Origin of the sequence: Rhodococcus shunpengi (assembly GCF_048381395.1) — a bacterium.
GTDB lineage: Bacteria > Actinomycetota > Actinomycetes > Mycobacteriales > Mycobacteriaceae > Rhodococcus.
In genome coordinates, this window is record NZ_JBLWIU010000030.1 from 1 (window position 1) to 44,047 (window position 44,047).

At 67.6% G+C, this 44,047-nt stretch carries 43 protein-coding genes; 25 read left to right on the top strand and 18 right to left on the bottom strand.

From position 1 onward, the window contains the following. On the top strand, nucleotides 1–1,518 hold a 1,518-nt coding region (locus ACNJ7K_RS17165), incomplete at its 5' end, for a DNA repair helicase XPB (protein ID WP_487041978.1). 39 nt (nucleotides 1,519–1,557) lie between these two features. On the opposite strand, the gene ACNJ7K_RS17170 is transcribed toward ACNJ7K_RS17165, so the two are convergent. Genes ACNJ7K_RS17170 through ACNJ7K_RS17180 form a run of 3 tightly spaced genes read right to left on the bottom strand, consistent with a single transcriptional unit; the run spans nucleotide 1,558 to nucleotide 5,322 of the window. Beyond that, nucleotides 1,558–2,220 (bottom strand): response regulator, encoded by a 663-nt coding sequence (locus ACNJ7K_RS17170; RefSeq protein WP_487041979.1) that lies wholly within the window; start codon nucleotides 2,218–2,220, stop codon nucleotides 1,558–1,560. Continuing rightward, complete coding sequence (locus ACNJ7K_RS17175) at nucleotides 2,202–3,902, bottom strand: ATP-binding protein (protein WP_487041980.1); 1,701 nt, start codon at nucleotides 3,900–3,902, stop codon at nucleotides 2,202–2,204. The genes ACNJ7K_RS17170 and ACNJ7K_RS17175 overlap by 19 nt, the downstream gene beginning before the upstream one ends. 49 nt (nucleotides 3,903–3,951) lie before the next feature. Next, entirely contained in the window at nucleotides 3,952–5,322 is a 1,371-nt protein-coding gene (locus tag ACNJ7K_RS17180; RefSeq protein ID WP_487042004.1) for a CitMHS family transporter, read from the bottom strand. 270 nt (nucleotides 5,323–5,592) lie between these two features. Here ACNJ7K_RS17180 and ACNJ7K_RS17185 point away from each other — a divergent pair, with 270 nt between their 5' ends. Together ACNJ7K_RS17185 and ACNJ7K_RS17190 are read left to right on the top strand one after the other, a co-directional pair. Continuing rightward, nucleotides 5,593–6,261, top strand: coding sequence for a DUF3239 domain-containing protein (locus tag ACNJ7K_RS17185; protein ID WP_159416610.1), 669 nt, complete (start codon nucleotides 5,593–5,595; stop codon nucleotides 6,259–6,261). Nucleotides 6,262–6,278: 17 nt separating this feature from the next. Continuing rightward, complete coding sequence (locus tag ACNJ7K_RS17190) at nucleotides 6,279–6,842, top strand: GNAT family N-acetyltransferase (protein WP_026060962.1); 564 nt, start codon at nucleotides 6,279–6,281, stop codon at nucleotides 6,840–6,842. Nucleotides 6,843–6,861: 19 nt separating this feature from the next. Here ACNJ7K_RS17190 and ACNJ7K_RS17195 read toward each other — a convergent pair whose 3' ends face one another. Further along, a complete protein-coding gene (locus tag ACNJ7K_RS17195; protein ID WP_487041981.1) occupies nucleotides 6,862–7,848 on the bottom strand; it encodes a TIGR03560 family F420-dependent LLM class oxidoreductase in 987 nt (328 codons plus the stop codon). Nucleotides 7,849–8,013: 165 nt separating this feature from the next. Between ACNJ7K_RS17195 and ACNJ7K_RS17200 the strand changes: the two genes are divergently transcribed. Beyond that, entirely contained in the window at nucleotides 8,014–9,063 is a 1,050-nt protein-coding gene (locus ACNJ7K_RS17200; protein WP_159416612.1) for a patatin-like phospholipase family protein, read from the top strand. A 3-nt stretch (nucleotides 9,064–9,066) separates the two neighbouring features. On the opposite strand, the gene ACNJ7K_RS17205 is transcribed toward ACNJ7K_RS17200, so the two are convergent. The 3 genes from ACNJ7K_RS17205 to ACNJ7K_RS17215 form a co-directional block, all read right to left on the bottom strand. Beyond that, nucleotides 9,067–10,347, bottom strand: a complete 1,281-nt coding sequence (locus ACNJ7K_RS17205; RefSeq protein ID WP_487041982.1) for an MFS transporter — start codon at nucleotides 10,345–10,347, stop codon at nucleotides 9,067–9,069. A 294-nt stretch (nucleotides 10,348–10,641) separates the two neighbouring features. Next, entirely contained in the window at nucleotides 10,642–11,016 is a 375-nt protein-coding gene (trxA, locus tag ACNJ7K_RS17210) for a thioredoxin (protein ID WP_016691289.1), read from the bottom strand. A 31-nt stretch (nucleotides 11,017–11,047) separates the two neighbouring features. After that, entirely contained in the window at nucleotides 11,048–12,427 is a 1,380-nt protein-coding gene (locus tag ACNJ7K_RS17215) for an MBL fold metallo-hydrolase (RefSeq protein WP_487041983.1), read from the bottom strand. Between the two features lie 139 nt (nucleotides 12,428–12,566). Here ACNJ7K_RS17215 and ACNJ7K_RS17220 point away from each other — a divergent pair, with 139 nt between their 5' ends. The 6 genes from ACNJ7K_RS17220 to ACNJ7K_RS17245 all read left to right on the top strand — a co-directional run bounded on the left by ACNJ7K_RS17220 (nucleotide 12,567) and on the right by ACNJ7K_RS17245 (nucleotide 15,600). Continuing rightward, complete coding sequence (locus ACNJ7K_RS17220; protein ID WP_487041984.1) at nucleotides 12,567–12,836, top strand: metal-sensitive transcriptional regulator; 270 nt, start codon at nucleotides 12,567–12,569, stop codon at nucleotides 12,834–12,836. A gap of 120 nt (nucleotides 12,837–12,956) precedes the next feature. Next, nucleotides 12,957–13,553 carry a rhodanese-like domain-containing protein gene (locus ACNJ7K_RS17225; protein ID WP_487041985.1) on the top strand — a complete coding sequence of 199 codons (597 nt, stop codon included), beginning with the start codon at nucleotides 12,957–12,959 and terminating at the stop codon, nucleotides 13,551–13,553. Between the two features lie 2 nt (nucleotides 13,554–13,555). Then, on the top strand, nucleotides 13,556–14,434 hold the full coding sequence (locus ACNJ7K_RS17230) for a sulfite exporter TauE/SafE family protein (RefSeq protein ID WP_159416616.1): 879 nt from the start codon (nucleotides 13,556–13,558) through the stop codon (nucleotides 14,432–14,434). Nucleotides 14,435–14,491: 57 nt separating this feature from the next. Next, a complete protein-coding gene (locus ACNJ7K_RS17235; RefSeq protein ID WP_159416617.1) occupies nucleotides 14,492–14,806 on the top strand; it encodes a rhodanese-like domain-containing protein in 315 nt (104 codons plus the stop codon). A 79-nt stretch (nucleotides 14,807–14,885) separates the two neighbouring features. Continuing rightward, nucleotides 14,886–15,155, top strand: a complete 270-nt coding sequence (locus tag ACNJ7K_RS17240; protein WP_145691313.1) for a metal-sensitive transcriptional regulator — start codon at nucleotides 14,886–14,888, stop codon at nucleotides 15,153–15,155. Between the two features lie 31 nt (nucleotides 15,156–15,186). After that, nucleotides 15,187–15,600 (top strand): DUF302 domain-containing protein, encoded by a 414-nt coding sequence (locus ACNJ7K_RS17245; RefSeq protein ID WP_016695660.1) that lies wholly within the window; start codon nucleotides 15,187–15,189, stop codon nucleotides 15,598–15,600. A 54-nt stretch (nucleotides 15,601–15,654) separates the two neighbouring features. Here the strand turns inward: ACNJ7K_RS17245 and ACNJ7K_RS17250 are convergent, their stop codons facing one another. Continuing rightward, nucleotides 15,655–16,881: an oxygenase MpaB family protein gene (locus ACNJ7K_RS17250; RefSeq protein WP_159416618.1), complete on the bottom strand. Its 1,227-nt coding sequence runs from the start codon at nucleotides 16,879–16,881 to the stop codon at nucleotides 15,655–15,657. Nucleotides 16,882–17,170: 289 nt separating this feature from the next. Between ACNJ7K_RS17250 and ACNJ7K_RS17255 the strand changes: the two genes are divergently transcribed. Then, a complete protein-coding gene (locus ACNJ7K_RS17255) occupies nucleotides 17,171–17,773 on the top strand; it encodes a TetR/AcrR family transcriptional regulator (protein ID WP_081314495.1) in 603 nt (200 codons plus the stop codon). Here ACNJ7K_RS17255 and ACNJ7K_RS17260 read toward each other — a convergent pair. Then, on the bottom strand, nucleotides 17,755–18,249 hold the full coding sequence (locus ACNJ7K_RS17260) for an NUDIX hydrolase (RefSeq protein ID WP_159416619.1): 495 nt from the start codon (nucleotides 18,247–18,249) through the stop codon (nucleotides 17,755–17,757). The two genes, ACNJ7K_RS17255 and ACNJ7K_RS17260, sit on opposite strands and share 19 nt — an antisense overlap. Next, complete coding sequence (locus ACNJ7K_RS17265) at nucleotides 18,249–18,890, bottom strand: GyrI-like domain-containing protein (RefSeq protein ID WP_159416620.1); 642 nt, start codon at nucleotides 18,888–18,890, stop codon at nucleotides 18,249–18,251. The genes ACNJ7K_RS17260 and ACNJ7K_RS17265 overlap by 1 nt, the downstream gene beginning before the upstream one ends. Before the next feature lie 102 nt (nucleotides 18,891–18,992). Here ACNJ7K_RS17265 and ACNJ7K_RS17270 point away from each other — a divergent pair, with 102 nt between their 5' ends. Next, the gene (locus tag ACNJ7K_RS17270) at nucleotides 18,993–19,919 is read left to right on the top strand and encodes a sigma-70 family RNA polymerase sigma factor (protein ID WP_487041986.1); all 927 of its coding nucleotides are present in this window, start codon (nucleotides 18,993–18,995) and stop codon (nucleotides 19,917–19,919) included. Between the two features lie 3 nt (nucleotides 19,920–19,922). Here ACNJ7K_RS17270 and ACNJ7K_RS17275 read toward each other — a convergent pair whose 3' ends face one another. Further along, nucleotides 19,923–20,507, bottom strand: coding sequence for a carboxymuconolactone decarboxylase family protein (locus ACNJ7K_RS17275; protein ID WP_120281522.1), 585 nt, complete (start codon nucleotides 20,505–20,507; stop codon nucleotides 19,923–19,925). A gap of 112 nt (nucleotides 20,508–20,619) precedes the next feature. Between ACNJ7K_RS17275 and ACNJ7K_RS17280 the strand changes: the two genes are divergently transcribed. From ACNJ7K_RS17280 to thpD, 3 genes are all read left to right on the top strand, one after another. Then, nucleotides 20,620–21,813, top strand: a complete 1,194-nt coding sequence (locus ACNJ7K_RS17280; RefSeq protein WP_120281521.1) for a pyridoxal phosphate-dependent aminotransferase — start codon at nucleotides 20,620–20,622, stop codon at nucleotides 21,811–21,813. Beyond that, a complete protein-coding gene (locus ACNJ7K_RS17285; RefSeq protein ID WP_120281520.1) occupies nucleotides 21,814–22,818 on the top strand; it encodes an AraC family transcriptional regulator in 1,005 nt (334 codons plus the stop codon). Nucleotides 22,819–23,010: 192 nt separating this feature from the next. Further along, the gene (gene thpD, locus ACNJ7K_RS17290) at nucleotides 23,011–23,901 is read left to right on the top strand and encodes an ectoine hydroxylase (protein ID WP_159416623.1); all 891 of its coding nucleotides are present in this window, start codon (nucleotides 23,011–23,013) and stop codon (nucleotides 23,899–23,901) included. A gap of 122 nt (nucleotides 23,902–24,023) precedes the next feature. Here thpD and ACNJ7K_RS17295 read toward each other — a convergent pair whose 3' ends face one another. The 3 genes from ACNJ7K_RS17295 to ACNJ7K_RS17305 all read right to left on the bottom strand — a co-directional run bounded on the left by ACNJ7K_RS17295 (nucleotide 24,024) and on the right by ACNJ7K_RS17305 (nucleotide 26,933). Then, a complete protein-coding gene (locus tag ACNJ7K_RS17295; RefSeq protein ID WP_230788085.1) occupies nucleotides 24,024–24,908 on the bottom strand; it encodes a glycosyltransferase family 2 protein in 885 nt (294 codons plus the stop codon). An 81-nt stretch (nucleotides 24,909–24,989) separates the two neighbouring features. Then, nucleotides 24,990–26,087, bottom strand: a complete 1,098-nt coding sequence (locus tag ACNJ7K_RS17300) for a 3-deoxy-7-phosphoheptulonate synthase (protein WP_487041987.1) — start codon at nucleotides 26,085–26,087, stop codon at nucleotides 24,990–24,992. A gap of 234 nt (nucleotides 26,088–26,321) precedes the next feature. After that, complete coding sequence (locus ACNJ7K_RS17305) at nucleotides 26,322–26,933, bottom strand: acetate uptake transporter (RefSeq protein WP_487041988.1); 612 nt, start codon at nucleotides 26,931–26,933, stop codon at nucleotides 26,322–26,324. Nucleotides 26,934–27,095: 162 nt separating this feature from the next. Here ACNJ7K_RS17305 and ACNJ7K_RS17310 point away from each other — a divergent pair, with 162 nt between their 5' ends. Together ACNJ7K_RS17310 and ACNJ7K_RS17315 are read left to right on the top strand one after the other, a co-directional pair. Next, nucleotides 27,096–27,500, top strand: coding sequence for an SRPBCC family protein (locus ACNJ7K_RS17310; RefSeq protein WP_487041989.1), 405 nt, complete (start codon nucleotides 27,096–27,098; stop codon nucleotides 27,498–27,500). Nucleotides 27,501–27,523: 23 nt separating this feature from the next. After that, entirely contained in the window at nucleotides 27,524–27,985 is a 462-nt protein-coding gene (locus ACNJ7K_RS17315) for a PPOX class F420-dependent oxidoreductase (RefSeq protein ID WP_016695676.1), read from the top strand. Between the two features lie 5 nt (nucleotides 27,986–27,990). Here ACNJ7K_RS17315 and ACNJ7K_RS17320 read toward each other — a convergent pair whose 3' ends face one another. Continuing rightward, a complete protein-coding gene (locus ACNJ7K_RS17320; RefSeq protein WP_487041990.1) occupies nucleotides 27,991–28,617 on the bottom strand; it encodes a GAF and ANTAR domain-containing protein in 627 nt (208 codons plus the stop codon). A 177-nt stretch (nucleotides 28,618–28,794) separates the two neighbouring features. Next, on the bottom strand, nucleotides 28,795–29,979 hold the full coding sequence (locus ACNJ7K_RS17325; RefSeq protein ID WP_487041991.1) for an acyl-CoA dehydrogenase family protein: 1,185 nt from the start codon (nucleotides 29,977–29,979) through the stop codon (nucleotides 28,795–28,797). Nucleotides 29,980–30,104: 125 nt separating this feature from the next. Between ACNJ7K_RS17325 and treS the strand changes: the two genes are divergently transcribed. Then, entirely contained in the window at nucleotides 30,105–31,928 is a 1,824-nt protein-coding gene (treS, locus tag ACNJ7K_RS17330) for a maltose alpha-D-glucosyltransferase (RefSeq protein WP_024103056.1), read from the top strand. A gap of 56 nt (nucleotides 31,929–31,984) precedes the next feature. Continuing rightward, nucleotides 31,985–33,319 (top strand): maltokinase N-terminal cap-like domain-containing protein, encoded by a 1,335-nt coding sequence (locus tag ACNJ7K_RS17335; RefSeq protein WP_230788591.1) that lies wholly within the window; start codon nucleotides 31,985–31,987, stop codon nucleotides 33,317–33,319. Between the two features lie 64 nt (nucleotides 33,320–33,383). Here ACNJ7K_RS17335 and ACNJ7K_RS17340 read toward each other — a convergent pair whose 3' ends face one another. Beyond that, a complete protein-coding gene (locus tag ACNJ7K_RS17340) occupies nucleotides 33,384–35,807 on the bottom strand; it encodes an ATP-dependent Clp protease ATP-binding subunit (RefSeq protein WP_230788109.1) in 2,424 nt (807 codons plus the stop codon). A gap of 150 nt (nucleotides 35,808–35,957) precedes the next feature. Between ACNJ7K_RS17340 and ACNJ7K_RS17345 the strand changes: the two genes are divergently transcribed. The 3 genes from ACNJ7K_RS17345 to ACNJ7K_RS17355 all read left to right on the top strand — a co-directional run bounded on the left by ACNJ7K_RS17345 (nucleotide 35,958) and on the right by ACNJ7K_RS17355 (nucleotide 39,220). Continuing rightward, a complete protein-coding gene (locus ACNJ7K_RS17345) occupies nucleotides 35,958–36,422 on the top strand; it encodes a MarR family winged helix-turn-helix transcriptional regulator (protein WP_024103053.1) in 465 nt (154 codons plus the stop codon). Next, the gene (locus ACNJ7K_RS17350; RefSeq protein WP_024103052.1) at nucleotides 36,419–36,841 is read left to right on the top strand and encodes an organic hydroperoxide resistance protein; all 423 of its coding nucleotides are present in this window, start codon (nucleotides 36,419–36,421) and stop codon (nucleotides 36,839–36,841) included. The genes ACNJ7K_RS17345 and ACNJ7K_RS17350 overlap by 4 nt, the downstream gene beginning before the upstream one ends. A 78-nt stretch (nucleotides 36,842–36,919) precedes the next feature. Further along, nucleotides 36,920–39,220 (top strand): DEAD/DEAH box helicase, encoded by a 2,301-nt coding sequence (locus ACNJ7K_RS17355; RefSeq protein ID WP_268655195.1) that lies wholly within the window; start codon nucleotides 36,920–36,922, stop codon nucleotides 39,218–39,220. A 52-nt stretch (nucleotides 39,221–39,272) separates the two neighbouring features. Here the strand turns inward: ACNJ7K_RS17355 and ACNJ7K_RS17360 are convergent, their stop codons facing one another. After that, entirely contained in the window at nucleotides 39,273–40,160 is an 888-nt protein-coding gene (locus ACNJ7K_RS17360) for an oxidoreductase (RefSeq protein WP_230788114.1), read from the bottom strand. 165 nt (nucleotides 40,161–40,325) lie between these two features. Here ACNJ7K_RS17360 and ACNJ7K_RS17365 point away from each other — a divergent pair, with 165 nt between their 5' ends. The 3 genes from ACNJ7K_RS17365 to ACNJ7K_RS17375 all read left to right on the top strand — a co-directional run bounded on the left by ACNJ7K_RS17365 (nucleotide 40,326) and on the right by ACNJ7K_RS17375 (nucleotide 43,979). Continuing rightward, complete coding sequence (locus tag ACNJ7K_RS17365; protein WP_487041992.1) at nucleotides 40,326–41,501, top strand: RNA polymerase sigma factor; 1,176 nt, start codon at nucleotides 40,326–40,328, stop codon at nucleotides 41,499–41,501. A 101-nt stretch (nucleotides 41,502–41,602) separates the two neighbouring features. After that, a complete protein-coding gene (locus tag ACNJ7K_RS17370) occupies nucleotides 41,603–42,325 on the top strand; it encodes a GntR family transcriptional regulator (RefSeq protein WP_487041993.1) in 723 nt (240 codons plus the stop codon). A gap of 136 nt (nucleotides 42,326–42,461) precedes the next feature. After that, a complete protein-coding gene (locus ACNJ7K_RS17375) occupies nucleotides 42,462–43,979 on the top strand; it encodes an NCS1 family nucleobase:cation symporter-1 (RefSeq protein WP_230788122.1) in 1,518 nt (505 codons plus the stop codon). Nucleotides 43,980–44,047: the final 68 nt, after the last annotated feature.

A 44,047-nucleotide genomic window follows, 5' to 3' on the forward strand; every position in this document is an offset into this window, starting at 1 on the left:
GTGACGCCGCTGGCACTGTGGAACGCGCGTGCGGCCGGTCACGACGCCGAGCAGGTCGTCGACGCGCTGGTCTCGCATTCCCGGTTCGCCGTCCCGCAGGCGCTGCTCGTCGACATCGTCGACACCATGAGCCGCTACGGGCGCCTCCAGCTGGTCAAGAGCCCCGCGCACGGCCTGACCCTGGTCAGCCTCGACCGGGCGGTGCTCGCCGAGGTCCTGCGGAACAAGAAGATCGCCCCGATGCTCGGTGCGCGCATCGACGACGACACCGTGATCGTCCATCCGAGCGAGCGCGGACGCGTCAAGCAGATGCTGCTGAAGATCGGCTGGCCGGCCGAGGACCTCGCGGGGTACGTCGACGGCGAGGCCCATTCGATCTCGCTGGACTTCGAGACGAATCCGTGGCACCTGCGCGACTACCAGGAACTGGCCGCCGATTCGTTCTGGTCGGGCGGCTCGGGTGTGGTGGTGCTGCCGTGCGGTGCCGGTAAGACGATGGTCGGCGCGGCCGCGATGGCGAAGGCCGGCGCGACGACGCTCATCCTCGTGACGAACACGGTCGCCGGGCGGCAGTGGAAGCGCGAGCTGATCGCCCGCACCTCCCTCACCGAGGACGAGATAGGCGAGTACTCGGGTGAGAAGAAGGAGATCCGTCCGGTCACCATCGCCACCTACCAGGTGATCACCCGCAAGTCGAAGGGTGAATACCGCAATCTCGAGTTGTTCGACTCCCGCGACTGGGGGCTGATGATCTACGACGAGGTGCACCTGCTGCCGGCGCCGGTCTTCCGTATGACCGCCGATCTGCAGTCCCGCCGCCGCCTCGGTCTCACCGCGACCCTCGTGCGCGAGGACGGACGCGAAGGCGACGTCTTCTCGCTCATCGGCCCGAAGCGGTTCGACGCGCCGTGGAAGGACATCGAGGCCCAAGGCTGGATCGCCCCCGCCGACTGCGTGGAGGTCCGCGTGACCCTCACCGACGCCGAGCGCATGGCGTACGCGGTCGCCGAGCCCGAGGAACGGTACAAGCTGTGCTCGACCGCCCGCACCAAGATCCCGGTCGTGAAGTCGATCCTCGAGCAGCACCAGGACGCCCCGACACTGATCATCGGTGCCTACATCGATCAGCTCGACGAGCTCGGTGAAGCGCTCGACGCCCCGGTCATCAAGGGTTCGACGAAGACGAAGGAACGCGAGGCGCTGTTCGACCGGTTCCGGTCGGGCGAGTTGAAGGTGCTCGTGGTGTCGAAGGTCGCGAACTTCTCCATCGACCTGCCGGAGGCCTCGGTCGCGATCCAGGTGTCGGGCACCTTCGGTTCGCGTCAGGAGGAGGCCCAGCGTCTCGGGCGGCTGCTGCGTCCGAAGCACGACGGCGGCCAGGCCCACTTCTACTCCGTGGTCTCGCGCGACACCCTCGACGCCGAGTACGCCGCGCACCGCCAGCGGTTCCTCGCCGAGCAGGGTTACGCGTACCGGATCACCGACGCCGACGACTTGCTCGGACCGCAGATCGGCTGACACGGAGTCCCTGCGCGACGCGTCACAGGGACTGCCGTGTCACAGCGGCCGGTATTCCTGTTCGGGACGGCCGGTGGTGCCGTAGCGCAACTGCATCCGAAGGCATTTCTTCGCGACGAGCGCCGCAAGATAGCGCTGGGCGGTCGCGCGCGACACCCCGATCGTCACGGCCACCTCCCCCGCCGACATCGGTTCCGGTGATTCCCGGAGCGCCTGCATCACGAGCTCTTCGGTCATCGAACGCGAGGGCGCCGGGCGGGTGGCCGGCAACACCGGCCGCAGTGCGGCCAGCGCCGTGTCGATCTCGGTCTGGGTGAGCTCCTCCCCCGCGACGACCCTGCGGTACTGCACGTAGGCCGCCAGGCGCCGGGCCAGTTCGGTGCTCGCGAACGGTTTGACCAGATACACCAGTGCACCAGCGGTGAGTGCCGCGCGCACCGTCGTGCCCTCACCGGCGGCACCGAGCACGAAACTGTCGCATTCGAGGCTCCGGATCAGGTCGATTCCGGAGCCGTCCGGTAGGTACACGTCCACGAGGGCGAGATCGACGGGACCGGTCCGAACGGCGTCCCGGGCCGCCGCGATGCTCCCGGCGACCGCGCAGACCTCGAATCCCGCCACACTCGAGACCACGGATGCGTGGAGTTCGGCGACTCGGAAGTCGTCGTCGACGACGAGGACCTTCAGATTCGTTCCGCCCATCCCGTGTCCCTTTCGTCGAGCATCCCGGGCAGCGTCGCCAGGAAGACCGCGCCCCCGGTCGGATTCTCCGGGGTGCGCTGCCCGCCGCAGTCCGCGAGCACGACATCGCCACCGTGCAGCCGCGCGATGCGCCGTGCCAGTGCCAGCCCCATCCCGCGACCGCCGGGCACCGTCGGATCGCTCCGGGTCGTCGCGCCCTCGGCGAAGATGTCCGGCAGCTCGGGATCGACGCCGTCACCGGTGTCCGCGACACTCACGTGCAGGTCGGCACCGTCCTCCATCAGTTCCACCTCGATCTCGGCCGGAGCGCGCCCGCTCGTGCGTGCCGCCTCGATCGCATTGTCGAGCAGGTTGCCGAGCACCGTGGTGACGTCGACGGGCGCTCGCACGGTGGCGTGCACCCACGTGTTCTCGCCGAGCACGAGCGTGACTCCCTGCTCGCGCGCATGCGCGGCCTTCGCGACGAGGAAGGCGTGCAGGTACGGGTCGGTGATCGCGTCGATGCCCTCGAGCTGCTCACCGAGCGGGCCCGAACCGAGGATCTGTTCGATGTACTCGAGCGCCTGCTCCGCATGCTCCCGGCGGAGCAGTCCGTCGAGCAGGTGGAGCCGGTTCGCGAATTCGTGCCGCTGGGCCCGCAGTGCCGTACTCATCGCCTTGACCGCGTCGAGTTCGCGCGTGAGTGCCTCGATGTCGGTCCGGTCCCGCACCGACATCACCGTGCCGAGATCCCGGCCGTCGCGCACCACACGCCGCGAGACGGCGACGACGACCCGGTCGCCGGTGGTCGCCGCGACCGGGATGCCGTCCGCGGAGCGCAGCACGTCGAGCAGCCGCGGGGTCATGCCGAGGGTGTCGACACTGTTGCCGATTCCGTCGTCGGGACCGACGTTGCGGCCGATCCCGTCGTCGAGATCGAGCAGGCGACGCGCCTCGGCGTTGACGACGGTGACGTTGCCGCGGGCGTCGGTGCCGACGACCCCGTCGGAGATCCCGTGCAGCACGACCTCCTGTTCGCGGACCAGCTCGGTGAGCTGTTCGGGTTCGAGTCCCAGAGTGAGCCGCTTCCAGCGGTTGGCGAGCAGCAACGATCCGACAGCACCGCACCCGAGTGCCGCGAGCGCGATCAGGACGGCATCGGCGAGGTCGCTGCGCAGGTCGGCGCGCACCCGGTCGGTGGCGATGCCGACGCTCACCTCCCCGACCACTCTGCCCGAGGCGGGATCGGTCACCGGCACCTTGGCCCGCACGGAATCGCCGAGCGTGCCCGACTCGCTGGTCACGACCTCGCGTCCGGCGAGTGCCTCGGTGGGATCGGTGCTCACCCTCCGGCCGAGCTGCTCCGGATCGGGATGCGCGAGCCGGAGCCCCTGGTCGTCGGTGACCACGACGAACAACGCTCCGGTGGCGGTGCGGACCGCCTCGGCGGCCTGCTGCACCGCACCGGATGCGAGTTCCGGGTTGTCCGGGGAGACCACCCCGTCGTCGGCGGCCGAATAGCGTGCGACCTCGTCCCGCACGGTCGGGTCCGCGGACACCGACCGTGCGATCGCGAGCGCGCGCTGACCGTGCTCGTCGGTGACTCGGTCCTCGGTGGTGGTGGCGAACACCGTGAATCCGATGCCGAGCGCCACCGCCACCACCGCGGACTGGAGCAGAAGTACCTGGGTGCGAAGTTTCACGGCGTCGCTCCCGTTCGTCCCATCCGTCCAGTGTGGCTCGGAGCCGATCTCACCCGAACGGAATCTGCCCGAGTACCACCCCGACGACGAGCATCACGACCGACACCACTCCCGCGCGCCACAGCACCTTGCGGTGGTGGTCGGCCAACGGCACCCCGGCGAGGGTCACCAGCAGCAGGATCGCCGGGACCAGCGGGCTCTGCATGTGGACGGGCTGTCCGGTGATCGATGCGCGCGCCATCTCGACCGGTTCGATGCCGTACTGCGCTGCCGTCTCCGCCAGGACGGGGAGCACCCCGAAGTAGAAGGCGTCGTTGGTCATGAAGAAGGTCATCGGGATGCTGAGCAGACCGGTGATGACGGCGAGGAACGGGCCGAGCGAGTCGGGGACGACGCCGGTGAGCCACAACGCCATCGACTCGACCATCCCGGTGCCCTGGAACACGCCCGTCAGGACGGCCGCGGCGAACACCATCGCGACGACCGACACGATGCTCGACGAATGGCGTGCGATCGCGGCGGACTGGTCGACGACGCGCGGGAAGTTCACGGCCAGCGCGATACCGGCGGCGATCATGAACAGCACGGGGATCGGCAGGATGTCGAGACCGAGGACGACGAGCAGCGCCACCGTGAGGATCGCGTTGAAGGGCAGCAGACGCGGACGCAGGGTCGGACGGTCGGGGTCGAGTCCGGCAGCCAACTGACCGACCTCCCCGTCGGTGGCATCGGTGTCCTTTCCGACCGTCGTACCCACTCCGGACGGACCGGCGCCGAGCGGCATCAGGTCGGGCTTCCACGTGAGCTTCCCGAGGCGGCGACGTTCGACGAAGCCCAGATGAGCAGCGAAGCCCAGCACGACCACGAGTCCCACGACGAGCGACGGGATCATCGGGACGAACACGTCGGACGGGGACAACCCGAGCGCGCTGGCCGCACGGACCGTCGGCCCGCCCCACGGGATGATGTTCATCGTGGCATTCGCCAGGCCCGCGACGACGGTGAGGACGACGGGGCTGACCTTCAGTTTCAGGTAGAGCGGCAACAGTGCGGAGGTGGTGATGATGAACGTCGTGGACCCGTCCCCGTCGAGGGAGACGACCATCGCCAGCACTGCGGTTCCGATCACCAGTCGTGCCGGGTCGTCGCGCACGAGCCGCAGGATGAGCCGCACGAGCGGATCGAACAGGCCGACGTCGATCATGATGCCGAAGAAGATGATCGCGAAGAACAGCAGCGCCGCTGTGGGGGCGAGACTTTCGACGCCGTCGACGATCATGTCGCCGATGTCGGTGCCGGCTCCGGCGATCAGGCCGAACGCGACCGGGATCAGGATCAGGCCGACGACCGGGGTGGCCCGTTTCGACATGATCAGGTACATGAACGTGGCGACCATCAGGAAGCCGAGGACGACGAGCATGGCGGTGCCCACTTTCTGACGTGATCAGGGCCGGTCCGGGCACACGTCGACCACGGGTCGCGGGTGCGACCGGAGGTTCGTGCGGGGTCCGGCTCGAAGCCGTGAGGATTGTGTGATCTCTGCTACAGCAGAGTGTGTGGCCACGTCCCTCACCGAGTCACCGTTGCGCGCGAAAGCGCCGTTGTGCGCATTCTGCTCGAGCCCGCCGCGGCCGGGCTCGCCGCCGGAGACCGGCAGTGGTCGGCCGAAGGGCTCCCATAAGCTGGTGGCGTGCGCCGCTTCGACTTCCCTGTGGACCTGCCCCATGCCAAGACCGTGAACCAGACCCTCGCGGATGTCCGTCGTCTGCGGTGGTCGGCGATATTCGTCGGCCTGGTGTGTGTCGCGGGTGCGGTGGGTCTGTTCCTGCTCGGCGAGGCCTGGGCGTACATCGTCGCCGCCGTGCTGGCGATCGCGGCAGCGACGTCGGTGTGGGTGGCATTGTGGGCGCCGCGCAAGGTGGGGACCATCGAGCAGCTCTACCGCGACAGCCCGCTCGTCCCGGCCGTCGTCGCCGCCAAGCGTGCCCGCGGGCTGACGCTGCTCGCGCTGGTCGACATCGCCAAGCCCGAGACGTCCGGTCGGCACTTCGCCCTGGTCACCCGCAACGTGGAGGCGGTGCCGGGTCACCGGATCGCGATCGGTGAGCGGGTGCCGTGTGCCGCGGTCCTGTCCGACCGCACGACCCGCAACGACTCGGGGGTCTGGCAGATGGTGGGCCCCATGCCGATCGCCTGGGGTACCCGTGATCAGAAGATCATTGCCGACGCGGTCGCGCAGATCCCCGAGGTGGAGTGGCGCGTGCTGAAGGACAAGCTGAAGATGGTGGACCAGATCGACGCCACCGACGAGCGTCGCCTCGAACTGGCGAGCAAGGAACTGCCGCCCGAGATGCGGTGACACAGGACTGCGGTGACATGGACGTACGCACGCTGACCGACGGCGCGGTGGTGCTCTCGCCACCGGGTCCGGCCGACGTCGACGCCATCACCCAGGCGTGCCGGGATCCGCTGATCGCCCGGTGGACCACCGTGCCCTCCCCCTACGCCCGAGCGGACGCGCTGCACTTCGTCGAGGACGTCGTTCCGGCCAAGTGGGCCCAGGGATGGCCCGACTGGGCCGTGCGCACCGCCGCGGACGGAGTATTGCGCGGCATGGTCGGATTCGTTCCGCGTGAGGGCTCGGACCCGGAGATCGGGTACTGGATCGCACCGACGACGCGGCGCCACGGACTCGCGACCGCCGCGGTGCGCCTGGCATGCGGTTTCGCGTTCGCGCCGGACGGCATGAACGTCCCGCGGGTCGCGTGGCGTGCCTTCGTCGGCAACCATGCCTCCGCCGCCGTCGCACGACGGGTCGGGTTCCGGTACGAGGGCATCGCCCGCAACGGCCTGCTCCAGCGGGGCGTGCCGCGGGACGTGTGGGTCGCCGGACTGTCCGCCGACGACCCACCCGGACCTGTGGAGGGCTGGCCCCTCTAGGCCTCAGGGGCAGTGGGCATCACACGAGGTGCGGGAGCACTTCCTTCTCGAGCAGTTCCAGCCCCGAGGTGTCGTAGGCGGCTTCGGGAACGTAGAAGATCGCGTACTCGAGCCCCTGCTTCTTCAGCGCAGCGAGGTTCTCGACGATCTGCTCGGGGGTGCCGACGGCGGGCATCCCCCGGAAGGCGTCGAGCGCCCCGTCGGCCTTCTCCGCTCCGACGATCGGTTCGAGACGGGCCCGCAGTGCCTCGAGCCGGTCCTGCACCTCGGCTTCGGTGCGGCCGATCGCCACGTTGTAGTTGGCCGATCGCACGATGGCGTCGAAGTCGGTGCCGACCTCGGCGCAGTGCTCGCGCAGGATCTCCGACTTGCGCGCGAACCCTTCGGGTGTGCCGTCGAAGTTGGTGTACTGCGCGTACTTCGCGGCGATCTTCAGGGTCACCTTCTCGCCGCCGCCGGCGATCCACAGCGGAATACCGCCGTCCTGCAGCGGAAGCGGACGGACGATGGCTCCGTCGACGGTGTAATGCCTACCCGAGAACGTCGCGGAACCCGTGGTCCACGCCTGTCGGAAGATCTGCACGCCCTCGTCGAGTCGGCGCAGCCGCTCACCCGGCGACGGGAAGCCGTAACCGTATGCACGCCATTCGTGTTCGTACCATCCGCCACCGATCCCCATCTCGATGCGCCCACCGGAGATGATGTCGGCGGTGGCCGCGGCCTTCGCGAGATAGGCGGGGTTGCGGTAGGCCATGGCCGTACACATCTGGCCGATGCGCACGCGCTCGGTGACGGCGGCGAAGGCCGACACGAGGCTCCATGCCTCGTGGGTGGCCTCGTCGGTGGGTGCAGGGACGGTGTGGAAGTGGTCGTACACCCAGATCGATTCCCACGGTCCGCGATCGGCGCGGAGCGCGAGATCGCGCATCACCTGCCACTGGTCGGAGGGGTCGATGCCGACGAGGTCCAGTCGCCAACCTTGGGGGACGAACAATCCGAAACGCATGCGGCTCCTTCGCTGATAGGTACGGGGCGCGATGTCGTCCATCCACCCACAGGCTCCAGTGTGCAGTGCGACCGCCGAACATTCTTCCGAACTCCGGCGCTGTGCGCGACACGACGACTGCGCTCCCGTCGGATATCGGTGAGGGTGCTGCGTACCATCGGACCCATGGCCGGACGGACACGCGTGGCACTCGCCCTCGGCAGTGGCGGTGCCCGCGGATACGCCCATATCGGCGCCATCCGGGCGATCGAGGAACGTGGCCTCGAAATTGTCGGAGTCTCAGGCGCTTCGATGGGCGCGCTGGTCGGTGGCGTCTACGCGGCAGGCGCGATGGACCCGTACACCGAATGGGCCACGGGTCTGTCCCAGATGGATGTGGTGCGCCTTCTCGACCTGTCGGTCTCGGCCCCCGGCGCGATCCGCGCCGAACGAATCCTGTCCAAGATGCGGGAGATCCTCGGCGATGCGGTGATCGAGGAACTCCCGATTCCGTTCACCGCAGTAGCCACCGACCTCGCAGCAGGTCGCGCCGTCTGGTTCCAGCGAGGTCCCGTCCACGCTGCGATCCGGGCGTCCATCGCGATACCCGGTGTCATCACGCCGGTGATACTCAACGGCCGCGTCCTCACTGACGGCGGCACCCTGTCGCCCCTACCGATCGCACCGACGGTCGGCATGCCCGCCGACCTCACGATCGGAGTCAGCCTCGGTGGGGAGGAGCAGGGCTCGGCACGATCACCCGAGAACGCCAGCTCCGAGGCACGGCCCATCGAGGAATGGAAGGCACGTTTCCGGCGCAGCGCCAACCAGATGCTCGACACCGACATCGTGCGGTCGGTGGTCAACCGGTTCTCGACCAATGCGGCGAACGACGAGCCGCCGGAGGAGGACACCGAGGACACTGGCGACGTCGACGCCGACGATGCGCTCATCCCGAAGTTCGGACGCGTCGCGGTGATGAACCGGTCGCTCGACATCATGCAGTCGGCGCTGTCCCGGTTCCAGCTGGCGGCCTATCCGCCCGACATCCTCGTGGAGGTCCCGCGCACCGCGTGCCGAAGTCTCGACTTCCACAAGGCGGCCGAGATGATCGCGCTGGGGCGCGCACTCGCCGAGGACGCCCTCGATCGTGCCGGTATCGCGGCCTCCGCCCCCACCGGTCCGGGGCCCGAGATCTCTGTCGACTCGTCACCGGACGAGCCCGGCTCGCCTTGACTGCTACCGAGCAGCGGCGACCGGCCGGTGTGTTTCGTACATCCGGAGAGCGACGATCAGCGCGGAGGTTGCGCTGACGGCCGCAGCGACTCCGACGGCGGCGTGCAGACCCATCAGGTCGGCGACGATCCCGCCGAGGACTGCCCCGACCGCGTAGCCGAGATCGCGCCAGACGCGGTAGACGCCGACGGCCCTGCCTCGCCAGACCGGGTGGGCGACGTCGCCGATCACGGCCAGCAGGGTGGGATAGACCATGGCGGTGCCCGCGCCCAGCAGTACGGTGCCGGTCGCCCAGCCCGCGAATGCGTCGCTCAGCGCGATGACCGCCAGGGCGGCGGCCTGTGTGGCCATTCCCGCGGTGATCAGGTGCTTCCGGCCGATCCGGTCCGAAAGGGCTCCGGTGACCAATTGTCCCGCGCCCCACACTCCTGGATAAAGGGCGAACAGCAGGCCGATCTGTGCAACGGCGAGATCCGCGGTGGCGAACAACAGGGGAAACAATCCCCATGAGAGACCGAAATTGAGGTTGTTGACCAGTCCCGCCTGACTCGCCGAGGACAGAGCGGGTTCCCGAAGACTGGTCTGGGCCACGATCTCACGGTCGGTCAGGTCGGCGTGAAGGTGATCGTGGATCCCGTCGGCGCGGGCCACATGGTGCCCGGCGTCGAGCAGTGCGTGATCCCGAGTTTCCTTCACGAAGAAACCCGACAACACCAACGCCAGGGCTGTGTACGCGAGCCCCAACAGGAAGGGTGCCGGGCGCAGACCGAATTGCTCGGCCAGGTGACCGGCGAACAGTGATGTCACGGCGACAGCGCCGTAACCTGCAGCTTCGTTGAGTCCCATGGCCAGACCGCGCCGGGCCGGACCGACCAGATCGATCTTCATCACCACGGTCGTCGACCAGGTGAGCCCCTGGTTGATACCCAACAGTACGTTCGCGGCTACCACCCACCACCAGTCGGTGGCGAGAATCAGCATGAGAGGTACCGGCAGGGCGAACAACCATCCCACCAGCAGCACGGGTTTGCGTCCGTAGCGGTCGGAGAAGGTCCCGGCAAAGTAGTTCGCGGCGGCCTTGGTGATCCCGAAGGCGGTCACGTAGGTGAAAATGAATGTGTAACCGCTCAGCCCGAATTCGTTCTCGGCAAGCAGCGGCAGCACGGCCTGTTGCTGACCGACCATGCCTCCCACCAGGGCGTTGACCACCACCAACAGGGTGAACTGCGCGGCGTTGGCCCGCAGGCCCAGCACCGGAGGCCGGGGCGTGGCCCTGGGGCTCACGTCCCGGCCTCCGGGTCGGGACCGACGGCTACGGCCGGTTCCGGTTCGGACACCGTCTCCATGGTTGTGACCGAGGTCAGCGACGGAAGAGCGAACGCACGCTTCGACGCTCGGCGCGGGCCGGGACGGTGTCCTGACCGCAGGTGCAGCGATCGGCGGCGGGCACGGAACGCAAGACGGCGTCGACATGCTGTCCGCATCCGCCCCATCCGGTCTTTCCGCAGTTCGGGCAGGCGACGGGGTAACACATGAGAGTCCTCCTCGATGAGAGTTCGCTACGGACCCGGCGAAGGGTCAGGAGCGGGAGGCTGCGCGTTGTTCGGCAACCTGGTCGTGGATCTCGGTCATATCGAGGGCCTCGATCCGGGTGATCAGGTCCTCGAGAGCCGGTGCCGGCAACGCGCCGGGCTGTGAGTAGACGAGCACACCTTCTCGGAATGCCATGATCGTCGGAATCGAGCGGATGTTCGCCATGGCGGCGAGCTGCTGCTCGGCCTCGGTGTCGACCTTGGCATGCACGATCTCGGGGTGTACCTGCGACGACTTGTCGAAGACAGGGGCGAAGGCACGGCACGGGCCGCACCACGACGCCCAGAAGTCGACGAGCACGATATCGTTGCCGACGATGGTGGATTCGAAGTCCGCCATCGTGAGGTTCTTCGTCGTCATCGTTTCCGTTCCTTTCTCCGGGCCGGAATGATCAGGCAGGGACGTGAGATTCGGCCCACGCGTTGTAGCCGCCGAGCAGGTCCGTGACGTTCTCGAAGCCCTGGGCCCGCAGCAGCGAAGCCGCCACGCTCGAACGCCATCCACCGGCACAGTGCACCACGATCGGCTTGCCGGCGGGAACCTGGTCCAGGCGGGCGCGCAACTGCGCCAACGGAATAGGAACCGATCCGGGAATAGCGCCGGATTCGCGTTCACCGGGGTTGCGGATGTCGACGAGGGTGACCGCATCGTCGGCGAGCAAGCGGTCGAGTTCCTCGACCGTCGTGCGTCGGGCGGTCTCGATCAGATCCCTCAGTTCGGCGGGGAAGACACCGTCGCGATCGACGTTCAGATAACCTGCCGCACCATCGGATCCGATGCGCGCCAGGCGCACCGCGGCGTCCTGCTCCTCACCGGGATAGGTGATCAGCACGATCTTCTCGCCGACCTCGGCGACCATGCCGCCGGTCTCGGCGAAACGCCCGTCGAATCCGACGTTGACCGAGCCGCGCAGATGCCCAGCGGCGAAATCGTCGACGCTTCTCGCATCGAGAACACGCGTGCCGGCGACGAGTTCGGCCTTCACCTGCTCCGGCGTCAACTCGGGAATCGTGCGGTCCTGCACCAGGAGCGGATGCATCCGCTTGTTCATCGCGGCGTCGACCGAGAAGTACGACGGGGCGGCCGGCTGCCCTTCGGTGACCAGGGCGACGAAGTCGTCCTCGCTCATGGGCTGCACGGACGGATTCGTGGCGCGCTGCTCGCCGATGGTCGAGGTCAGATCGGTCGACAGGTTCTTTCCACACGACGAACCGGCACCGTGAGCAGGCATGACGACGACCTCGTCGGGCAGCGTCAGCAGCTTCTCGTGCACGGTGCGGTACATCGCCCGGGCCAGATCGCCGGTCGAGCCGTCGCCGAGGTTGACCAGGTCCGGGCGTCCGACGTCGCCGATGAACAGGGAGTCGCCGGTGAGCACCGCGGTCGGGACGGCGCCGGGGTGTTCGCGCACCAGCACCGAGATCGATTCCCAGGTGTGGCCCGGGGTGGACAGGATTTCGAGTTCGACCTCGCCGAGGGAGATCTTCTCGCCGTCGCGCAACCGCCGGATCGGGTAGTCGGTCTCGGCGGCTTCACCGAATCCGATCCACGCACCTGTGGCGTCGACCAGTTCGAGGTGGCCGGAGACGAAGTCGGCGTGGAAGTGGGTGTTGATCACACCTTCGATGGTCAGCCCGTACTTCTTTGCGTCGGACAGGTATTCGGTGATGTCGCGGCGGGGGTCGACCACGACCGCCCTGCCGGCGCTCTCGTCGCCGATGAGGTAGGACGCGTGGGAGAGGCACTCGATGTAGTACTGCTCGAGAATCATGGATTCCTCCGTTGCTGGATCCGGGTGATGTTCCGGCGATGTAGACATCGTGGCATATACCCCCTAGGGTATGTCAAGTACCCCCTGGGGTATCCGGGTTCGATTTCCCGGCAGCGCAGGATCGAGCAGGGAGTTACCGATGGAGAATCCGGAAGCCGATACCGCCGCCCTGCGACGCCTGCGCCGAGCACAAGGCCAGCTCACCGCGGTTATCACGATGCTCGAAACCGACCGCGATCTGCGCGAGGTGGTCATCCAGCTCGCAGCGACATCCCACGCGCTGCATCGCGCCGGATTCAAGATCATCTCGGAACGGCTCCGCCGATGCATCCTCGACGAACAGGACGCCGCCTGCGACGACCGCATCACCGAGAAGGAACTCGAGGGGTTGTTCCTCGGCCTCGCCTGAGTTCACACGACAACACTCACTCCTTGCATATACCCCTGGGGGTATGTGTACGATAGTCGAAGAATACCCCCTGGGGCACTTCTATCAGCCCCATCCGATTCCCTGATCGAAAGGCCATTCATGATCGAGTCTGCTGTCACCGTCGACCCGAACTCCTTGCACGCGTCGATCGACTCCGGCAAGAACGTGCGGATCATCGACGTCCGGACTCCGGGCGAGTTCGAGTCCGTGCACATTCCCGGCGCCTACAACGTCCCCCTGGACCTGTTGCGCGAGCACCGCGACGAATTCTGTGCCCATTTCGACGAGAACGTCGTGCTGGTATGCAGATCCGGACAGCGTGCCGGTCAAGCCGAAGAGACCCTGCGCGATGCAGGATTGTTCAACCTCCACATCCTCGCCGGCGGCATGCTCGGCTGGGAATCGGCCGGCCTGCCCGTCAACCGCGGCGCCGAACGCTGGGATCTCGAACGCCAGGTCCGGCTCGTCGCCGGTTCGCTCGTGCTGACCTCGGCTCTCGGCAGTATCGCCGTGCCGAAGCTCAAGTGGCTCGCCGCCGGAATCGGCGGTGGGTTGACCTTCGCCGCACTGTCGAACACCTGCGCGATGGGCATGCTGCTGTCCAAGCTGCCCTACAACCGCGGCGCCTCGTGTGATGCCCAGAGCATCGTCGCGCAGCTGGTCCGGTCGAATACAGAACGCGCCGAGAGGAACTGATCATGATCGCGTTGACCGTAGCTCTGGCAGTGCTCGTCGGTGTCACCCTCGGACTGCTCGGTGGCGGGGGCTCGATTCTCACCGTCCCGCTACTCGCTTACGTCGCAGGCATGGACGCCAAGGAAGCGATTGCCACTTCGCTGCTGGTCGTGGGTGTCACCAGCGCGGTCGGCGCGATCTCCCACGCACGTGCCGGCCGCGTGCAGTGGCGCACCGGAATCCTGTTCGGCCTGGCAGGCATGGTCGGCGCCTACGGCGGTGGTCTGCTCTCACGCTTCATCCCGGGCACCGTCCTGCTGCTCGGCTTCGCCGTGATGATGATCGCCACGGCGATCGCGATGCTCCGCGGCCGCAAGAACAAAGCCGCGGCCGACGAGGGCGAGCGCGCGATGCCCGTCGGCAAGATCCTGCTCGACGGTGTGGTCGTCGGTCTGGTCACCGGCCTCGTCGGCGCCGGCGGCGGCTTCCTCGTCGTCCCGGCTCTGGCACTGCTCGGCGGCCTGCCGATGCCGGTCGCCGTCGGTACCTCGCTGATCGTGATCGCCATGAAGTCCTTCGCCGGACTCGGCGGTTACCTGTCCACAGTGCAGATCGACTGGCGTCTGGCGGCGATGGTCACCGGTGCCGCCGTCGTGGGCAGCCTCATCGGCGGCCGCCTGACCTCACTGGTCGATCCGGACACCCTGCGCAAGAGCTTCGGCTGGTTCGTCCTGATCATGTCCTCCGTCATCCTCGCCCAGGAGATCCACCCCGGCGTCGGCATCGCCGCGGCGGCACTCACCGTCGTTGCCGCCGGCGCTATCTATGCCTGCAACCGCAGGGAGCACTGCCCGCTGCAACGACTCGGAGGGCGCCCTCGCGCCGCCGTGGCGGCGGGCTGAGCGGAAGAGTCGGAAGTGCTCACCCATTCTCGACGGACCCGAACCGAGGAGTTCACCATGCACGAAGTCGACACTGCCGCTCTGATCCAGGCGTGGGAGTCCGGAGCTCCGGTGCTCGATGTCCGCGAGGACTACGAGTACATCCAGGGCCACGTTCCCGGCGCCCAATTGATTCCCCTCCCCGAACTGTCCGCCCGTGTGGGCGAGGTATCTCCGGGAGAGACCGTCTACGTCATCTGTGCATCGGGAAACCGGAGCAAGCGCGGAGCCGAGATCCTCGAATCGGCCGGACGGCCCGCGGTATCCGTTGCCGGCGGAACGAGAGCGTGGGTGACTGCGGGCCGAGAGGTCCGGCGCGGCCCCACCGCCTGAGCATCGGTCGCACAACTCACACTCCGACCAGATACCCCCGGGGGTACACTGGTCTACAGAACTAGGAAAGGACGCCTCCATGGTCGGCGACGAAGACAGCATCGCACTGGTACTCAACCGGCTGCGCCGCGCGCAGGGTCAGCTCGGCGGAGTGATCGCGATGATCGAACAGGGTCGTGACTGCAAGGATGTCGTAACCCAGCTCGCCGCGGTCTCCCGCGCTCTGGACCGCGCCGGATTCAAGATTGTGGCGAGCGGTTTGCGGGAATGCCTCACCGAGACGGCCCAGGACGGCAAGGAGCCGATGTCCGAGGCCGAACTCGAGAAGCTCTTCCTCGCCCTGGCTTGACACCTCCCATCCGAGAGAAAGCAGGACACCCATGACACTCGCACTCTCGACCACCCTGCATACCTCGTTCGACGATGCGGTCGAACGCACCCGCAAGGCACTGGCCGGGCAGGGATTCGGCATTCTCACCGAGATCGACATGAAGGCCACCCTGAAGGCCAAGCTCGGTGAGGAGCTGGAGGATTACATGATCCTCGGTGCATGCAATCCGCCGCTCGCCCACCGGGCGGTGACGGTCGATCGGCAGATCGGGCTCTTGCTCCCCTGCAACGTCGTGGTCCGCACCGACCCCGAGGATCCCGACACCGTGGTGGTCGACGCGATGAACCCACAGATGATGGTGCAGGTCGCCGATCAGCCGGGACTCGCGGAGGTCGCCGACGACGCCACCACCGCTTTGCAGGCCGCCATCGATTCCTTGAAGGCGGATACGGCACAGAACTGAAGCGACACCACGAGGGCCAGCACGGCGACTGTGCCGGCCCTCGCCCCGAACGGGTCAGGGATAGTTGGGATTGTTGTATTCGGGGATCTCGATGCTGATCGGGCGCAGTTCCGACATGTACAGCAGGACGAACTGGCGCAGCAGTTCGTCGAACGTCCAGTAGGCATCCGGCGCCAGCGGGAGCGGCAACAGCCCTTCGCGTACCGCGATGAACGGGCCCCACGCGACGTCGAGCAGTGTGCCCCAGACGGGTTCGCGTGGAATGTTGAGCCAGTCGGCGATCTCGTCGCCGAGCGCGAACCGTGTCAGCGCCCCGAGGATGGGGCGGGTCAGGAGCGTGAAGTCGAGACCCTTACCGAGGTCGAGCAGCATATCGGCGAGCTTCACACCCTCGGGCGTGGGCGCGAGGATCGGATCGAGCGCTTCCTGCGCCTGGGATTCGGCGTCGTCCCAGGTGGCCGGGATGTACTGATCCTCGATACCGAGCATGTGCGCGCTGACCTGCCACGAGTGGAGAAATCCGTCGGCCTCCGCAGCCGGGATCGGAACCTTCCACTCCTTCAACGTGCGCATCACGCTGGTGGGCAGGCTGTGCCAGGTGACCATCATGTCGTGCTGGCTGATCGGCACATCCTCGGGCGCCATGTTGGACCAGTGCGACGATTGCGGGAGCAGATGGCGCACGGCGGCATGGACGAGCCTGGTCTTGACGGACGTGACGATCATTTCACCGTCGCCCAGATACGCGTTGCGAGAACCGATGTCGTACCCGAGTTTCGCCGTCTTCGAGATGCGGCCCTTCATGTTGGCGCCGCCCTTGGAATAGTAGACGGCCAGTGCTTCCTTCGGGATGACCGTGCTCATCATCCCGCTCACGAATCCGTACAGGACACCGAGATACAGCCCGCGCTTCTCGTTGAACCGGACGGCCGTCTCGAGTTTCGCCGGATCGGCCCAGGACGGAAGCTGCCGGGCGTGTTCCATGAAATCGCGCAGGTCGTTCGGAAGCCCTTCGGGCAACGGCTGGGAGTTCTTCTTCCAGGTGCGCAGCAGCTCGTTGACCCTCGGTACGTCGCCGCGCTCGAGCAACGAGGCGACGAGCGGGTCGGCCTCGGCGTCCCATACCTGTCGCGGATCGGCACCGCTCCCCGTACCCGGTATCGACCCTGCCGGCGACCACCTCCAGGGTCGGGCCTGGGCCGGTGTCGCCACCGCGAACGCCCCCAGCGCGCCAAGGAGGCCACCGGTTTTCAGAACGTCGCGCCTGCTCGGATTATCCATACTGTCGCTCCCCTACGACTCGTGGATGCAGCAATGAAACATCCGGAGTTTCTCTGTAACATGGAACCACACCGTGGCTCGGGTCACAATGAATCGTGAAATGTCACTGCTCGGGATGGTCGGCGACAGGACCGGAACGGTAAACTCTGCACTTCGAGGAGGACATGTGGATTCTGCGTCGCCGATTTTCCGAGCGGTCTCACCCGCCTCTCCACCGCCCCCTGCCGAATCGGCGTCGTTGCTGGAACGTGCTTTTCAGGACGCACTTCTCCTTCCGGACGAATCCGTCATGGGTACCGAGATCGACGAGACCCGCGTGCGCCTGCTCGATGCCGCCTACGAACAGTTCTGCCGCACCGGCATCCAACGCTCCTCGATGGAGGAGATCGCCCGCCGTGCGAAGCTGTCGCGAATCACCTTGTACCGCAAGTTCGAATCGAAGGACGCCCTCGTCGACGAGGTCATCCTTCGCGAGTTCCGCCGCTACTTCCTGCGTTTCCTCGAGGACATCGCCCAGGCCGACACCGTGGCGGACCGGGTGGTCCTCGGATTCGTCAGCGCGCTGCGTGTCATCCGCACCAACAGGCTGATCGGCAATCTGCTCGAGACCGAACCGGTGCTGTTCGCAGGTGCGATCGGGGGCGACGACGGAACGATGCTCGCCGCCGTCCGCCGGTTCGTCGCGGGGCAGTTGCAGCGTGAACAACGCGCCGGAACGGTCGCCGCCGATCTGAACACCGACCTCGTGGCCGAGATGCTCGTCCGCATCTCGGCGTCGTTCCTCACCACACCGAGCCAGGTCGTCGACATCGACGACGACGAGGCTCTCGCCTCGATCGCCCGGCAGTTCCTCGTTCCGATGGTGCTGCCGGACTACGGTTCGACGCGGTAGTACCGGCCTTCTTCGTCCAATCGCGTACGCAGTGCTTCCAGCACCGGCCGCTGCCCCTTGTGCAGTTTCGTCTCGGCGTCCGCCGCGACGATCCAGCGCGCATCGTCGACCTCCGGGATCGTGATCCGCTTACCGGACTTCGGCGGCCATTCGACCTCGCACGTGTTGCTTTCGGCGAATTCCAACTCGTCCGTCGTCTCCCCCGCGTAGATGCTGACGATCTTGCCGGACGACTGCCGGTAGCGACCGAGCAACGACAGCGGCACGTCCGGCGGTTCGATCCCGCACTCCTCGGTGAACTCGCGCAGGGCGACCTCCCTGGGGTCCTCCTCCGGGCCGTACTCCCCCTTCGGCACCGACCAGGCCGCTTCGTCCTTCCCCTTCCAGAACGGGCCGCCGGGGTGGACGAGCCACACGCTGAGCAGACCTGTGTCGTCGACGCGGTAGAACATCAGACCTGCGCTGGTGACGGCCATCATCGCTCCTGTATTCCTGCGACAGGCTGACGCAGAATGGCTTTCAGCTTCTCCGGGGCCGCGCGACGAGGGTCGGACAGGTAGATCTCGTGGTGGTCGCCGGCGAACGTCACCCCTCGTTCGGGCATCACCTGCGTGTGCAGGTGATGCAGGACGGGGCCTTCGTCGTCGTACGGTCCGATGTGCAGGATCTGCAGTGCCCTGCCCTCCGTCATCCGGAACGGCTGCACACGCGACAGGGACGGGAGCGGCTTCTTCTTCGCCCCGGCCTTGTCGCCCGCAGCCTCGATCGCGTCGTCCACCATGTCGTCGGTGATCCAGGGAGGCTGCGCGATGAGCATGCGCCACGACCAGGAGTTCTTGTCCCGCGTGAGGAAGGTGGTCATGTCCTCGCTCCACCACAGACCTTCGAGAGGTCCGACGACGAAATCCCGGCCGAGTTCCTTCTTGGAGGTGAACTTCAGGGTGTACGCCACCGCGTAGAGGGCCTCGACGGCATCGGCGTACTCCTCGGAACCGTTCGGATCACCCTTGCCGTCCACGGCGAGGTAACCGAACTCGGGGACGTGCACCTCGACGAAATCCTCGGTCGAGCACGAGTACAGCTCGCGGTACTCACGCTTGATGTCGTATTTGTCCACGGCGCCCCTTCCGTTCGAGGACGAGAATAAGCGTCCGATGGCATCCGTACGGGCGATCGACACCCCTTCGCCCCGGGGCCGATCGCGTCTAGCATCGTCCCCATGCTCGACGAGAGCACCCAGAAGACATTCGAGGAGAACCGCACCCACCTGCTGTCGGTGGCGTACCGCCTCACCGGCAGCATCGCCGACGCCGAGGACGCCGTGCAGGACGCATGGCTGCGACTCGCGGGCGCGGACGTCTCCGAGGTGCGCGACCTGCGTGCCTGGCTGACGACCGTCGTGGGACGGTTGTGCCTCGACAGACTGCGCTCGGCCGCGGTGCGCCGCGAGACCTACGTGGGCCAGTGGCTACCCGAACCCGTCGTGGCGCCCCTCGGCTCCCCCGCTCCCCCGGACCCGCTCGACGAGATCGTGCGCGACGAGGACAACCGGCTGGCCGCGCTCGTCGTCCTCGACAACCTGACACCGGCCCAGCGCGTCGCGTTCGTGCTCCACGACGCGTTCGACATCCCGTTCGACGACATCGCCCGCATCCTCGGCATCGCCACCTCGACCGCCCGCCAGCTGGCCTCCCGCGCTCGCCGCACGGTCTCGGCGGTTCCACCGCCGACTTCACCGGCCGAACACGAGGAGGCCGTCGCGCGGCTCGTCGCGGCCTTCGCGGGCGCCGACCTCGACGCCGTCGTCGCCGCGCTCCATCCCGACGCTCGCATGATCGGCGACGCCGGCGGCACGACCCGCACGGCGCTGAACGTCGTAATCGGGGCCGAGAAGGTCGCGCGGTTCATCCTCGGACTGCTGCGGCTCTACGGAGCCGAGGCGTTGACGGCCTTCGAACCGGTCCTCGTCAACGGCGAGCTGGGTCTGTTGAACCGCGGTCGTCCGGCCGAGAACGGTCGGCCGGGTTTTCCTCCGCGCGTGACGGCGTGGACCGTGCGGGACGGACGAATCTGGGCGGCTTACGACATCGCGAATCCCGAGAAGCTCGGACGCGGAGTGCTCCTGCCCGACAGCATCTTCGACTAGGTGTCATGCGTTCCCGGCTTCGTCGGCCCACGGCACCCGGCAGGCGTCCGTGCTGAATCCCTGATCGTGGATGCCCAGCGCCGAGTTCATGCGCGCACGCATGTTCTCGAGCGCGATCTGATAGGTGAGTTCGACGACGCCCGCCGGCCCGAAACGACGCTCGAGGTCGGCGACCTGTTCATCGGTGACCTCCCTCGCCACGTCGCCGGTCATCGCATCGGCGTAGGCGATCGCCGCTTTCTCGTCGTCGCTGTAGAGATCGGAGGTCTCGTATTCGGCGATGTGGGCGAGTCGTTCGGTGTCGAGTCCATCCAGTCGCTGCAGCATCGTCCCGAAGTCGATGCACCACGAGCATCCGACGGTCCACGCCACGCGGTAGACGGCGATCTCCCGAACCGCGGCGGGCAGGACGGTGGAGGCGCGTTGGGCGAGCATCTCGTGGACTCCGCTCGTACGCATCAACCGCGGATGATGCGCGGCCACCGCGAAGGGTTCGGGGACCGAACCGAACCTGCGGCGGGCGAGCGCATACATCGCACGGGTCATCGGACCGGTGCGGTCGGGAGCGACGGCTTCGAGTCGTGCCATGACGGTGTCCTTCCGGTGCGACCGACGGATACTCCGCCGGTTCGAGGTGGCCTACATCATGGAGACGAGGCGGGCCGCACGGATGTGACACCGCGGGCGCTACGCTGCAGGAATGGCTGATTCGACGACTTCGGGACGAGTTCGTACGGTCGCCCGGTTACGACCGTTCGCCTCGACGATCTTCGCCGAGATGACCGAACTCGCCGTCCGGCACGGTGCGATCAACCTCGGGCAGGGCTTTCCCGACGTCGACGGCCCGCCCGCCATGCTCGAGATCGCCCGCCGCGCCATCGCCGAGGGGGTCAACCAGTACCCGCCCGGGTCCGGCATGCCGGTCCTGCGCGAGGCCGTCGCCGCCGACCGCGCCGCGCGGTACGGCCTGCACCACGACCCCGAATCCGAGGTACTCGTCACCGTCGGCGCCACCGAGGCAATCAGCGCCGCCATCCTCGGGCTCGTCGAACCCGGCGAGGAGGTGCTCCTCACGGAGCCGTACTACGACTCGTACGCGGCCTCGGTGGCGCTCGCCGGCGCAACGCGACGGACCGTGCCGCTGACCCGTTCCGGGAACGGTTTCGTGCTCGACGTCGACGCCCTGCGCGCCGCCGTCACCGACCGGACACGGATGCTGGTCGTCAACAGCCCGCACAATCCCACCGGCACCGTCTACGACCGTGAAGCGCTGACCGCCCTGGCCGAGCTCGCCTGCGAACGCGACCTGCTGGTGCTGTCCGATGAGGTGTACGAACATCTGGTCTTCGACGGCCGTACGCACATCCCGCTCGCATCGTTGCCCGGCATGGCCGAACGGACGATCACGGTCTCGAGCGCCGCCAAGACCTTCAACGTCACCGGATGGAAGATCGGGTGGGCGATGGGCCCGCGCGAGCTGATCGACGGGGTGCGCGCCGCGAAACAGTTCATGACGTTCGTCGGTGGGGCGCCCTTCCAACCGGCGGTCGCACATGCGTTGACGCACGAACAGGAGTGGATCGCGTCGATGCGCGCCGATCTCGAACGCAAGCGAACGTTCCTGTCCCACGCACTCTCCGAGGCCGGTCTGAAGGTGTTCGACTCCGCCGGAACCTATTTCGTGTGTGCCGATCTGACACCCCTCGGCCGGACCGACGCGGTGGCCTTCTGCCGGGAACTTCCGGGCCGTATCGGGGTGGCCGCGGTACCGGTGAGCGTCTTCGTGGACGACACTGCGTCGTGGAACCATCTGGTGCGCTTCGCGTTCTGCAAACAGGACGAGGTGCTCACCGAAGCGGTGGCACGTCTGAACGGATTGCAGGAGGCGCGCTAGATGTTGCGACCGACCATCCCGTCGGACTTCGTGTCGCGAGCGGTACGGGTGGGAGCCGAGGAGGGTATCGATCTGCAACCGGCACTCGAGGCGGCACGTATCAGCCGCGCGGTGCTCACCCATCCCCATGCCCGGCTCACTCCCGCCCAGGTCAGTCGTTTCACGCAGGTGGTCTGGCAGATCACCGACGACGAACTCTTCGGCATCGCAGCGGCTCCCGTGCCCCGCGGCACCTTCCGCGTGATGTGCCTGACCCTCATCCACCGACCCGATCTCGACCACGCTCTGCAACGGATGATCGAGGTGAACCATGTCATCCGGTCCCTGCCGCAGTTGAGCCTGACCCCGGGGGCGTCCACCACCTTCCTGGACGTGGAACTGCCGGAGGTCGTGGACGACAAGACCCGTGTGGTGGTGGATTTTCTTCTCATGCTGCTGCACCGCTTCGCCGCGTGGCTGGTGGGCGGGCGTGTCCCCCTCGAATCGGTGTTCCTGCCGTACACCGAACCCGATCCCGTCCTGGCGCGCAGTTACGACGCGATCTTCGGCGTGCCGGTGACCTTCGGCGTGGGACGGGCCGCGCTCGAGATCGACAATGCTGCACTGAAGTCGCCGCTCGTTCAGACCGAGGAATCACTCGAGGAGTACCTGCGGGATTCTCCGAATCTCATTCTCTCCGAACGTGAGTACGAGTCGACGGTGTCGTCCCAGGTGCGGCGGATCTTCGAGTCGGGCATCGAAGGCCGGACGGCGACCGCCGAGGACATCGCCGGCAGGCTCGCGGTGAGCCCTCCCCATCTGCGACGCCTGCTCCGCCAGGAGGGCACGTCGCTGGGGCAGTTGCGCGAGGAGGTCCTCCGCGACCTCGCGATCGCGGGTCTGAGACGCGGTGAAGCGGTCGACGATCTGTCGTCCCGGCTCGGCTTCTCCGAGCCGAGCGCCTTCCGCCGGGCGTTCAAGAGGTGGACCGGAAACACCCCTCGCGCATACCGAGAACACCGCTGACGCTCGCGGCTGCCGACCGTCGCGACGCCGACGCATACCCGGCCGGTTCCGGAACGAAACTCGATTCGACCAGGAGCTATGGGCGAGGAGCCGGCACGCGGACATGCCGGAGCCCGGCTTGCATTCCTGCATTTTCAGTGGGAACGTCGGAAGCGAACCGTCATCGACTTTCGAGAGGGTGATTTACGAGCTATGCGCACGATCGTTCGCGACGACTATCCGACCCGCGGTCGCACCGCCTGCGAGTCCGTCGAGAGGAAGGATCCCGTCGTCTGGGGTTCGGCTACCGGCGGGCCGCTCGACGCCGAGGCCGTGGTCGAATACGACCGCCGCGGGTTCCACACCGCCGAAGGGCTTCTCGCCGCACACGATGTGGGAAACCTTCTGGAGGAGACCGCACGACTCGGCCGGGAGCTCGGTGACGACGACCGTGTGGTCCGCGAACAGGGCAGCGGCGATGTCCGCTCGGTCTTCGACGTGCACCGGCTCAGCGATCTCGTGGACTCCATCATCCGCAGGCCCGAGATCGTCGGTATCGCACGGCAACTGCTGGGATCCGATGTGTACGTCCACCAGTCGCGGCTCAACGTCAAGCCCGGCTTCCGCGGGGGCCCGTTCTACTGGCATTCGGACTTCGAGACGTGGCACGCCGAGGACGGCATGCCCAAGCCGCGTGCCCTGAGCATCTCGATCGCTCTGACCGAGAACTACGGCTACAACGGCGGTTTGATGATCATGCCGGGTTCGCACAGGACGTACGTCTCGTGCGCGGGTGAGACGCCCGAGGACTACTACCGCGAGTCCCTGGTCACCCATGTTCCGCCGACGGGTTCGCCCGACGAGGACACCCTCACCCGGTTGGCGGCCGAGCACGGCATCGCGACATTCACCGGCCCGGCAGGTTCGGCGACGGTCTTCGATTCGAACTGCATGCACGGTTCGAACGGGAACATCACGCCGTTCCCGCGTTCGAACCTGTTCGTGGTGTTCAACAGCGTCGAGAACACGCTCGTCGAACCCTTCGCCGCGTCGAAGCCGCGTCCGCCCTATCTGGGCAGCCGCGACTTCACGCCCCTGAAGTGACAGACATGAGGTGAGCACCTCCCACGGCTGTGGCCGGGATGCCCTGCGGCGTCCCGGCCGCCGTCGTCGGGAGCGCCGCGGACAAGGCGCCGTTGTCGCAGCGACGCGGACAGGCCGCGGTCTCACGGAGATGTCGTGCGTTCCTGCATGTCGATGGGCATGGCGCGTCCGCGCGAGCCGAAGATCGCTCGCCGGAGGGTGAACCTGCCCAGCTCGCGATCGTAGGGCCGGTATGCCGCATACGCGATCACGTGGAGACGCGACTGCAGGCGAACGAGTTTGCGGATCTGCGGCGTGAGTCTGCCGTGCAGTTCGAAAGTGTCGATGCCCGATCGGATGTAGGCCGCGTACTCGCTCGGCGGTGTGTAGGCGCGGCGCGGTGACACGTCGACGAACAGTTCGGTGAGCTGGGCGATCTCGATGTCCGCTTCACGGAGACACAGTGCGAGGTCGATGTCCTCGTGGATCTTCGGGTCGGTACTGACGGCGTCGCGGACCCGTTCCCACGCGGACCGTCGCAGTGCCATGTTCGCGCCGTGCAGATTGTCGATCCGCCGTTCCCCGCCGAATGTTCCTTGCGCGACCCGCTTGTCGATGTACCACTGTTTGAGCCTGCGGTAGGGGGAATCGTAGGAGTTGCTGAGTCCGCTGATCGCTCCCACCTCGGCGGTGTCGTCGCGGGCGAAGAAGCTGCGGACGGTGTGCGCCCAGCCGGGACGAACCCGCGTGTCCGCATCGATCCGTCCGATGAGATCTCCCGTGGCCGCGTCGAATCCGGCATTACGCGCGAATGCGACACCCGGCCGTGACTCGACGATCCGTCGCACGAGGGGCTCGCCGGCGGCGATGGCGTCGATGATCTGCGCCGTGCGATCGGTCGAATTGTTGTCCACGACCAGGATTTCGTGGATCTCCGACTTCTGGGCGAGCAGCGCCGCGAGGCATTGCGCGATGTAACGCTCCTCGTTGTGGGCCGGCACGACGATCGACAACCTGTTCGTAGCCATGGAAACGACGCTACCGGACCGACGAGGGCCGGCGGTTCGCCATCACTGACGACTCCGCCGGCCCTTCGCGCCGCAGACGGTTCAGCCGCGACGGGTGCGCACGGCCTGCGCGAGGCGGTCGAGCTGCGCGGCGGTGGTGTCCCAGTCGATGCATGCGTCGGTGATCGACTTGCCGTAGTCGAGCTTGTCGGCCTCGCCGAGGGTCAGGTCCTGACGTCCCGCCTCGATGAAGCTCTCGAGCATCAGTCCGACGATGCCCTTCTCACCGGCCTCGATGCGCTCGGCGACATCGGTGACGACGTCGACCTGCTTGTTGTGGTCCTTGCGGCTGTTGCCGTGGCTCACGTCGATGACGACACGCTCGGGCAGACCGGCCTTGCGCAGGCGGGCCATCGTGTCGGCCACGGTCTCGGCGTCGTAGTTCGGTCCCGCGCTACCACCGCGCAGGATGACGTGGCAGTCCGGGTTGCCGACGGTCTCGATGAGCGCAGCCTGACCGTCGAGGTCGGTGCCGGGGAAGACGTGGCTGGCCGCTGCGGCACGGGTGCCGTCGACCGCGACCTGCACGTCACCTTCGGTGGAGTTCTTGATGCCGACGGGCATGGACAGCGCGCTGCACAGCTGGCGGTGGACCTGACTCGCGGCGGTGCGGGCGCCGATGGCTCCGTAGGTGACCAGGTCGGCGTAGTACTGGGGAAGGATCGGATCGAGGAACTCGCAGCCGACGGGCAGGCCGAGACCGGAGACGTCGAGCAGCAGCTTGCGGCCGATGCGCAGGCCGGTGTTGATGTCGAAGGTGCCGTCGAGGTGCGGGTCGTTGAGCAGGCCCTTCCATCCGAGCGTGGTGCGCGGCTTCTCGAAGTACACGCGCATCACGACGTGCAGGTCGTCGCGCAATTCCTCGGCCTTGGCGGCCAGACGGCGCGCGTAGTCCATCGCGGCGGCGGGGTCGTGCACGGAGCAGGGGCCGACCACGACGACGAGGCGGTCGTCGGCTCCGTTGAGGATGTCGACGGTGCCGGCGCGACCCGAGCGGACGGTCGCTGCGACGACGGCGTCGGGTGCGTACTCGGCACGGATCTCGGAGGGTGCGACGAGGGGGCTGACCTTGACGGTGCGCTGTTCGTCGAGATTCGACGTGGAGATTCCGGTGATCGCGGTTCCGGTGCTGGGGCTCATCGATGGTTCCTGTTCTCGGTGGTTCGGATTCCGACCCGAGAGAACCTGAGATTCCTACGAGCCGGTCTGGATCCGGCTCGTAGGTGAAGAAGTCAGCGCGTGGTCACGCCGACCGACCCACCCCGGGCCGGTCTGCTAAACCAGAAATATGCACGCTGCATAGCTCCGGACTGTACCAGGACGGCCGATGCGCCTGTCAAACCACCCCCGGTGTGGGGACGAAGAGGCGCCTCGTCAACGTGGGCCCGTGGGCAGGACGACACGCCCGAAGGTCGTGCTCAGCACTCCGGCAGCGGAGGTGTACCAGGCACCGGCGGCAGCGGCGAGTCCGAGATAGCCACCGACCCTCGTCAGACCGGTCTGCTCCAGCAGCGCTCCGAGGGTGAGGAAGACGAAGGCGGCGAGGAGCACCGAGAAGGTGACGAAGAGCGCTGCGCTGATCCGGGTACTGGCGAACCACATGTAGACGGTGAAGATGGTCCAGGCCAGCAGGAAGATGCCTACCCCGACGTGCCGCTCGGCACCCATCTCCTCTGCGGTGTAGGTGACCAGATACCAGAAGCTCAGCCAGAACGCCCCGTACGAGCTGAACGCCGTCGCCCCGAAGACGTTGCCCTTCAGAAACTCCCACATTCCGGCGGCGAGCTGTGTGAGGCCGCCGTAGAACAATGCCACCCCGAAGACGGCGGCTTCCGCCTCCACCGAGATGAACCCGGCGTTGGCGCAGGACAGGATGAACGTCGTGAGGGCGAAGGCTGCCAGACCCAAGGGTCCGGGATCGGCGATGTGGGCGCCTCGGTGAACGGGGACCGCGATTTCGTTGGGGTCGTCTTCGGTGTACGACATCCGCCGGCTTCCTTCACGGGAGAAGTGCCCGACGCAGGCTCCCGGGCTCCTTCGGATGGTTCGAACACTTCCAGTGTGCGCCTCGGGAACCGGTGTGCGTGCGGCAAACGGGAAGCCGATTTCCGGGAGCGATCGACCTCTCGAACTTCTAATGTGGCGAGCATGAGCACGCACGTCGTCCGCAGCCGCCATGTCGCTCGGGTCGTCCGATGCCCACCGCGCCGGGTCTACGAGTTCGCCGCGGATCCCGACAACCTGCCGAAGTGGGCGGCCGGTCTGGCGCGGAGCGAGGTGCGGCGGGTCGGCGACACTCTCGTCGCGGACTCCCCGATGGGCGAGGTCACCGTGCGGTTCGTCGGCGCCAACGACTACGGGGTGCTCGACCACGAGGTGACACTGCCGTCGGGGACGAGGGTGCACAACCCGATGCGGGTACTCCCCCATCCGGACGGTGCCGAAGTCGTCTTCACCGTCCGGCAGATCGAACTGACCGATGACGAGTTCGACCGCGACACGCGCATGGTGGAAGAGGACCTCGCGCGACTCGCGGCGCTCCTCGAGTCGTGACCCTTCGGAACAGGAGAACGTGAATGGCCCGCAAGATCGCCACCAACACCGCAGTCGGCCTGCAGGAACTGCTGGACTTCGTCCGGCCCCGGCACCGGATGATCCTCATGACGCAGCGCGACGACGGCACACCGCAGGCCTCCCCCGTCACCGGCGGCGTCGACGACAGCGGACGCATCGTGATCGCGACCTATCCCCGGCGCGCCAAGACCCGCAACGCCCGCAGCCGGCCCGAGGTCGGTGTCGTCGTGCTGTCCGACGACTGGAACGACGCGTGGGTGCAGGTCGACGGAACCGCGGAGGTGATCGATGCCCACGACGACGTCGAACCGTTCGTCGAGTACTTCCGCAACATCGCCGGGGAGCATTCGGACTGGGACGAGTACCGGCAGGCCATGCGCGATCAGGGCAAGTCGCTGATCCGGATCACCCCGACCCGCTGGGGTCCGGTGGCCACGGGAGGCTTCCCGCCCGAACTGGCGTAGATACTTCACTGCCCTGCGTCGACCACGTGCCCCGCGATCCGTCGCAGGGGCACGTTGCGTTCCTGGGACAACTTCCGGAGCAGGACGAACGCGTCGTCGGCACCCACCGCGAAGCGTTCCATGAGCATGCCCTTCGCCTGCCCGATGACATCGCGGGACGCGAGTGCGTCGCGCAACTGTTCCTCCTGACGGGAGGCGACCAGCGCGATCGCCGCGTGGGTCGCCAGGCTCGTGCCCACATCGATGCTGTGCTCGTCGAACGCTTCCGCACGAGAACTGTGTACGTGCAGCGCTCCGTGGACCTCGTCGGTGTACAGGCACAGCACCAGCGTCAATCCGACACCGGCAGCCGAGGATTCGGAAGAGACGGCGGGCCAACGACTCTCACGTCGCATATCGGTGACGAGAACCGTACTTCCCTCCCGCATCGACTCCACGCAGGGACCATCACCCGCTTCCCGCTGCAGTGCATCGACCACGCTCGGCAGCGGCCCGGTCGCGGCGCGGGATTCGAAGCGCAGGCCGGACGTACGCACCGTGATGCCGGCCTGCTCGGCACCCGGGACCAGCTCGACGGCCGCCGAGGTGATCAGGTGCAGGGTGTCGTCGAGACATGCGGATTCGGCGCGCATCCTGCGCGCCACCTCGTCGATCGAACAACGCCATCGCCCTTCGGGCCGTGCGCCGCTCGACCGCTCCCTGTTGCCGACCTCCCCCGATGCCACGCCACATACTTGCATCGGCCTCCCGGCGTGCCGAAAGACCCTAGTGCGAAGAGCCGGTCGTACCGGTCACGAGCGGCCGGCGGTCTACCGCCACGGCACGCGTTCCGGGTCGCGCAGCATCCGCCGTGCCGTGGACATCCGGTGCACCTCGTCGGGGCCGTCGTAGATACGGGCGTAGCGCGCCCGCCGGTACATCCCCTCGAGCGGCGTGTCGGCGGTGAGACCGAGCGCCCCGTGCACCTGGATCGCACGGTCGACGACATCGTGCAGCATCTGCGCGCCGCGGAACTTGATGAGTCCGATCCGGACCCGGGCGTCCTCCCCCGCATCCATCACCCGCGCGGCGTCCAGCGTCATCAGACGGGCGGCCTGGATGTCGGCAGCGGATTCGGCGATGTAGCGCTGGATCTCGCCCTTCTCGGCGAGCAGCGATCCGTGGGCGAAGCGGGAGTTGGCGCGGGCACACATGAGTTCGAAGGCCCGTTGGGCCTGGCCGAGCCATCGCATGCAGTGGAAGATCCGTCCCGGTCCGAGCCGGTCCTGTGCGACGACGAAGCCGTTGCCGCGTTCACCGAGCACGTTCTCCTCGGGAACCCGCACACCGTCGTACCGCACCTCGTAGTGATCGCTCGGGTCGTGCCCCATCGTGGGGATCGCCCGCACGATCTCGAGTCCGGGCGTGCCGATGGGCACGATGATCGCGCTGATACTGCGGTGCAGCGGCGTCGACTCGGGTTCGGTCCGGGCGAAGACCGTGCAGTAGCCGGCCTGCGCGGCGCCGGTGGTGAACCACTTGTGCCCGTCGATCACCCATTCGCCGTTCTCGAGCCGGGCGGTGGTCTGCACGAGCACGGGGTCGGATCCCGCCACGTCCGGCTCGGTCATGCCGACGGAGGGCAGGATGTCGCCGGAGACGAGCCCGGGGATCCAACGCTCACGTTGTTCGGCGGTGCCGTGACGCTGGATCATCAGGGCGTCCTGCATGGACACCGATCCCACCGCGAGCTGACCGTACTCGGAGCGCCCGATGATCTCGTTGAGGTAGACGAAGTCGAGGAAGGGAACCCCGCCCCCGCCCATCTCCTCGGGATGCCCCAGAGCCCACAGCCCGAGTTCCTTCGCCCTGGCCTTCAGTCCGGCGAGCGCCTCGGCGGCCTTGTCGTCGTGGCGGCTCAGGACGGGTTCGAGAGGAATCACCTCGTCGTCGATGAACGAACGCATGCGGGTGCACAGCTCGGCCACCCGCCCTTCGGGCCGGTTCGCAGTCATGCCCGCCAATCTATCGGCGTACACGTGCACTCACATAGCGTTCCGTCCGGTCCGGGTGTGGAAATCCGTCCGCCGGGGCATTCTGGGGCGAGTCCACCCTGCGACGCGACGAGCACGGAGGTGCCATGCCGGATCCGTCCGACCGAGTACCCGAATACGAACACACCGAAGACGGTCATCTCGTCGAGAGCCGGGCCGAGGACTTCGCCCATGCGCGCAGCCTGCCCGTCGATCCGGACTGGTTCAAGACCGCGGTGTTCTACGAGGTCCTCGCCCGCGCTTTCAACGACTCGAACAACGACGGCACCGGCGACCTGCGGGGGCTGACCGAGAAACTCGACTACATCGCGTGGCTCGGTGCCGACTGCATCTGGCTGCCGCCCTTCTACGATTCACCGCTCCGGGACGGCGGTTACGACATCCGCGACTTCCGTGCCGTCCTACCGGAATTCGGCACGGTCGAGGATTTCGTGACCTTCCTCGACGAGGCGCACAAACGCGGTATCCGCGTCATCACCGACCTCGTCATGAACCACACGTCCGATACGCACGCGTGGTTCCAGGAATCGCGGAGCGACCCCGACGGGCCGTACGGCGACTTCTACGTGTGGTCGGATGTCGACGACCGATACCAGGAAGCCCGCATCATCTTCGTCGACACCGAGACGTCCAACTGGACGTGGGATCCGGTGCGCAAGCAGTACTACTGGCACCGGTTCTTCTCGCACCAGCCCGACCTGAACTACGACAACCCCGAGGTACAGGACGCGATGCTCGACGTCCTGCGCTTCTGGCTCGATCTCGGCATCGACGGGTTCCGCCTCGACGCGGTCCCCTATCTGTTCGAGCGCGAGGGGACCAACTGCGAGAACCTCCCCGAGACGCACGCCTTCCTCAAGAAGTGCCGTGCGGTGATGGATGCCGAATATCCCGGCCGGGTGATGCTGGCGGAGGCGAACCAGTGGCCCACCGACGTCGTCGAGTACTTCGGCGAGCCCGAGATCGGCGACGAGTGCCACATGGCCTTCCACTTCCCGCTGATGCCGCGCATCTTCATGGCGGTGCGGCGACAGAACCGTTTCCCGATCTCGGAGATCCTCGCCCAGACCCCGCCGATCCCGAAGACCGCCCAGTGGGGCATCTTCCTCCGCAACCACGACGAGCTGACCCTCGAGATGGTGACGGACGAGGAACGCGACTACATGTATGCCGAGTACGTCACCGACCCGCGGATGCGCGCCAACATCGGCATCCGCCGTCGTCTGGCGCCGTTGCTGGAGAACGACCGCAACCAGCTCGAGCTCTTCACCGCCCTGTTGCTGAGCCTGCCGGGCTCCCCCGTCCTGTACTACGGCGACGAGATCGGCATGGGCGACAACATCTGGCTCGGCGACCGCGACGCGGTGCGGACCCCGATGCAGTGGACCCCCGACCGCAACGCGGGCTTCTCCCGCGCCGACCCGGGCCGGCTGTACCTGCCGGTGATCATGGATCCCACCTACGGGTACCAGGCGGTGAACGTCGAATCGCAGATGAACTCGACGAACTCGCTGTTGCACTGGACGCGTCGCATGATCCAGGTCCGCAAGCAGCATCCCGCCTTCGGCAAGGCCTCGTTCACCGAACTCGGCAGCGCGAATCCCGCGATCCTGTCCTATCTGCGCGAGATGTCGCCCGGCCCGGAACGCAACTACAGCGACGTCATCCTGTGCGTGAACAACCTGTCGCGCTATCCGCAGGCGGTCGTCCTCGATCTGTCGCGCTTCGCCGGGTGGATCCCGGTGGAGCTGACCGGGTCCGTCCCGTTCCCGACGATCACGGAGGAGGGGTACATGATCACCCTGCCCGGTCACGGATTCTTCTGGTTCGCCCTGCAACCCGATCCGTCGAAGGAGGGACCGGGCGAACACCCGGTGAGCAGCGAAGCGGAAGCGGCGGTGCAGCCGTGACGACCAACAACGAGCTCTACCCGGACGAACGGCTCGTCGAGGATCTGCGCGAATGGATGCCGCACCAGCGATGGTTCGCGGCCAAGGGCCACACCATCACCGGGATCGGTGTCGTCCTTCGTCATCCGCTCGTGGAAGAGGCCGGTTTCGGGGCCGACCACCTGATCGTGAAGGTCTCGTTCGACTCGACCGCGGACCAGATCTATCAGGTGCCCCTCGGTTTCCGTTCCCATCTCCCCGAGGAACTGCAGTCGTGGAGCGTGGTCGGCCCCGACGACTCCCACGACCACGGCCTGCACGTCTACGACGGCCTCCGCGATCAGGAGATCCTCGACCGGTATTCGCGCAATCTGGCGAGCGGCACCCCCGCCGGCCCGGTGGATCTCCACACCGTGCCGGGCGCGGTCATCGAACCGGGCCTGCGTGGGCGTGCGCTGAGCGCGGAGCAGTCCAACACCTCTGTGGTCCTCGGAGAGAAGTTGCTGCTCAAGATGTTCCGTCGGCTCACGCTCGGCATCAATCCGGACGTCGAGCTGCCGCTCGCGCTCGGCGAGGACGGATGTCGGTCGATCGCCCCGATCCGGGCGTGGATCGAAGCGGAGGTGGACGGGGTCCGCACCACGCTGGCGATGGTGCAGGATTTCGCGGCGAACTCGGCCGACGGCTGGTCGATGGCGCTCGGCAGTGTCCGGGACCTGCTCCTCGAAGGAGACCTGCGTGCCGACGAGGTGGGCACCGACTTCGCTGGGGAATCCCATCGCATCGGTGCGGCCGTGGCGGATGTGCACGCCCATCTCGGCTCCGCGCTCGGCACCGACGAGCGCGCCGCCGCCGAACTGGCCGAGGGCATGATCCGCCGGCTCGAGGGTGCAGCGGCCGAGGTCCCCGAGCTCGCCGAACTCACCGACGCGGTCCGGGCCCGGTTCGAGGAGGTCGCGGCGCTGGGTCAGGTTCCGGTGCACCGCATCCACGGCGACCTGCATCTCGGGCAGGTGCTGCGCACCCCGGAGCGCTGGTTGCTCATCGACTTCGAGGGCGAACCCGCGAAGTCCCTCGAGGAGCGCCGCAAACCCGACAGTCCGTTCCGGGACGTGGCGGGAATGCTGCGGTCGTTCGACTACGCCGCGCACCACTCGATCCGTGAATCCGAACAGGGCACGGCGGTGGAGTCGCAGCGGGAGTTCCGGGCCCGGGAGTGGGCCGAACGCAACTGCGCCGCCTTCTGCGACGGCTACGCGGCCGCCTCGGGCACGGATCCGCGGGACTCCGACGTCCTGCTGCGCGGTTACGAGCTCGACAAGGCGGTCTACGAGGTGGTCTACGAGGCACGGCACCGTCCCTCGTGGCTGCATCTGCCGCTCGAGGCGATCCGTCGTCTCACCGCCCGCTGACCACCGCCCGAACGCGGGACGGGGAGAGATGCCGTGGCATCTCTCCCCGTCCTCGTCGTGCGGGTCAGCTCACCTGGAGCAGCAGTTCGTCCTCGACGACGTCCGCCGTGACCCGGTTGCCCTCGGCGAGCGCGTCGTCGAGCAGCATGTCGGCGATGCGGTCGTCGACCACCCGGGAGATCGAGCGGCGCAACGGACGGGCACCGAACTCGGGCTGGTGACCGTTGCGGGCGATCCACGCCACCGCGTCGGCGGTGAACTCCAGATCGATCCCCTTGCTCTGCAGCCGCTTCCGGCTGTCGTCGAGCAGCAGCTCGGTGATCCGATGCAGCTGGTCGTCGTCGAGCTTGCGGAACATCACGATCTCGTCGATGCGGTTGAGGAACTCCGGCCGCATCGATTCGCGCAGCCGTCCCATGACCCGATCGCGCAGCGGCTTCTCGGCCGCCTCGGCGTCACCGGTGGTGAAGCCGAGCGCGCCACCGCGGCTCGAGATGATGTCCGAACCGAGGTTGCTGGTCATGATGACGACGGTGTTGGTGAAGTCCACCGTGCGTCCCTCACCGTCGGTGAGGCGACCGTCGTCGAGGACCTGCAGCAGCGTGTTGAACACGTCCGGGTGCGCCTTCTCGATCTCGTCGAGCAGCACCACCGAGTAGGGGTGACGACGCACCTGTTCGGTGAGCTGCCCGGCCTCGCCGTAGCCGACGTAACCGGGAGGGGCGCCGACGAGACGGCTCACGGTGTGGCGTTCGCCGAACTCGCTCATGTCGACGCGCAGCATGGTGCGCTCGTCACCGAAGAGAACCTCGGCGAGTGCCTTCGCGAGCTCGGTCTTGCCGACGCCGGTGGGACCGAGGAACAGGAAGCTGCCCACCGGACGACGCGGGTCGCTCATGCCGGAGCGGCTGCGCCGCACGGCGCGTGCCACGGCGTGGACGGCTTCGTCCTGCCCGACGACACGCTTGTGCAGCTCGTCCTCGAGAGTGCGCAGCCTCTCCTTCTCGGCACGGGTCATCTGCGAGGCGGGGACCCCGGTGGCCCGCGAGACGATCTCGGCGATCAGCTCGGGGTCGACGGTGGGAGTTCCCTCGCCGTCGCCCTCACCACCATCGATCCGCGTCTGGATGCGCAGGATCTCGTCGCGGATGCGCGAGGCCTCCTCGTACTGTTCGGCCTCGACCGCGCGATCCTTCTCGGCTTCGAGTTCGTCCAGCCGCGAACGCAGTTCGGTCACGTCGGTGCGCGGCACCCGCAGGCGCAGTCGTGCACCGGCCTGGTCGACGAGGTCGATCGCCTTGTCCGGCAGGTGCCGGTCGGGCAGGTACCGCATCGACAGGTCGACGGCCGCTTCGAGCGCTTCGTCGGTGTACCGGACCTTGTGGAACTCGGCGTACCGATCGGCGAGACCCTTCAGGATCGCGACGGCGTCGTCGCGGGCGGGCTCGTCGACCGTGACCGGCTGGAAACGACGTTCGAGTGCCGGATCCTTCTCGATGTGCTTGCGGTACTCGTCGAGGGTGGTCGCACCGACGACGTGCAGTTCACCGCGGGCGAGCTTCGGCTTGAGGATGTTCGCCGCGTCCATCGCGCCCTCGTTGCCGGCGCCCGCGCCGACGACGGTGTGGATCTCGTCGATGAAGACGATGAGCTTCCCCTGCTGGGCGGTGATCTCGTCGAGTGCCGCGGTGAGGCGTTCCTCGAAGTCGCCCCGGTAGCGGGTTCCGGCGACCATCGCCGTCAGGTCGAGCTGGACGATCCGCTTGTCCTGCAGGATGTCCGGGACGTCGCCGTCGACGATGCGCTGGGCGAGTCCTTCGACGATGGCGGTCTTGCCGACGCCGGCCTCACCGACGAGCACCGGGTTGTTCTTGGTGCGTCGGGCGAGGATCTCGATCGTCTGCTCGATCTCGTCGGCACGGCCGATGACGGGGTCGATGCCGCCGCCGCGGGCCCGCTCGGTGAGGTCGACGCCGAACTTGTCGAGCGTCGGCGTCGGGGTTTCCTCCGCGACGGGAGCTGCGGGGGTGGGCTGCAACGCGGTCTGCAACGACTGCGGCGTCACGCCCAGCGATGCCAGCAGACGTCCAGGAGCGCGGGTCTGGTCGGCCGCGAGCGTGAAGAACAGGTGCTCGGGGTCGATGTAGGTGGAGCCGAGCGCACGCGAGAGCTGGTGCGCTTCGAGGAGTGCGGTCTTCACTGCACCGGTCAGTGCGGGTGCGGAGACGGCCTCACCGGGGCGGCTCTGCGGCAGCCGCTGGTCGACGGCGGCAGCGACGTCGGCGGGGTCGGCTCCGGCGCGCGTCATGACCGTGCGGGACGGATCCTGCTCCGCCATCGCGCGAAGGAGGTGCAGCACGTCGAGTTCCGCGTCACCACGGTCGGTGGCGTAACGCGCTGCGTGGGCGAGGAGGTCCTGGGTACCGCGGCTCATGAAACGTGTGATGTCGATTCGGCCGGGGCCACCAGGCCCGAAGAATGCCGGCATTCCGAAGCCTTTCTGTCGAACTTGAGCCATTCTCACTCAACTAACGTGCCCAGAGTTCTCTCAATTCCCACATGGAAGTGATCTGGAACACGTATCGAGTTGTGGCCATTAATGTTGTGCACAACAAAACGGGGCGCTACATTCATTCCCGTGCCGTCTCCACTCGAACTCGACCAGCAGGTGTGCTTCGCGCTCTACCGCGCCTCCCGCACCATCACGGCCGCCTATCGGCCGCATCTCGATCGGCTGGGCATCACCTACCCGCAGTACCTCGTGCTCCTGGCACTGTGGGAACGCGACGCGCGAGGCGTGCAGGATCTGTGCGACTCGCTCGATCTCGACACGGGCACACTGTCCCCCCTGCTCAAACGGCTCGAGGCCGCCGGATACGTCGAACGACGCCGGCAGCAGACCGACGAACGTCGTGTCGTCGTCCACCTCACCGAAGCGGGAGATGCACTCCGGACAGAGGCCGCGGACATCCCCGGCTGCGTGACGCGGGACAGCCGGTTCGACGTCGACGAACTGGTCGCGCTGCGCGAGACGCTCCACCGCCTGACCGCCGCGTTGCAGGAAGCACCCGGCGCACTCTCGAAGAAAGGCAGGACATCGTGAACATCATCTACACCGCCGAAGCACTCGCCACCGGAGCAGGCCGCGACGGCCACGCCCGCACCAGCGACGGCAAGCTCGACGTCGACCTGTCCATCCCCACCGAGATGGGCGGCAGCGGCAAGGGCACCAACCCCGAACAGCTCTTCGCCGCCGGATACGCCGCGTGCTTCCACTCGGCGCTGCAGATGATCGCCCGGCAGGAGAAGGCGGACGTCAGCGACTCCGCGGTCGGCGCCCGTGTCGGCATCGGCCCTACCGACGGCGGCGGATTCGGTCTTGCCGTCACCCTCGAGGTGACCCTGCCGAACCTCCCCCGCGAGCAGGCGCTCGAGCTCACCGAGAAGGCCCACCAGGTGTGCCCGTACTCCAACGCCACCCGCGGAAACATCGACGTCACCCTCGAGGTGACGGACGACTGAGTCATCCCCGAGGGGTGACGAGCGAGTGACGTGCCCCTGCGCTGCGCACGTGTCCACGCCGACCCGTAGCGTGGACATGTGCGCACGCAGGACCGGTCGCAGCTCTCGCTGTTCGCGACCGAACTCGATTTTCCCCTCGACGACTTCCAGGTCGAGGCCTGCCGCGCCCTCGAGGACGACCGCGACGTGCTGGTGTGCGCTCCCACTGGGGCGGGCAAGACCGTCGTCGGTGAATTCGCCGCCCGTCTCGCACTCTCAGCGGGCGGACGCTGCTTCTACACCACCCCCATCAAGGCGCTGAGCAACCAGAAATATCTCGACCTGTCGCGCCGGTTCGGCGACGACCGGGTCGGTCTGCTCACCGGCGACATCTCGCTGGACCCGCACGCGCCTGTGGTCGTCATGACCACCGAAGTGCTGCGCAGCATGCTGCACGGCGGCTCTCCGCTCCTGCACGGACTCACCCACGTCGTCATGGACGAGGTGCACTATCTCGCCGACCGCGAACGCGGCGCGGTGTGGGAGGAAGCGATCCTCTCGCTCCCCGACGACGTGCGGCTGACCAGCCTGTCGGCCACGGTGAGCAACGCCGAGGAGTTCGGTGGCTGGCTGCGCGGCGTCCGCGGCCACCTCGCGATCGTCGTCGAGGAGACCCGGCCCGTCCCGCTCACCCAGCACATGCTCGCCGGTGGGCGGCTGTTCGACCTGCTGTCCCCGTCCGGCACCGTCGACGAGACCCTCGAGCGGTACATCGCCCACCGTCAGCTCGTCGAGGCCGCGCCCGGCCCCGCGACCGGCCGTGGACGACGACGGCGACGTGCACGCGGAGCACCCGGACCGGCCGGTGCCGACCTGCCCGAGGTCGTCGCCCGGCTCGAGGCCGAACAACTGTTGCCGGCCATCTGGTTCCGGTTCAGCCGCAACGGCTGCGACGACGCCGTCACCGAATGCCTCGAATCGTCGGTCCGTCTCACCGAGGCGGCCGACGTCGCCGAGATCCGTGCGGTCGCCGACCGGCACACCGCCGCCCTGCCGCCTGCCGATCTCGACGCCGTCGGTCACACAGAGTGGCTCGAAGGACTCGAACGCGGTTTCGCCGCGCACCACGCCGGCCTGATCCCGGCCTTCCGTCACACCGTCGAGGAGTTGTTCGCCCGCGGTCTCGTGCGGGTCGTGTTCGCCACCGAGACCCTCGCCGTGGGCGTGAACATGCCGGCGCGCACCGTCGTCCTCGAACGCCTTGTCAAACCCACCGCCGACGGACCGGTGCGCCTCTCCCCCGGCGAGTACACCCAGCTCACCGGTCGTGCCGGCCGGCGCGGCATCGACGTCGAAGGCCACGCCGTCGTGCTGTGGAGTCCCGAGGCCGCCCCCGCGACCGTCGCCGGCCTCGCCGGTGCACGCTCGTACCCGCTGCACAGTTCGCTGCGCGTGGGCTACAACACCGCGGTCAACCTGGTCGCCGGTCGCGGCATCCCCGGCTCCCGGGAGTTCCTGCGACGCTCGTTCGCCCAGTTCCAGGCCGAACGATCCGTCGCGGCGCTCACCGACGCCGTCCGCGCGAACACGACGGCGCTGCGTGATCTCGACACCGAACTCGGGGACGTCGAGGGCTTCACCGAGTACCGGCACCTGTGCGACCGACTCGCCGAGGCACGGCGCTCCGGTTCGGCCGAGCTGGTGACGTCGCTGGCACGGGCGGTGCGGTCGCATCCCGCGCATCGACGCGGCGACAGGGAGCGCCTTCTCGCTCTCTCGGCACGACGCGCCGCGGTGTACGGCGACACCGAACGGATGCGGTCGCAGATCGACACGGTCACCGGCCGCCTCGTCGAGACCTTCGATCGCACACTGGATCTGCTCGAGGAGCGGGGTTATCTGCTCCGCGACCCGATGGGCGGGTCGGCCTACGTCACCGACGACGGTCGTCGCCTGGGCCGGATCTACTGTGCGAACGACCTTCTCGTCGCCGAATGCGTGCGGACGGGCGCGTGGTCGGGGCTGACACCGGCCGAACTCGCCGCCGTCGCCTCGAGCGCTCTGGGCGAGACCCGGCGCCGCACCGTCGGAGTCCCGGGACGCACCACCCCGGCGATCGACGAGGCGCTGCGCGCCACCTCACGGCTGTGGAGCGAACTCGCCGGACGCGAAGAGCGTCTCGGCCTGGAAGTGGGGCCGGATCCGGATCCGATCGCCGTCGCCGCGATCCACCGCTGGGCACGCGGGGACGGACTCGCCGCCGCCCTGCGCACCGCATCGGATGCGGGGCTCTCGGCAGGCGATCTGGTCCGGCGTTATCTGCGCACCCTCGACCTCGTGGATCAGACCGGACTGTGCCGGCGCGACGATCTGCCGCCGGTCTCGTTCACCCTGACCTGAGAACTGCAGCCCTGCAGGACTGCAGCCCTGCAGGAGCTACGGCATCGACGCTCTAGGGCATCGAGTACTCGACGGAGCACAGCCGCTCGGACAGTTCCCACAACCTCCGCGCCAGGATCTCGTCGCGTGACCGCGAGGTGGACTGCACCCGCTTCGGCCGGCCGCGCATCTCGAAGAAGGAATCCGGCCCGTAGTAGCCGCCCGGTTCCGCCTCCGGCGAGGTCGCCGCGTAAAGAGTCGGGAGTGCGCCCTGCTGCGGGGACTGCCCGATGATGGGGGTGACGAGTTCGACGATCTTCCCGTGCCAGGACTCGCTGCGGTACTGCAGATTCGTCGACGAATAACCCGGATGTGCAGCAAGCGAACTCACGCTCGATCCGGCGGCGCTGAGGCGCCGCTGCAGTTCGTACGCGAACAACAAGTTCGCCAGCTTCGACTGCCCGTAGGCGAGCCACCGTTCGTAGCGGCGACGTTCCCAGTCGATGTCGTCGAGATCGATGCTGCCGATGCGGTGCATCGTGCTGCTGACCGTCACCACCCGGTCGGTGATGCGGTCGAGCAGCAACCCGGTGAGGGCGAAGTGGCCGAAGTGATTGGTCCCGATCTGCATCTCGAAACCGTCGGCCGTCCGCCGCAGCGGCACCGCCATGACACCGGCGTTGTTGACCAGGACGTCGATACGCTCGTGCCGGGCACGCGCCTCGTCGGCGAACGCACGGATCGACGAGAGATCCGCCAGGTCCAGACGGCGCACGGTCGCGCGGTCGCCGAGGTCGGCCGCGACCGCCTCACCCTTGGCGACATCGCGGCAGGCGAGCACCACCTCGGCACCGGCCCGCGCCAGCGCCCGGGCGGTCTCCGCACCGAGTCCGCTGTTGGCCCCCGTCACGACCATCGTGCGTCCCGACAGATCCGGAATATCGTTCGTGGTCCACCCCATGCCCGCCACCCTACGGACGCGCGCCGCGTGGCGACACCCCCGTTTCCGGCGTCGACGGGCCCGATGGATCGCGTCCTCGCCGTGGGGCGCACCTGCTCGTAGACTTCCCCGGAACTCACGACCGCAGGCGCGCGGGGGCGCATGCACGACAGGGAGGTTCCATCGATGGGGCACCACCCCGGACGTCCGGACCGCGAACTCGCCGCAGCGTTGCGGGACGGGGAGCCGGACGCCACGGCAGCGGTCTTCGATCGTTTCGCCCCCGGCTTGTACGCCTACGCGTGCGGCTTCGTCGCCGTGTCGTCGGCCTCGGACGTGGTGTACGACGCGGTCTGGACGGCGACCGCGCGGATCCGTTCGCTGCGCGACGAGAGCCTCCTGCGGGCCTGGCTCTACGCCGTGGTCCGCGCCGAATGTATCCGCGTGCTCGAGCGCACCGGCTCCGCCCTCGAATATCTCCCCGCGGCCGACCCCGCCTATCAGGCCGCCTCCGAGGTGCTCGACGTCCGTGAGGCGGTCCACCTGCTCGACGGCACCGCCCGCGAGGTCGTCGACCTCACGGTCCGGCATCACTTCTCGTCCCACGAGATCGAGGCAATGCTCGGCTCCGGCGGCGACGGACGTGTCCTCGCCCATGCGCAGGACTTCGTCGACCGTGCGGTGCCCCGGGTGCCGAACGCTCTCGGAACGTTCTCGCTTCTCCCCTTCACTCCCCTACCCGCGCACCTGCGGGGACGGCTGCTCGCGGTGCAGCCCTCGGAGGCGGAACTGATCGATCTCGGGCGCCGCCTCGAACCGCTGGACCGGGAGGGCTTCCCCCGTCGCGATCGCCGGGCGAAGCGCACCGTTCCCGTCATCGCGGCATCGGTGGCGGTGTTCGCGGTGCTGGGTGTCGGCGCATTGTTCGTGTTCCCGCAGGCCGAGCCCGTCGAGCGACAGGTCCTGCGTCCTGCCGCCGAGCCGACACTCGACATGGGGTCGCCGGTCGCGACGACCACGACCGCAGCGACGACCGAGACCACGACCACCGAGGCCGCGGAGACGACGACGGAGGAACCCGAGGTCGAGGCACCGGTGGTGACCATCACCTCGGCACCGACCGCCGAGCCGGATGCGGAATCCACCGCCGCCCCCACCACCACGGCGACGTCGACCGCCGGTGGTTTCACCAGGCGCGGCGGGCCCGGACGCGACACCGAGCCGGACGAGGACCGCCCCCGCCGGGACACCGAGGAGAGCGACGCGCCGAACACGGGGACGCCTCGCCCCACCACGGGTACGCCCACCACGCCGCGGCCGATGCCGACGCTGCCGACCTTCCCTCCGCGCGGCGGCGCGTGAGGGCGCATCCCTGTCACGCAGCGGAGACGAGGACGTAACACGACGGGTCTACCTTCGCGGAGTCGAGCACTCGCATTCCGGTGACGAAGGAGGACCCGGTCGTGGCACCACGCCGTAGATCCGCGTTGCTGGACGAGCTCCGCGTCGACGTACCGGGCCGCCCACAGGACGTGATCCTCGAGGAGCTGCGCCGCGCCTTCCTCTCCGGAGCCGCACCCCCGGGCACGCCGATCCCCGTCGGGGAGGTCGCAGAGTTGTTCGGGGTGAGCCGCATCCCGGTTCGGGAGGCACTCAAGACCCTCATCGGCGAAGGCCTCGTGACCCACCGGCAGAACCACGGATACATCGTCGCCCAGCTGACGATCGCGGAGCTGCGCGAGATGTACCTCGTCCGTGAGACTCTCGAATCGGCGTCGCTCGCGGCGGCCGTGCGCAACGCCACCGAGGAGGACGACCGGCGCGTCGAGGAGTCGCATCGAATTCTCGAACGCGCTGTGCAGGAAAGCGACTCGCGTGGTTATCACCGCGAGAGCCGCGTCTTCCACATGGCCCTCACCAGGCCGTCCCGCATGCACCGCCTGCTGCACATGCTCGAATATGCCTGGAACATCACCGAACCCGTGCAGCCGATGGTGCACGTGAGCGATTCCGAGCGCGCCGAACTCCACCGCGAGCACGAGGCGATGCTCACCGCTTTCCTGGCGCGCGACACCGACGCGCTGCTCGCGGCGTCCGAACACCACAACCGGCATCTCGACGTCGCCATCTCCGGCCTCACCGCCGAATCCGGCCTGCTTCCCGCCGAAGATATACATTTCGGGTAACTCCCCGGCAATATCGCCCCGTTACGGTCTGCACATCGGAATTCACCACTGCCGTTGATGTTCCGTCGATCGATTCGACTCCGCCCACCGGCCTCGCACCGGGGCACGGGCGGCTCCCCCTCGCACAGGAGCAGGCATGACCGAAGTGCTGACACCGAGCGCCGGTAGCGTCCCCACCGCACCCCCGCCGCCCACGACCGGATACGACCCGCGGCTGACCAACGACGACCTCGCCCCGCTGAAGAACCAGCGGTGGGGCTCGTACAACATCTTCGCGTTCTGGATGTCCGACGTCCACAGCGTGGGTGGGTACGTCACCGCCGGCAGCCTGTTCGCTCTCGGTCTGGCCAGCTGGCAGGTCCTCGTGGCCCTGCTCGTGGGCATCACGATCGTCTACTTCTTCTGCAATCTCGTCGCCAAACCCAGCCAGGTCACGGGCGTGCCCTATCCGGTGATCTGCCGCAGCGTCTTCGGCGTTCTCGGCGCGAACATCCCCGCGATCATCCGCGGCCTGATCGCGGTGGCGTGGTACGGGATCCAGACCTTCCTCGCCTCGGCAGCACTGGACGTGGTACTGATCAAGCTGTTCCCCTCGCTCGCGCCGTACGCGGTGGTCGAGGACTACGGATTCGCCGGCCTGTCCGCACTCGGATGGGTCAGCTTCCTGACGCTCTGGGTGCTGCAGGCCTGCGTGTTCTGGCGCGGCATGGAGTCGATCCGACGGTTCATCGACTTCTGCGGCCCTGCCGTCTACGTCGTGATGTTCCTGCTGTGCGGTTACCTGATCTCCCAGGCCGGTTGGAGCGCGATCGATCTGACCCTCGGCGAGGTCACGCACACCGGATGGTCGTCGGTGCCGGTCATGCTCGGCGCGATCGCCCTGGTGGTCTCGTACTTCTCCGGTCCGATGCTCAACTTCGGCGACTTCTCCCGGTACGGGAAGTCCTACGCCGCCGTCAAGAAGGGCAACTTCCTCGGTCTGCCGGTGAACTTCCTGGTCTTCTCGCTGCTCGTGGTGATCACCGCGTCGCTCACGCTGCCTGTCTACGGCGAATTGATCACCGACCCCGTCGAGACCGTCGCCCGCATCGATTCGACCTTCGCGATCGTGCTCGGCGCGCTGACCTTCGCCATCGCCACGATCGGCATCAACATCGTCGCGAACTTCATCTCGCCGGCCTTCGACTTCTCGAACGTCAGCCCGCAGAAGATCAGCTGGCGCGCCGGCGGCATGATCGCCGCGGTGGGCTCGGTGCTCATCACCCCGTGGAATCTGTACAACAACCCCGAGGTCATCCACTACACCCTGGAAACCCTGGGCGCGTTCATCGGTCCGCTGTTCGGCATCCTCATCGCCGACTATTACCTCGTGCGCAAGCAGAAGGTGATCGTCGACGACCTCTTCACGATGTCGGAGAAGGGTGCGTACTTCTACCGCAAGGGCTACAACCCGGCCGCGGTGATCGCGACCGTCGTCGGCGCCGTGATCGCGATGATCCCCGTGCTGTTCAACGATGCTCCCGGCATGGGAACCGCCGCCCAGTACAGCTGGTTCATCGGCTGCGGTCTCGGCTTCGTCGTCTACCACCTGCTCGCGACCCGTACCCGCCTCGCAGTCCGTCTCCCCGACCGGGTCGCACAGGAAGCAGGCTGATCCTCCATGTTCATCAAGGTCGTCAACCCGAACACCACGTGGTCGATGACCGCCACGATCGAGGCGTG

Excerpts from the sequence above, each read along its gene's own strand:
- ACNJ7K_RS17310 (WP_487041989.1), top strand. The coding sequence starts at position 27,096 with ATGAGCACGCACGTCGTCCGCAGCCGCCATGTCGCTCGGGTCGTCCGA.
- ACNJ7K_RS17320 (WP_487041990.1), bottom strand. The coding sequence starts at position 28,617 with ATGCGCGCCGAATCCGCATGTCTCGACGACACCCTGCACCTGATCACC.
- ACNJ7K_RS17235 (WP_159416617.1), top strand. The coding sequence starts at position 14,492 with ATGCACGAAGTCGACACTGCCGCTCTGATCCAGGCGTGGGAGTCCGGA.
- ACNJ7K_RS17220 (WP_487041984.1), top strand. The coding sequence starts at position 12,567 with ATGGAGAATCCGGAAGCCGATACCGCCGCCCTGCGACGCCTGCGCCGA.
- ACNJ7K_RS17280 (WP_120281521.1), top strand. The coding sequence starts at position 20,620 with ATGGCTGATTCGACGACTTCGGGACGAGTTCGTACGGTCGCCCGGTTA.
- ACNJ7K_RS17365 (WP_487041992.1), top strand. The coding sequence starts at position 40,326 with ATGGGGCACCACCCCGGACGTCCGGACCGCGAACTCGCCGCAGCGTTG.
- ACNJ7K_RS17250 (WP_159416618.1), bottom strand. The coding sequence starts at position 16,881 with ATGGATAATCCGAGCAGGCGCGACGTTCTGAAAACCGGTGGCCTCCTT.
- ACNJ7K_RS17200 (WP_159416612.1), top strand. The coding sequence starts at position 8,014 with ATGGCCGGACGGACACGCGTGGCACTCGCCCTCGGCAGTGGCGGTGCC.
- ACNJ7K_RS17225 (WP_487041985.1), top strand. The coding sequence starts at position 12,957 with ATGATCGAGTCTGCTGTCACCGTCGACCCGAACTCCTTGCACGCGTCG.
- ACNJ7K_RS17360 (WP_230788114.1), bottom strand. The coding sequence starts at position 40,160 with ATGGGGTGGACCACGAACGATATTCCGGATCTGTCGGGACGCACGATG.
- ACNJ7K_RS17195 (WP_487041981.1), bottom strand. The coding sequence starts at position 7,848 with ATGCGTTTCGGATTGTTCGTCCCCCAAGGTTGGCGACTGGACCTCGTC.
- ACNJ7K_RS17215 (WP_487041983.1), bottom strand. The coding sequence starts at position 12,427 with ATGATTCTCGAGCAGTACTACATCGAGTGCCTCTCCCACGCGTCCTAC.
- ACNJ7K_RS17315 (WP_016695676.1), top strand. The coding sequence starts at position 27,524 with ATGGCCCGCAAGATCGCCACCAACACCGCAGTCGGCCTGCAGGAACTG.
- ACNJ7K_RS17295 (WP_230788085.1), bottom strand. The coding sequence starts at position 24,908 with ATGGCTACGAACAGGTTGTCGATCGTCGTGCCGGCCCACAACGAGGAG.
- ACNJ7K_RS17340 (WP_230788109.1), bottom strand. The coding sequence starts at position 35,807 with ATGCCGGCATTCTTCGGGCCTGGTGGCCCCGGCCGAATCGACATCACA.
- ACNJ7K_RS17300 (WP_487041987.1), bottom strand. The coding sequence starts at position 26,087 with ATGAGCCCCAGCACCGGAACCGCGATCACCGGAATCTCCACGTCGAAT.
- ACNJ7K_RS17335 (WP_230788591.1), top strand. The coding sequence starts at position 31,985 with ATGCCGCACCAGCGATGGTTCGCGGCCAAGGGCCACACCATCACCGGG.
- ACNJ7K_RS17230 (WP_159416616.1), top strand. The coding sequence starts at position 13,556 with ATGATCGCGTTGACCGTAGCTCTGGCAGTGCTCGTCGGTGTCACCCTC.
- trxA (WP_016691289.1), bottom strand. The coding sequence starts at position 11,016 with ATGACGACGAAGAACCTCACGATGGCGGACTTCGAATCCACCATCGTC.
- thpD (WP_159416623.1), top strand. The coding sequence starts at position 23,011 with ATGCGCACGATCGTTCGCGACGACTATCCGACCCGCGGTCGCACCGCC.
- ACNJ7K_RS17190 (WP_026060962.1), top strand. The coding sequence starts at position 6,279 with ATGGACGTACGCACGCTGACCGACGGCGCGGTGGTGCTCTCGCCACCG.
- ACNJ7K_RS17285 (WP_120281520.1), top strand. The coding sequence starts at position 21,814 with ATGTTGCGACCGACCATCCCGTCGGACTTCGTGTCGCGAGCGGTACGG.
- ACNJ7K_RS17170 (WP_487041979.1), bottom strand. The coding sequence starts at position 2,220 with ATGGGCGGAACGAATCTGAAGGTCCTCGTCGTCGACGACGACTTCCGA.
- treS (WP_024103056.1), top strand. The coding sequence starts at position 30,105 with ATGCCGGATCCGTCCGACCGAGTACCCGAATACGAACACACCGAAGAC.
- ACNJ7K_RS17375 (WP_230788122.1), top strand. The coding sequence starts at position 42,462 with ATGACCGAAGTGCTGACACCGAGCGCCGGTAGCGTCCCCACCGCACCC.
- ACNJ7K_RS17305 (WP_487041988.1), bottom strand. The coding sequence starts at position 26,933 with ATGTCGTACACCGAAGACGACCCCAACGAAATCGCGGTCCCCGTTCAC.
- ACNJ7K_RS17325 (WP_487041991.1), bottom strand. The coding sequence starts at position 29,979 with ATGACTGCGAACCGGCCCGAAGGGCGGGTGGCCGAGCTGTGCACCCGC.
- ACNJ7K_RS17275 (WP_120281522.1), bottom strand. The coding sequence starts at position 20,507 with ATGGCACGACTCGAAGCCGTCGCTCCCGACCGCACCGGTCCGATGACC.
- ACNJ7K_RS17245 (WP_016695660.1), top strand. The coding sequence starts at position 15,187 with ATGACACTCGCACTCTCGACCACCCTGCATACCTCGTTCGACGATGCG.
- ACNJ7K_RS17240 (WP_145691313.1), top strand. The coding sequence starts at position 14,886 with ATGGTCGGCGACGAAGACAGCATCGCACTGGTACTCAACCGGCTGCGC.
- ACNJ7K_RS17260 (WP_159416619.1), bottom strand. The coding sequence starts at position 18,249 with ATGGCCGTCACCAGCGCAGGTCTGATGTTCTACCGCGTCGACGACACA.
- ACNJ7K_RS17270 (WP_487041986.1), top strand. The coding sequence starts at position 18,993 with ATGCTCGACGAGAGCACCCAGAAGACATTCGAGGAGAACCGCACCCAC.
- ACNJ7K_RS17255 (WP_081314495.1), top strand. The coding sequence starts at position 17,171 with ATGGGTACCGAGATCGACGAGACCCGCGTGCGCCTGCTCGATGCCGCC.
- ACNJ7K_RS17180 (WP_487042004.1), bottom strand. The coding sequence starts at position 5,322 with ATGCTCGTCGTCCTCGGCTTCCTGATGGTCGCCACGTTCATGTACCTG.